Below are 50740 nucleotides of genomic sequence, written 5' to 3'. Positions count from 1 at the left end.
GCTCCCGGCTGATTCGCTCGACTTGCATGTATTAGGCACGCCGCCAGCGTTCGTCCTGAGCCAGGATCAAACTCTCCGAAAGATGTTTGATCTAGCTATAATTTAAAACATTGACGAGAGATATTCTCTCTTGTTTAAGACTTGCTTAGCGTTTCGTTTTGTTTAGTTTTCAAAGAACAATTTTCTTTGTTGTCGTTTTTGGCGACTTGATTATCATACCAAGTTCACTTTGTTTTGTCAACAACTTTTTTATTCTTTTTTGTCGTTCGCTGTAGGTCAGCGGCGACGTATATAAATATATCATCCGTTATTTTATATTGCAATAGCTATTTACGAAAAAGATTATAGTTAATTTATTTCAAATATTTAGCTAGTTTAATCCCTTATTTCAAAAAGAAACTATATAGGTATATATAAAAGAGCCGTGGCAGCCACGGCTCTTTTAACGTTATTATTTATGTCTCATTAATGGGAATAACAGTACGTCACGAATAGACGGAGAGTTCGTTAAAAGCATAACCAGACGGTCAATGCCGATTCCGAGCCCGCCTGTTGGCGGCATACCGTGCTCTAGTGCCTCGATGTAATCATCATCCATCATATGGGCTTCGTCATTACCTTGCTCTCGCTCTTTTAATTGAGCTTCAAAGCGTTGTTTTTGATCAATCGGATCATTCAGCTCAGTGAAGGCATTAGCATGCTCACGCGCCACGATAAATAGCTCAAAACGATCCGTGAAGCGAGGGTCTTCCGCATTTTTCTTCGCAAGCGGTGAAATCTCAACTGGGTGACCATATACAAAAGTTGGCTGAATCAACTTCTCTTCAATTTTTTGCTCGAAGAATTCGTTAATGATATGGCCAACTGCCATCGTTTCGGTAATTTGTACATCATGTTCTTTTGCAAGCGCACGCGCCTCTTCTACCGTCATCTCTTTCCAGAAGTCTACACCAACATATTCTTTGATTGCATCGACCATGTGGAGTCTTGTCCATTTCGGCGCAAGATTCACCTCATATTCGCCATATGGAATGGTTGTTGTGCCCAATACTTCTTGAGCGATGTAGGCAATAACGTTTTCTGTCAGGTCCATGATATCATGGAAATCTGCGTATGCTTCGTATAGCTCAAGCATCGTGAACTCAGGGTTATGACGCGTGGAAACACCTTCATTTCTGAATACGCGCCCGATTTCATACACTTTTTCTAACCCGCCGACAATCAGGCGTTTTAGGTGAAGCTCAATGGCGATACGCATGTACATTGGCATATCAAGGGCATTATGATGCGTCACAAACGGTCTTGCAGAAGCTCCGCCTGCAATCGAGTGAAGCATTGGCGTTTCAACTTCCAAGAAACCATTATCGTCGAAGTAGCGTCTCATCGCCTGGATAATGCGGCTTCTCGCGATAAAGGTTTTTTGGCTCTCTTCACTTGTGATTAAATCCAGATAACGTTTGCGATAGCGCTCCTCAATGTCCTTAAGTCCGTGGTATTTCTCTGGAAGAGGACGTAATGACTTTGTGAGGAATGTGAATCCATTTACTTTAATGGACAATTCGCCCACTTTGGTCTTGAAGATAATTCCCTTCACTCCGACGATATCACCTAAGTCAGCAATCTTGAACAGCTCATAAGCATCCTCACCGATTGCATCTTTTCTTACATAGATTTGGATTTGTCCGCTTACATCCTTAATATGGGCAAAGCCAGCCTTCCCTTTTCCTCGCTTGGTCATGATACGGCCGGCAATGGATACTTCAATATTCTTCGCTTCAAGCTCTTCGTTTTCCAAGCCACTGAACTCATTGATAATCTCTTGAGACAAATGCGTGCGGACGAACTTTTGCCCAAATGGATCAAGGCCCATTTCAGCAATTCGAGTCATCTTGTCACGTCTGACCTGGAACTGGTCATTTAATTCTTCGCTCATTTACTACTCACTCCATCTCTAAATCGCTATATACTGTTTTTTATTTTACACAAAATAACTCCATAAGACACCAGTATCTACTTGAATTTTTTAAAATAGAAGAAAAACTGCCGGTATTGACCCGGCAGCTTTGATTCAAGCCTATTGTAGTTATTAGATGTGAGACTGTCAAATTATCAAACAGCTGTTGTAATTTGCCCTTCCGTTTCAACGTCTTCCACAAGGCTATAAAGAAGACCGACAAGCTGATCACGCGTCTCCACATTATTGATTTCTTTTCTAATCTTCCCGTTGCCTGACACGCCCTTTAAATACCATGCCGCATGCTTGCGCATTTCGCGAACAGCAATATACTCATCCTTCAAAGCGATAAGACGATCGAGATGAAGCACACATACGTCCATTTTCTCGCGGACAGATGGCTCAGGCAATAGAATGCCGCTCTCCAAATATTTTACTGTCTGATACATCATCCATGGGTTTCCAAGAGCTGCCCGGCCAATCATGACCCCATCACAGCCAGTCTCATCGAGCATTCGTTTGGCATCCTGCGGTGTTAGGACATCCCCATTCCCGATTACCGGAATATTGACCGACTCCTTGGCAAGCTTAATGTAATCCCAGTTGGCTTTTCCTTCGTACATCTGCACGCGTGTTCGCCCATGAACGGCTATAGCACTCCCGCCGGCTCTTTCTACAGCTTGTGCGTTATCCGCGATAAAAATATGATCATCATCCCAGCCAATACGCATCTTGACCGTGACTGGTTTATCTACTTTATCAACAACCGCTGAAACCATCTCATATATCTTATCTGGATTCAAAAGCCAGCGAGCTCCTGCTTCACATTTAATGATTTTATTAACGGGACACCCCATATTAATGTCAATAATGTCCGCGTTTGTATTCTTGTCGACATACTGCGCAGCCTTAACGAGCGATTCCTTCTCTCCCCCGAAAATCTGCAGGGAAAGCGGCTTTTCCTGCTCATCAATATAGAGCATGCTCAGCGTCCTCTCATTACCGTACACAATACCCTTGTCACTGACCATTTCTGCACAAACAAGCCCAACCCCAAATTCCTTAACCGTCAGACGGAAGGCAGAATTACACACTCCAGCCATAGGTGCTAGCACTACGGGATTCTTTATTTCGACATTCCCAATTCTTAGCATGGATATTACCTCCCTATCCGCATTTCTTCATTCATCTATTAACCGGAGGCTTAAGTTCCTCCATCGCTATTCCTAGCTGCTCTGCTACTTCCTTCAAAAAGGGTGTTGTTGGAACCCTGTTCCCTCGTTCCACCTCTCCAAGCATGGAGACGGAAACACCGAGCTCTTTAGCGAATTCTTCTTGTGTAAAACCCTTTAATTTTCGAAAGGCCCGAATACGCCTTCCCCATCTTTCCGCTTCCATATCCGTACCCCTTCTTTGTCGGGGATATCGTCCATGACTTCCCTTACCGGTTTGTCCATATTTGGCAGAGTGATGTCCTTATCAATTTCCACGAGCGGAATGGCAACAAAGGCTCTTTCCATAATTCGTGGGTGGGGGATAATCAGGTTTTCCGTTACAATATTCTCTTGATTAAATAGCAAAATGTCAAGGTCTATTGTTCTCGGGCCCCATCTTACTTCCCTTTTTCTGCCAAGCTCTTTCTCAACTTGCATACAGCATGCTAGCAATTCCTGCGCCGTTAATTGCGTCTGCAAGCAAATGACCATATTCAAGAATTTACCTTGTTCTACATATCCCCAAGGATCTGTTTCATAAATGGAGGATACGGCCACGATTTGATTGGAGGGATTGGATGCAAGTTCTTGTAATGCACCCTTTAAGTAGCCTTCCCTATCACCAAGATTCGTGCCCATTCCGATATATGCTACATTCATGCCTGTTCCCGCTCTCTTTCTATTTCCACAGCGACCGATTGATAATGCCCTGGAATCGGCGGGTCTGGCTTGATTACTTTAACCTTGCACGCTTGGACCCTCTCGTGATGAGCAAATACATCCTGAGCAATTTTTTCGGCCACAGCTTCAATTAAATTGAACGGCTTGCCCTCTACAATCTCTTTGCATAATGTGTATATTTCAGCATAATTGACGGAGTTACTCAAATCATCCGTATGCCCAGCTGTTTTTAAATCCACATATAGCGTAAGATCGACCCGATAACGCTGACCAAGCTTATTTTCCTCCGGATAAACACCATGGTATCCATAAAAATCCATCTTTTCAAGGATTATTTTATCCATCTACCTTCACTCTCCCTAACATTGCATCCATCATCCTTGCCGCACGCGCATTTTCCTTTACATCATGCACACGCATAATCTGGCATCCCTGCTGGATTCCAAGACAAACACTCGCAATAGTCCCCTCTATCCGTTCCTTAACAGGCAATTTCAAGGTATTGCCTATCATTGATTTACGGGACGTTCCAAGCAGGACTGGGTAACCCAGACCTGCAATCACGTTCAGGTTTCTCATCATCAGTAAATTCTCCTGAAGATTCTTCGCAAAGCCTATGCCTGGGTCCAGAATAATTTGGCTGTCCTTCACCCCAGCTTTTTTCGTTATTTGTATGCTCTCATATAAATCATTCAGAGCATCTCTTATGAAATTCTCATATGGCTTCTCTTGGCGATTATGCATGAGAATAATAGGAGCACCTGTTTCCGCTGCCACCTTAGCCATATGCGGGTCAGCCTTCGCCCCCCATATATCGTTAATGATATGGGCACCAGCCTTCAGGGCCGCTCGAGCCACCTCAGCCTTATAGGTATCGATGGATATCGGTACATCGACCTCCTTTGCCAAGCGCTCTATAATAGGGACTACCCGTTCGATTTCCTCTTCTGCCGAAATTTGCTCATAACCTGGCCGCGTAGATTCCCCGCCAATATCAATGATATCTGCCCCGTCTTGAACCAGCTGGCATGCCCGTTCTAAGGCTGTATCAACTGCATTGTATCTTCCGCCGTCCGAGAAGGAATCCGGAGTCATGTTTAAGATTCCCATAATTAGCGTCCGGCCGCTCATATCGAGTTTATATGGGCCACAATCCATTATATTCTTCATTTACCAAAACTCCTTCAGCAACACTTTTCTATGGACTACACTATACCACAACTCATGGTCAGGGATGAAAATGAAGACAGCAAAAAAGAGGCTTTCGCCTCTTTTTATTATCATCTATTAATCTTCAAAATTATAAAGGGGTGTACTCAAGTAGCGCTCGCCATTATCCGGAATAATCGCCAATACCTTTTTGCCTGAGCCAAGTTCCTTTGCAACCTGAAGGGCAGCATGAATTGCGGCTCCTGCAGAAATACCGCCTAGAATTCCTTCTTCTTTTGCAGCTCTTCTCGCTTGCTCAAATGCATCTTCATTAGCGACTTTGATGATTTGGTCGTAGATTTCTGTATTTAATGTATCAGGGACGAATCCTGCACCGATTCCTTGAATTTTATGCGGCCCAGGTGTTCCTCCGGATAATACAGGTGAATCAGCTGGCTCAACGGCGACAATTTTGATATCTTTATACGCGTCGCGAAGAACAGAACCTGCACCAGAAATGGTTCCGCCTGTACCGATGCCAGAAACGAACGCATCTAGCTGGTCACCCATCTGCTCCACAATTTCTTTCCCGGTTGTTTGACGGTGAATCTCTGGATTCGCTTCATTCTGGAATTGCTGGGGCATAAAATAACCGTTTTGCTCAGCAAGCTCCGTTGCCTTTGCAATAGCCCCCTTCATTCCTTCTTTCCCAGGAGTTAGGATGAGTTGAGCTCCATAGGCTTTGAGCAAGTTGCGGCGTTCAATGCTCATCGTATCAGGCATGACTAGAATAGCTTTATAGCCCTTTGCAGCCGCGACCCACGCAAGACCAATCCCTGTATTCCCGCTGGTTGGTTCAATAATGGTTGCATCTGGCTTCAATAAACCTTTCTCTTCAGCATCATTGATCATAGCTAAAGCAATACGGTCTTTTACGCTGCTGCCTGGATTCATATATTCTAATTTCAAATAAACTTCAGCAGAACCATCCTCAACAATCTTGTTCAACCTTACGACCGGTGTATTCCCAATCAATTCTGACACATTATTTGCTATTTTACTCAATTCATCCACCCCTAATCCATAGTATTTTCATTGGTTTTATATACAATGTAGCTATTTTTTTCTTTTCTGTCAACTAATTCCCACTAATCTGGGCCTAATTTTCACATTTGGCTAGTGCTTACATCCTATTGCTCATATACCCATTGGACGCCAGCTTCATCCCAAAATAGATTAACAGAAGCGATTGTATCTAATTGTTCCATGCCAATACGCCGTTTGACATAGGAATCAAGCTCCTGATTGGTGTAGGCTTTTCCCTCAATGAACTTCTCCACATATAAAACAGCGTATCCATTATCTATTTCTATAGGATTACTCCACTGACCTTCCTTTAAATCCTTTAAGGAGGTTATATAGCTCCCTGGAACGGTATCTGTCTCTAAAGAGATTAAACCAAGATCGTACTCCTCATAATCAGTCGGGGAGTACTCCATGGCTAAGGATAAAAAATCCGCCCCACCAGTTAAGTCCTTAATAACACGCTCCGCTTCCTCTCTTTTTCCGACAGCAATGTGATAAACCCGGTATAAATCTGGGGTTTGATGAAGATGCTCATTTTCCTCCAAATAGACGGCTACCTCCTCTTCGGAGACTTTGACATCCTTTGTGAGCATCTTTTCAAAAAGGATGGAAAGCTTAAGCTGCTCCATCACCTTTTCGTCATCCGGCTCGACATCCCCGCCATATCCATAGTCTAATTGCCTGAGCCGCCATTCCATCTCTAATTCCTCTTCCGTGACAGAGAGATCATTCTTACTAGCCAGCTGGCGAATGACCTCATTATCGATCATTCCCTTCAGCATGTCCCGGCCATATAATGAATCGAGTTCTTTTATCAATTCGGCCTTTTTTATTTCAGCATTTCCAACTGACGCAACTGTTTCATTTGAGTCACTCTTCGGTGCTGGAGCATAAAGAAAATACACAACCGTTGAGATATTGAGTAAAATCAAGCCAATAATGATGACCGAGCATTGTTTAACAGACAAAGCAACTCCCCCAAATAGCTTACTTTGCTTCTTTTTTCAATTCCTCGAGCTCTTCTTCGGAAAATGCATATGCTTCATTGCAGAAATGGCATTGGGCTTCTATCCCGCCTTCTGTTTCAATCATATCCTGAATTTCTTCCTTGCCGAGGCCAATGATTGCTCGACTATATCGGTCTTTTGAGCATTGACACTCAAACTTAATCGGCATCGTATCTAATACCTTTACGTTCTCTTCTCCAAGAATTTGATTAAGGATTTCTTCTGGCTTTAACCCATCCTTTAGCAGTTCGGAGATATACGGCATAGTATTCAAGGAATTCTCGATTTGTGTGATAACAGCATCATCTGTATCTGGCAGCAGCTGGATAATGAACCCGCCAGCAACGGAAATGGTGTCATCCCCGTTTACAAGCACACCGACTCCAACTGAGCTGGGCGTTTGCTCAGATAAAGCGAAATAGTAGGTAAAATCCTCTCCTAATTCACCGGATACTAAAGGCACCCTTCCAGAGAAGTTATCCTTCATCCCAACATCCTTAACAACCGATAATGTCCCCTCTGTCCCGACTGCTCGCCGGACATCTAATTTGCCCCCTTCACGGGATGCAAAGTCGACATGAGGATTTGTGACATACCCGCGCACCTCTCCCTTCGCGTTGGCATCCACGATAATGGGTCCAAGCGGTCCATCTCCTTCGATACTGATGGTGATTTTTGCTTCACCCTTCTGCATGGCACCCATCATAACACCGGCAGTCATAGCTCTTCCCAGTGCAGCAGAGGCTGTTCTCCATGTGTCATGACGTCTTTGCGCCTCCGCAACGGTGTTTGTTGTCGATACGGCATAAGCTCTCACTTGTCCATTAAAAGCTAATGCTCTTACTAAATAATCGTTCATTATAAGCTCCTTCCTAGCTTTCCAAAAGAATGGCCTTATAGCCGATTCTTCTTGTATATGATTTGCAGCCCCTTTAACGTCAGGAATGGGGCTACCTCGTCAATAGCTGATGTCTCATCAGCAATGAGAGAGGCCCACACTCCCGTTGCGATAACCTTAGGTTGCTGTTTGCTTTGTTTCTTTATACGGCTGACTATCCCCTCAACTTGACCGATTACTCCATAAAGGATCCCGGCCTGCATTGCTGAAACCGTCGTTTTGCCGATGATGCTATCTGGCCGCGATATTTCAACACGCGGCAATTTAGAGGCTCTTGCAAAAAGGGCTTCTGTTGAAATCTCAATACCAGGCGCAATGGCTCCGCCCATATATTGTTTATGTTCATTAACATAACAATACGTGGTTGCTGTTCCAAAATCCACAATGATGATTGGGGCACCGTATTCTTCTATCGCCGCTACAGCATTAACAATCCGGTCACTACCGACTTCACGGGGGTTTTCATACTTTATATGAAGACCTGTTTTAACACCCGGACCTACTACAAGCGGCTCAATTCCAAAATACTTTGTACACATATTGATAAGAGCAGGCATAATCGGCGGTACAACAGAAGACATAATAATCCCTTTAATCTGTTGTGCATCGACGTCGGCGTTCCTAAATAGCTGAGTGAAAACAAGGCCATATTCATCCTCTGTTTTCCGTTGATTCGTTTCTATTCTCCAATGGTAACGCAAACGATCATCCTCATAAATCCCTATCAGTATATTCGTATTACCTATTTCCAAAACGAGCAGCATCTGACCACAACACCTTATCTATAGGATGACCTTATTTTAACATGTGCAATAAAAAAGCGCCCCAATTAAGGGGCACTCCTTTTTTATAGCTTATTCGGGTCATCTGTCTCCATATTAGGAGGTGCAGGCGGATTTTGTTCATCGTTCCTGCCTTCAGCGATTGTCCCATCTTCTTTCGATAAATCTTCAGATACAACTGGTGATTTTTCTTTAGAAGAGAAGTTCACCTTTACATCACCATTCGTTTTCTTGCGCTCAGGCAATGTGCCATGGTCCGCTAGGTGACGAATTTGTTCTGCATCCAAGGTTTCTATTTCAAGCAATGTATTAGCGATTAAATCAAGCTTACCGCGATTTTCAGTAAGGATTGTTCTTGCGCGCTCATAGCATGTCTTGATGATGCTTTGAATCTCTGTATCAATCTCGTAAGCAATCTTGTCAGAGTAGTTTTGTTCACTATTGATGTCACGCCCAAGGAATACTTGACCACCTTGTGGTTGACCGAACTGCATTGGACCAAGCTTGTCACTCATACCGTATTCAGTGACCATTTTTCTAGCGATGCTTGTCGCGCGCTGGAAGTCATTGTGAGCACCAGTACTTACTTCTCCAAACACGATTTCCTCTGCAACACGTCCGCCTAATAGACCGGTAATCTTATCATAAAGCTCTGGCTTGGTCATGAAGTAACGGTCCTCACGTGGAAGCATGACTGCATATCCGCCTGCCTGGCCTCGCGGAACGATTGTTACTTTATGAACCATATCCGCTTCGTCCAATACAAGGCCGATAACGGTATGACCGGATTCGTGGAAAGCCACGATGTTTCTTTCCTTCTTGGAAATGACACGGCTCTTCTTGGCAGGACCGGCAATAACACGGTCAGTCGCCTCATCGATATCACTCATGTCAACTTCCTTCTTATCTTGTCTAGCCGCTACGAGAGCTGCTTCATTCAACAGGTTCTCAAGATCTGCACCTGAGAAGCCTGGTGTTCTCATCGCAATTGCTTTAAGATCTACATCATCAGAAAGCGGTTTGCCCTGTGCGTGAACACGAAGGACCGCTTCCCTGCCGTTTAGGTCTGGGCGATCAACCGTAATTTGACGGTCGAAACGTCCTGGACGTAATAACGCAGGGTCAAGGATATCCGGACGGTTAGTCGCAGCAATAATAATGATTCCCTCATTAGCACCGAAACCATCCATTTCAACGAGCAACTGGTTCAATGTTTGCTCACGTTCATCATGCCCGCCGCCAAGGCCTGCGCCACGCTGGCGTCCAACTGCATCTATCTCATCAATAAAGATGATACATGGAGCATTTTTCTTCGCATTCTCAAACAAATCACGTACACGCGATGCACCGACACCAACGAACATTTCAACGAAGTCAGAACCGCTAATAGAGAAAAACGGTACGCCAGCTTCACCAGCCACTGCTCTTGCAAGCAATGTTTTACCAGTTCCCGGAGGTCCCACTAAAAGGACACCCTTTGGAATTCTAGCACCGAGTTCAGCGAATTTGCGAGGATCTTTCAAGAATTCAACAACCTCAACAAGCTCCTGCTTCTCCTCATCGGCTCCCGCAACGTCTTTGAAGCGAACCTTTTTCTTTTCTTCGCTGTATAGCTTAGCTTTGCTCTTGCCAAAATTCATTACCTTGTTTCCGCCGCCTTGCGCATTATTCAGCAAGAAGAAGAATAATAGCAAGATAATCACAAACGGAATCATGGAAGTAAGGAATGTTACCCAAGCGCTTGTTTGTTCAGCGCCTTTTACATTAGTAGGCACACCCTGGTCATCAATCAGATCAGTGACCTTCTGTGCTTGCTCAGAAAGAATATAGGTTACATAAAACTCATCTTCCTTAGCACCTTTTTCTTGACCTGTTACAGCGTATACACCGTTCTCTACCTGTAGGTCGGCAGATTTAATTTCACCAGCTTCAAGTTTGTTTATGAACTCAGTATTTGACATTTGTGTGGTTGGTTCGGAGTTTTGGTTAAATACACTCACGACCCCAATGATCGCCACAAAAATAAATAAATAAAATATTGTATTTTTAAATATACGGTTCATCCCTAACCTCCTCCCAAAGGAAACTAAATAGTATTTGCCTATAGTGCATTTAGGTTACTTAATATTTTATATAATTAGAATTGACGCGTCTATTCTGCCGAATCGAACGTATACTAATCATTTATATCCCTAAAATTATGATTCATAAACTTCTCTTTTTAGAACCCCAATATACGGGAGATTACGGTACTTTTCTATGTAATCCAACCCATAGCCGACAACAAATTCATTCGGCACGTTAAAGCAAGCGTAGTCTGCCTGTATATCTGCTTTGCGTCCGGACGGCTTATCAAGCAAGGTAACGAGCTTGATTGATTTAGCCTTACGGTAGCGGAATAGATCGACCAAATAAGATAAAGTGAGGCCGCTATCAATGATGTCCTCGATAATAAGCAAGTCTCGCCCTTCTACCGACGTGTTCAAATCCTTGATAATTTTCACTTCACCAGATGAAACTTGGGCAGAACCATAGCTGGAAACATCCATGAAATCCATTTCCAAATAGCTGTCAACGCGTTTCAGCAAATCATTCATAAAAGGCATAGCACCTTTCAAAACACCGATTACAAGTGGGTTTTTGTCCTTGTATTCCTCAGTGAGCATGGCACCCACTTCTTTGATTTTCTCTTGGATCTCCTCCTCGGAAATCAAAATCTTTTCTATGTCATTGTGGATAGTCATTCAGTAGTCCTCCTAGGAGTTTAATTCAGTATACTTTACCATGATATATATAGCATTCGGCGAATGTTCGGCACTTACCTGCTGCAATCCTGGTATCCAGACGATGGCGCCATTCTTGTCAGTGACAATCGGCCAGGAATCACGCAAATGAATTGGGATTTTGCGCTCAATAAATAGCTTCTTCAGCTTCTTATGTCCCGCAAATCCTTTCGGCTTATAACGGTCTCCATCAAGCCTGTTGCGTACCAGCAAAGGAAGCCTATCTTTTGCGATTGGGATAATGCAGGCATTAGCTGATTCTTGAAACACATCCTCAACAGTTCCGTCCCATAATGCTGTTTCAATCGCATAACCATTCCCCAGCACTGTTATTCCTGGCATACAGAGCTCATTAGAATAAGATGAAACAGGCAGCTCCCCAAAATGGAAAAGCAACCGCTCGTATGTCTTTGTCACTCGAAGGCCAAGAGGCAATTGCAAAGAGATGGAAGGGTCCGATTCCACAAGCAGGGATTGAATACTATCTATATGTACGTATGAAAACACGAAAGGTTTCACTTGATAAAGATAGTTTAATATTAGTTGAATCACCCTTCTTTGTAAAGGTTTTGGCACTTCTGAAAGACGGGCAATTTCAACAATCCACTTCCCATTTTCCTGCATCATGCCAAGCTTTTCAAATTTCTCTTGAGCAAGACTTTGCAGATAATCCTCATCCAGCTCAAGTTCCTCTGAGAAACGTTGAATATGATTCATTGCTTGCTTGTTTTCCTTCTTGATGATTGGCAAAATGTATTTACGAAAACGGTTCCTCGTATAAACATCTTTTTCATTGCTTGGGTCGAAGCGCGGGCTCAGGTTCATTCGTTCACAATAGTCCATGACTTCATCCCTTGTAACAGCCAAAAATGGGCGAATGAGCATCCCATCTGCAAAAGGCCTTTTAACGGGAATTCCCATTCTTGCTTTTCCAGTGCTTCCCCTGACCAAATTCATCAGGATGGTTTCAGCTTGATCATCTAAATGATGGGCTAAAATTAGCTTTTTCACCGAATATTTCTTCATTATAGCTTCATAGTGCGCATACCGACAATCCCGAGAGGCCTGTTGGGCATTTTTTCCGGTTTGTCTAATATGCTTAGGAACATCAATTCTTGCCCCCATAAAAGGGATATTCCACCGGTCGCACATTCCCTCCACATATCGGTAGTCCTGATAGGATTCCTCTCCCCTGAACATATGGTCCACATGCGCGACCATAATTGTCAAACCATATGCAGGCGCCAGCTCTTTCATATAAGCTAATAGAGCGATGGAATCCGGTCCGCCTGAAACGCCTACTAAACAAGAGTCACCGGGATCTATTAACTGTTTTTGCTTTATAAAAGCAGAAACTTTACTCTCTAACATCGACAATCCCTTCCCGTTAATTCAATATGTACTATCGTACCACTCTTATGGAGGGACTGACAAAAACTTTCCTTGGCAGACGCCAAGAAAGACAGCTATATTATTTGTCTAAATTCTGAACTTATACAATCAGGCCTAGCATGTAAATTGCATAAAGAAGGGTAACAAGGAGAATAAGGAAAAGCGTTTCTGCCATACGGCCGCTCTTCTTCTGTTTCCCTTTCACTTTTCTTATTTGCATCCGGCTCATCTTAACTGGAACCGGACGATGATAAGCACTAGATTTGCGATGGATGGTATCTGCTAATTCCTGCTTCATTTCTCTCGCACTTGCATATTTACCTGCAAAAGCCTTCATCAAAACCGGTTCAATGACTGCAAGCTCCTTTTTAGCCTTAACTCTTTCACCTAACTCTTTTAGACCACCCTCTGCCTTTGGTACTCTTTTCCCATAGGCCGCCGTCAGCATGACCATCGCCAAAGAAAATAAATCATAGGATGGCTCCGCCTTTCGTCCACCAAGACCCCAGTAGCCGCGGTCAAAGTATTCGGTATATTCCTTTATCGCTCTCCCCTGTTGTGTTGTGCCACCGACATCTATGAAACGAACCCTTTGCTCAGGCCATTGGATAATAAGATTCTCAGGCTTCAAGTCGCCAAATACCCAGCCCAGCTGGTGCAATTGTTCAAGCTGGCCAAGCAGCTGCAAGGAAAGGACGTTTAGCCATTCATTGCCGCGTTTACGCAAATAGACCAGCAAGGAATCCCCTTTGATAAATTCCATCACATAAAATGGATATACCTTCCCATTTACGACATAATCGTCGACATCTATCAAAGAAGGCCCCAGGGAATCCCCTTGGGCCTTCGCAAATGATTTTAATACATTCACTTCACTAGCAATCGTGGCATTGTTATCGCTGAACTTTACTGCGACAATTCCCTTTGAGGATTGAGCCAGGTAAACAATTCCGTTAGCGCCAAAGCCCAGTTCCTTACGCAGCTCATAATGATTTTTATGCCACTTACCCGTAATGAAGGTCCCTATCTGGAAGCTACATGGTCTCTTCACTGTATGACTCGTCATCATCTGCCAATCTCCTTAAAGAAGACTTATCCTTGAAATGCCTAATTGCTTCCCTTATAGCCGGCCCGGTCGGCGTGATTCCGCCAGTTGTTAGCTTTTCAAATATCTTAGATAGTGATTCTACCCTTGGTGACCAATCAAGCACAAGCTCCGCTTCTGCTCTTTTCCCGGGAAATATATAGACAGCGAATTGATTATCGCCGCTTCTGGCATTCAGGCTGATAGAAAGGTCAATCAGTGCTTCTTTGACCGTTGGCAGCTTATGCTTCATACTAGCGCTCGTATCGACCAGAACAAGGACTTCCATTCTTACTGTTTCACCAAGGTCCTCAACGACCTCCATAATTTCTCCCCGCTTTTCAGGAGGCAGTTCCTCTAGCGTAAGCTGATTACCAAGAATCTGCTGCAGCTCTTTATTGACTACCCCCTGAATGGTTTCGTTCATGGCTTTTCTTGTGACCATTTGTACGGTTTGAGATAGCTGTTCAGCATAGACAATTTGATGAATGCCTCCACCGGCGATAGCAATCTGCTCAATTTCACCCATTGCCCGTTCATCTATGATGTCCTTGCTCATCACTCCGATTACATTGACAACCAGCCCTTCTTCTCTTGCTAAGGCAGCCATGGCTGATGGATTTTCTCCCCTGTTTGAGCAGCCGTCTGTCAGCAAAAGAATCTGTTTCACTGTTCCTGTCTTCATCCCATTACCCTCCATTACTCGTATATTATCATCATCTTCGCCTTTTATATGGCGCTTTATACGACTTGGATGGGGATTTTAGGGGTCTATTGCGCCTTTTTGCGCCTTAACCCCATGGGAATACTCGACCACTTCGGTATATTATGCTTAATTTGGGCAACCACTATTGTCATGTCATCCTCTATTCTGCCAGAACTTGTTCGTATGACCTCCTCTAATATAATGTCTGCCATTTCCTGAGGATCTTCTGTTTTGATCTCTCGTATTTTCCTCGTCATCCAGGCTTCATAATTCTCTACATGCTTCGGTCCCTCAAAAATGCCATCACTCATCATAACCAGCAGGTCCCCTGCCTTCAGCTGTTCATTCACGACATCCACATCGAATTCTTTAATGATGCCTATCGGCAAATTATTTGATTGTATTTTCGTCACTTGCTGCCCTCGTTTTATGAAACTCGGCGTTGAACCGACCTTTAAAAATTTTATATTTGCATCCTGCAAATCGAGCATGGCCAGATCCAGCGTCGAGAAGATTTCATCTGTCGTTCGTAATGAAAGGATGGAATTGATGGATTTAATCGCTACCTTTTCTTCAATACCTGACTCAAGAATGGTCTGCAAAAGCTGCAGAGTTTCCGTGCTTTCATTATGTGCCCTTTGGCCATTGCCCATGCCGTCGCTGATGGCAATAGCATATTTCCCTTTGCCGATATCAATCATCTTATAGCTGTCTCCGGATACAAGTCCGCCTCCCTTCGCAGCATGGGCTACTCCAGTTTCTACAGCATATCGCTTCGCTGAACGGAAAGTCAGCCTGCATATTCCCCGCTGAAAAGTGCCCTTTTCCTCCTTATGCATGATAATATGCTCACCTAGTATGTCTGAGAGCATCGGAGCGATCAGCTTTTCGCCAACCTCACTTCCTTTGTTATCACTGAGCTGCATATCTATGTCAATATTCCCTTGCTCTAGAGAATAGATTTCCATTTGATGAATATCCAATCCAAATGAGCGGATGGAATCCATTAATTGTTCCTCATGTATATGAAGATTCTCACGTTCCTTCGTGATTTCCTTCGCGAAATCCTCCATAACCTTCGATACACCTTGGAGCTGGTCAGCCACAAGTCTTCTGCTTTCCTTCACCTGCTTTTTCAGCTTCTGATTTGCATTAAAATAGGATATCTCCTGCAGCATCGCTTCTGTCACTTTGTCATACCGCGTACAGAATTTTTTCCACTCCCTTGCTGTCTGTTGAGAAACCTGGGCAGGCTCCTCTTCCAGATCCTCAACCAAATCACTCATCATTCCATATGTGTAATCGAAATTCTTCGCCCAGCAATAATCCTTCTTAAAGCATGTCTGGCATGTTTTTTCCGTGACATTGCTGAGGAAGTAATCCATATCCCGCTCCTTATCCTCCTCCTTGGTCGTGCTCTCCTCCATCTTGGAGAAACTATTGGATAAAGCGAGAAAGACGGATGAAAATTGATTCACCCGCTGGGCGGTTACATCTCTGACTTTCCTAACATATTGCTGCTGTTCATTGGCATGCTCCACTGTACCAGGGATATGCTTCGCGACACGCCCTATAATAGAAGCAGGTGTTAGAAAGAATAAGCTGATGGCAATGATTGATTCATATAAGGTAATAGAAATATTCTGTGACCCCTCTCCATATAGGCCAATCAGCAAGGTTGCAATGATCAGCCCTAGGGATGCGCCGATTTTTCCTCCTTCCTTTAATAAGCCTCCAAGCAGTCCTGAGAAGGCAAGCAAACTCATCTGAAATAAGCTCGACAAATTGGCCAGGCTAAATATGAGCCCTGTCACAACTCCGACAGTCGATCCAATAGAGGCCCCGCCTGATACAGCAAACAGCAAGACGAGATACCTGCTTAGAATATGATCTAAAGATACATCGTAGAAAGCCCACCCAATCGTCCCCGTCATTACGGAGGCAAGCATGATAATCAAGCTGATGACTTCCTCCGTTTTCAAAGATTGCGGTCTTTTATGAACGGAAATCAAGGGAATACATTGAATAAATATTAAGGTTAAAATCAGTGCCAGTCCTGCCTCCACCCCCACCATCATAGCGTCATAAATCTCAAACTTCATATATCTCAGATAACGCTCCGTCGCGCTAGAAATCCCCAGGGCTATGAGGACATAAACTCCAACAAGTTTGAATTGGTTCTCCACCGATGGCTGTCGCAGTTTATAAAGAAGGAGAAATAACGCACAGGAGGCAAACAGGCTTAATCCTGCTGTCCAGGATATTGTTAAGGCTCCTCCAATCGCCGATACCATCACCAGCGGCGATCGCTCTCTTTTCATCATATACACCGCCGCAAAGAACGGCAGCGAGAATGGTGTTAGCTGCGAGAGAATAAGCGCTCTCCCCAGCAGGAAGCCCAGGACGACCATTATATAGCCTTGTCTAATGAATATATCTTCAATCTTGGCCGTATATCTCCCAATGAGATGGGCCGGATTCCACTTCTCAGAATTATATTGAACATCCGTTACTGATCCAAACATATGATTATTTTCTACTTTACTCATTGTTTCACTCCCCTAACTGGTGATGTCTCTCATTATAGATTGGACAAGCTCATTAATTTGTCATATTGAAGGATGAACAAGGAAAAAGTGTTCGACGGCATTCCTTGTGAATGGGCAAATCCAAACATAATGCAATAGACAATGACGAGTAAGAAATCCATTTTGCTTGAAAGCTGTGTAAGAAAGAAGGGAACAGACAAGAATTTGCCATTAATTTAACGGGAATAATCTGATAATTATGGATAATATTTTAATCATTGACAAAGAGGCACGCAGATTGTAAGATATTTTTTGTGCTTAAGAATATGGCGGTGTAGCTCAGCTGGCTAGAGCGTACGGTTCATACCCGTAAGGTCGGGGGTTCGATCCCCTCCGCCGCTACCAAATTTCATACATGGCCCCTTGGTCAAGCGGTTAAGACACCGCCCTTTCACGGCGGTAACACGGGTTCGAATCCCGTAGGGGTCATTTTCATATAGATAAAAGCCGAGGAATTCATTCCCCGGCTTTTTTTGTGCATTCATTATAAATAGTTATTTACATACAAAAACAGACTGGCTATTCAGCCAGTCTGTTATATAAATTGCCAGTTTGTTTCAGCAGCAAGGTTTAGCCGCGTCTTCCTCCTCTGCCACCTCGTTTGGATTCTGTATTCCGTTTAAGAGATGACATACGCTCTTCACTGTCTTTTAAGAAGCGGGCCATTTTTTGTTCAAAATTCTCACGTGGCGGTCTAGCGTCAGTTCCTCTTCCGCCGCGGTTGTCTCCGCGTCCACCGCGGAAATCATTGTTTCTTCTCGGACGTTGCTGGTATGAAGATGGGGCTTCGCTTTCCTTCTTCTCAACGGCCTTCTTAATAGATAGACCAATCTTGCCGTCCTTTTCGACATTGATGACTTTTACTTCAACTTGGTCACCTACTTTAAGGTGATCATTGATATCTTTAACATAGTTATCAGCCACTTCACTAATGTGGACTAATCCTGTTGAACCTTCGGGCAGCTCAACAAACGCTCCGAAATGGGTAATTCCTGTTACCTTACCTTGTAACTTGCTGCCTACTTCGATTGACATAAAAAAAATGCTCCTCCTTAAGAAATTAAAAAAATAATAGAGTATAGAAATACTTCCCTATATATTATAATCCCTGTAAAAAATTCGTGTCAATGTGAGGGTAATTTAGCTACCCTTCATTATTCTGGAAGGTTGAAAATAATTTCACCGTCATCTGAAAGGAAATACTCCTTACGGGCAAGCTTCGCGATGTATTCATCATCATTCAGCTTAATGATTTCTTCCTTCAATTGTTCCTCTTCCTTCTGCAAGCTGGATAACTGCTCTTTAAGCTCTTGCTTTTGGGCCTCTTTGTCCTTCAGGGCAGATTTCTGGGAATAGAGCGTAGCTAAGACGATGCCGGTTGTCATAACGGCAAATAGCATAAAGAAGACGAGCCTTCTTTTCAGTCCCAGTTTCTTCCGCTCAAAGGACTGGGTCCGTTTCTCTTGATATTGAACATATGGTGAGTCGATTTGAGAGATATTTTTCTTTTTCTTATCAAGCGCACCCATTTCCTTTTCCTCCTTCATTCAGACGACCTATTTATCCACCTGTCATAGAATACAATGATATTATTCTTCATGCCAATGATAATCCCTGCTAATTTCGAAAAAAACTTTTCACATGGCTTACGTATAAGCTCCGGCATGATTTTCCACAGGAATAGAGCCAAACGGGTCACCGGCCAGCACACTACTCTTACTATTGATAATAAAGCCTTTAAAATCATCATGGCAAGCAAAAATAATCCATTTGCCAATTTTATAACCAATTTAAGGAAAAAAAGAGCCATTCCGACCACCAGCATGACCAATCCCCTCACCGGCTTGAGCAACAGCATGTCCCCTAAACGGACAAAGAAATGAATGGTCCGAAGCACGAGATGGATCATCATTTCAAGCAGCTTCTTATAAAGCCCCTTGAAGAGAGCCTGATAAGCTGAATATCCGCACAGCAGCGCGAGAACGATGTAGAAACGCCATTCACCGGCATTGGCTTTAAAAAGGACAAAGAAAATCAGCAATGCCTGCATGCACCAAAATAAGACATCATTAATGAACACAATCCAAAGTGGCCTCTTTGCCCTTTTCAAGAAACGATTGTACGTATCAAAAGCCGCCCCAAAGCTTAAGCCCATCGCTATCATGGATAGGAGCGTCACAAATTGGGTATCCAGGCTCATTTGAATAACTTGCCAAAGAATCCTTTAGCTTTCTCCCCGCCGTTCTCATCAAGATAGGTGATTTCAAACACCTTCCCCTTAATAGAGACAATGCCTTTATCAACATCCAGGTTCTTCATTTGGAGATTTTGGCCCCTAACCGCCAAGTAACCCATGACAGTCTCCAGCAGAAACTCTTCATTATCGAAGCTTTCTACTTGTTTGACGCCGGATATATCCAAAAGCTTGCGGCCCTTCATGCTTATATCATGCTCAGGTGTAACATTTTTGCTACTCTGGTTTGATTCATAATATTGGCTCATCCTTATCCCCCATTATCAAACATTTTGTAAAAGTGTATGATAATTCAGGGTGAAATAGACCAAGCTGCTCTTACTCCGAAATCCGTTCCTCGCCAATGATCGTATACATGCCGGCAGCTTCGTCTTTTTTTGTAGTCTCCACTAATTTCTCAACCTTCGCGGTAAGGACCTTTTGACCGAAGCGAATTTCAAGTGTGTCGCCAACTTTTACATCCGCAGAAGCCTTTGATTCTTTTCCATTTATTTTAATACGGCCTTGATCAGCCACTTCCTTTGCAACTGATCGCCTTTTGATGATTCGCGATACCTTCAAGAATTTATCAAGCCTCATTCTTGTTTCCTCCTATTTCGTTATAGCCCTTGCTTCTTCGCCTGGTCCCAAAAATGGTCCAGCTCCTCCAAGGTGTAATCTTTCCAGCCCTTTTCTGATTCCCTCACACAGCGTTCTACAAACTCAAAACGATTTCGGAACTTATTGATTGTTCCATGCAAGGCAAGCTCTGCATCAATCTTCGCAAGTCTCGCTACATTCACGCATGCAAATAAGACATCTCCGAACTCATCGGACATTTTAGCCCCATCACGATTTGGTTTGTTGAGCTCTGCCCTGAACTCCTCCATCTCCTCTAGAACCTTGTCCCAAGCCGGTTCAACATCATCCCAGTCAAAGCCCACCTTGGCAGCACGCTTTTGCACTTCTTCTGCCTGCATCAGCTTCGGAAGACTTTCATTCAGATCTTTAAGCAAGGATTGTGCCTCACCCTTCTCGGCCTTCTTCACCTGCTGCCACGTCTTCTCCACATCCTCTGGTGACTCGGCAAAGGCATCCCCAAAGACATGCGGATGTCTTCTAACCATCTTCTCAGAGATAGACTCAATGACATCATCAATAGAGAAATATCCATCATCCTCCCCAATCTTCGCATGGAGCATCACTTGTAAAAGGACATCCCCGAGTTCCTCAATTATATTATCTATATCGTCTTGGTCAATGGCATTCAGAAGCTCATAGGCCTCTTCAATCAGATATTTCTTTAAGGAGCTATGCGTTTGGGCACGGTCCCACGGACAACCATCCGGAGCTCTCAAGCGGTCAATGATTTCTCGAAGCTTCCAAAACTCCTTATATTGCAGTTCCGAATCGGTAAGGGGCGAAACATAAACAGACGTTAAATTGCTCAGCTCCATTTCCCGGTCAAGCTCATACAGCGGTATCCATTTCACTTGTTCAGAGCTCATGCCAGCTCCCGTCACTAGGCATACTTGATGATCATCCGGATAACGCTCCATCAATGTAAGCTTCACTTCGGACGCAATAAAAGCATCATAAACCTGACTAATGATGATATGCTGGCGTGTATTCAAATCCACAACAGAGATGCTCGTACCATCAAGGAACTGGAAACCTTCCACCGGGTCCACCTTGATGGCGGTAAACATCGGGTCCAGAAAGCTTTGCCCGCCCTTGATGATGACATCAACCCCTCGTTCGCTCCCTTGTTCAAGAAGAAGCTGAACCGTCTTTTCCGCAATAAGCGGATGGCCTGGGACACCATAGACAATATCCTCTGATAAAGCCTTTTGAAACAGGGTATCCGCAATTTCCTCGTAAACATCCTCAAACCGATCATGCTTTTCATATATATGATCAAAGCTCATAACCGAAAGACCCTCATCAGAAAGCTCCTTTAATACCGGATGCTCTATTGTTCGGGCATATAATAAAGATGTATTCTGTAACAATCGATAAATCCCAAGCGGCAGCTGTTCTAGCTCTCCCGCTCCTAAACCGATAATGGTAATATGATGACTCATTAGACGTATGCTCCTAACTTAATTATTCTCATGCGGCAAAAGCCGGACCAGCCGATCTCCGAAAGGGACCAATTGGAGCTCCTCATGGCTGAATAACTTCATTTTAACCAAAATAGGGAGATAAACTACCACTCCTAGCAGAACAGCACTCAAGGCATGGATAGCCGAAAGCCATCTTGATTCAAGGTACCCCTCAAAGAGGGCTGAAAAAATCATTGTATACCCTATTAATGCTCCGAACATAGCGAGAACCGCCATTGCCATCACTGACAGCTGCCGTAAACTCATCAGCTTTCCAGACAGCTCCCCGCTGAGCACAGCTAAAAGAGCGACCGCTGCGACCGATGTTGCCAATAAGCTTGACCAGGCTGCTCCCAAAATGCCGCTATCTGCAATAAGAAGCGGATTCATTACGGCCTTCAACCCAACAGATAAACATATTATTATAACAGAGACTCTGATACGCCCTAATGTCTGTAAAATGGTTGCAGAAGTAACAGCCACAGATGCAAACACAATCAATAACGAAATGATTGTCAGGGCTGCCTGTCCCTGGTCATCCTTAAACAGCATAACATTCACCGAGCTTAATATGGCTGCCAAACCGACAGCAGCCGCAAGCCCAATTATAATACTTATCTTGATGATTAACTGGCACATGTTCTTCAACTCCTCAAACGAGCCTCGTTTTTTCAAGGAGGAGAGAACCGGCACAACCGATAATGCCATAGAAGTCGTAATCACCAGGCCAACTTGAACAAGCGGCTGGCCTCTATCATATGTACCTTTCAATATCTTAGCATCGTGAGGGATGATCCCTTGGTCTACAAGGGCAGCATACAGCTGGAAGGAATCTATGAGCTGTAAAAGCAGGATATACATATTGCTTAGACAAAATGCCAGTCCCTGGAACAGAAGGATTCTCCCAGCTTGGATAAACACCTCAGAGGATGGCCATCGCAACGGAAAATACTCATCTCGATCCTTCATGACGAAATACAGCAGAATGAAAGTCGCTGCTATTCCTCCATAAATTGACCCTTTCATAGCCCCTTCTCCAACTTCATAAAGCGAAGAGCCCTTCTCCACCAAGATAAATGAGCCAATCAGTATGACCGATACCCGGACAATTTGCTCTATGGTCTGGGAGAAAGCCGTTGGAAGCATATAGCCGCTTGACTGATAGAAGCCTCTCACACAGGATACAAGCGGGAGCAACAACATAGAAAATGCTGTAACTTCAATCAATGGAACGAGCTTACTATCATTCATCAGGAGAGCAATCTCTTCAGCTCCCATATAAAGCAGCAAAAATCCAAAAAGCCCAAATATAGATACCCAAAGGAGAGAGGCAGTCATAAGTTCCTTTTGCGACCTTCCGCCCTTATCATGTGGTGCCATCATACTTGAGATTCCTGCAGGAAATCCGTATGTAGCAAGAACAATAATAATTCCATAAATCGGGTAAACCTGCTGGTAAATATAAAATCCCTCGTCACCAGCTATATTTTGAAAGGGGACACGATAAATCGCGCTCAATATTTTTACAAAAATGGCTGCAGCCGCGAGTATTGCAGCCCCTCGCGCAATCCTGCGAGATGCGCCATATTCCCTATCCACTAAATGTACACCTCTTTATTCTGTTTCATGTATTATACCATACGCACTATTGTCCATTATGTCTCCATAAAAAAAGGGCAATCAAAAGATCGCCCTCCGCTGAAACGGACCTCTTGATTACCCATCATCCATTAATGATTATTGTTCCATTTGTTTTGCAAGGAAGCTTGCAGCTGTTTCAATCGCTTTTAATTCAATTTCACCAACAGTGGCTTCTTTTGCAAAAATCACAACAGCCCCGATTGGATCACCGTTCGCTACGATAGGAGCGATTGTGTAGGAAGCGACATCTTCATCTGCACCATCAACCAAGGAAACTGTTCCTTTTTGAGTGATAAGTACAGGGTTGCGGTCTTCCATGATTTTTTCGACAGAATCACTGATTGCCTTGTTCAAGAATTCTTTCTTAGAACCCCCCGCAACGGCGATGTATGTATCACGATCACAGATTAATACAGGATTACCAAGGCTATCATATAAAGCTTCTGCATATTCTTTAGAGAAATCTCCAAGCTCACTGATTGGAGAATATTTTTTAAGGATTACCTCTCCGTCTCTATCTACAAAAATTTCCAAAGGATCTCCCTCACGGATTCTGAGCGTTCTGCGAATTTCTTTAGGAATAACAACGCGTCCTAAATCATCAATGCGACGAACAATACCTGTTGCTTTCATTCTGTGTTGCCTCTCTTTCATCGTGTTAATTTTTGCGACATGTCTTGCTGCCAATTGTCGATAATGCCGCAGATACTTGAACTTAGTATTTTTCTAATGGTAACTTCTATACACTAAGAAAATTATTTCTTTCATTACCGGGGTTTCACTTGTAAAGCAATAAAGATAAAAAAGCTTATTCGGCCTTTATCTTTTTATTTTTCTCGAGCTCAGAAACCAGCTCAAAGGCAGCATTGAGCCAGTCCTCTGCCGGAACTTTCTTTACATACAGAACCATTTTCAAGCAATTGGCTTCCATACCCAAGCCAACCATGCGGCCATACTTAGAGGCAGCCTTAAACAATAAATGTCCGTCTATTTCTTTGCTTGATTTTTCAGAGGTGAGTATCGTCACTTCATCTTTTGCTTGCTTAATGAATTCCACACCAGCGCGTATCGCCAATATTTTTAATTCCGCAATCTTAAACAGATAAGTAACTTCTACTGGGTATTCTCCAAAACGATCAATCATTTCTTCGCGAAGTTCCTCTAACTCCTCTTCTGTTGAAATCGCTCTGAAACGTTTGTACATTTCAATCTTCTGATTTCCATCAGGTATATAGGAATCCGGAATATAGGCATCCACTTCAAGGTCAATCTCAATTGGATTATGGGTCTCTTTATTAATATCCCCTTTTCGTTCCTGGATTGCTTCTGAAAGCATCTGGGAATAAAGATCAAATCCTACAGAGTCGATGAAGCCATGCTGCTCCGCTCCCAATAAATTACCAGCACCCCGAATGGTTAAATCCCTCATAGCTATTTTAAAGCCTGAACCCAACTCTGTAAATTCCTTTATTGCCTGTAAGCGCCTTTCAGCCACTTCGGTAAGCACCTTGTCCTGTCTGTAAGTAAAATACGCATAGGCGACTCGATTGGATCTACCGACCCTTCCCCGCAGTTGATACAACTGTGATAGTCCCATTCTATCGGCATCATAGACTATAAGTGTATTGACATTAGGAATATCAACCCCTGTCTCGATAATGGTAGTACTTACCAGCACATCAGCCTCACCCTCAAGGAAGCTATACATGACAGATTCAAGCTCGCTTTCAGTCATTTTCCCATGAGCGACGACAATGCGTGCGTCAGGGACAAGCATAGCGAGCTCTTCTGCCTTTCGTTCGATGTCTTCCACGCGATTGTATAAGTAATAGACCTGACCGCCGCGTGCAAGCTCACGCTCAATTGCCTCGCGCGCCAGCATCCCATTGTATTCCATTACATACGTCTGAACCGGGAATCGGTTTTCCGGAGGCGTCTCGATGACGGACAAGTCACGCACACCAAGCATCGACATATGCAGGGTTCTTGGGATTGGCGTGGCCGTCAAAGTCAGAACATCCACATTCGTCTTCAACCGCTTAATCTTTTCCTTATGCGTCACGCCGAATCGCTGCTCTTCATCAACGACTAATAGGCCAAGATCATGGTACACAATATCCTTCGAAAGGAGACGATGAGTGCCGACCACAACGTCTACAGTTCCATTCTTCAGTCCCTTGATTGTCTCGTTCTGTTCTTTCCTTGTGCGGAATCGGCTCAATAGACCTATATTAATCGGGAAGTCCTGAAATCTCTCCCGCATGGTCTCATAATGCTGCTGGGCTAGAATCGTCGTTGGCACGAGGAAAGCGACTTGTTTGCCATCGGCGATTGCCTTGAAGACCGCTCGGATGGCTACCTCCGTCTTTCCATAGCCTACATCCCCGCATAAAAGGCGATCCATAGGTCTTTCCCGTTCCATATCCTTTTTAATTTCCACGATCGAGCGCAGCTGATCCTCTGTCTCCTTATAAGGGAAGGTTGCCTCAAATTCCCGCTGCATCTCACCATCCGGCATAAAGCCATAGCCTTTAGCCGTTTCCCTTTCAGCATATAGCTTAATCAAATCATCAGCGATATCCTGAACCGTTGATTGAACCTTGCTCTTAACGCGCTTCCAATCGGCTCCCCCGAGCTTATACATTTTCGGTTCTTTTCCTTCAGAACCGACATATTTCTGAATGAGCTCGATTTGGTCGACTGGAACGTAGAGCTTATCATTTCCTTGGTAACGAATATGCAGATAATCCTTGTGAATGCCGTTAATGACCAAGGTTTCAATGCCGAGGAATTTCCCGATTCCATGATTGACATGAACAACATAATCTCCCGGCTTCAGCTCGGAATAATTTTTGATGCGCTCCGCATTGGACATCTTCTGTCTTCTCACTGCTTTACGAGTCCGCTTATTAAATAGCTCTTTTTCCGTAATGATGGCTATTTTCTGAAGCGGGAGCTCAAAACCTGTCTGCAATTGGCCTTCCATAATTTGAATGGCGCCATCCTTGATACCATCCTTATCATGGACAATATCCACCTGCATATCATAGTCATCCAATATACGCTCAATTCGTTTAACTCTCTCTGAATCGGCACCCATCAAGATGACCGTATACTTACCCTTCTTCCATCTATCGACCTCTGCCTTAAAGACATTCATCTGGCCATGGAAATCCTGCATAGGCTTGCAGGAGGTATTCACAATATTTTGCGGGCTCGTATGAGCGGCATGACGCAAGAATAGCGATAGATAGACAGACGGGTGTCTATGCATTTGCATCAGGGAAGCTACAGAGTGGGATAGCTTAATATCATGTATGATTTTTCCGTCTGCAATCAAGGATGTATAATATTCCGCCTCTTCTTTATCTAATTGATCGCCCATTTCCTGAATTCTGGATACCTCATCAAAAATCAGCAAGCTTGTATCTGGAATATAGTCTATCAAACTAGCCGTCTGTTCATAGGCAAGCGAAAGGTATTGGGCAATATGCTCGAATGTCTCGCCATTTCTGAGCATACTAATCTCATGCTCAATTTGTGTAAGCATTTTCTCCTTTGCCTGCTTATCCTTGATTTTTTTAAGCGAATCCTCTAATCCCTCCTCAAGAAGCTCGGCAATCATAAATAAACCAACCTTGCTCACGATTGTTTCCGTTACAGGACTTAATATCGCTTCTTTTACCTTCTTTAATGAGCGCTGGTCGTCAACGGAGAATGTTCGGATTGAGTCGACTTCTGTATCAAACAGTTCTATACGAAGCGGATTCTCCTCTGTCAGCGGGTAAATATCCATGATACCTCCCCTGAGAGAGAATTCCCCTGGCACAGTAACCATATCCGCTCTTGTGTAGCCGATTGCTATGAGCTTGGATAATAACTTATCAATCTCGATATCATCGCCAACCTTAAATACTAACTGACTCTCCGCCCATACCGTTGCCGGCGGGAGCAATTTTTTGATTCCAGATATAGGGGCAATGATAATTCCTTCCTTCGGTCCGCTTGACAGATAATTCAAAGTCTCAATCCGTTGTGTACGGAGCTCAGGACTGGCAATACTCAGTTCAGCCGCAATCAATTCATTAGCTGGGAATAGGAATATCTTATCCTTCTCTAAAATAGAGGTCAGATCTTCATATATTTTTTGGGCGTTCAAAAGATTAGGCGTCACGATTAACAGCGGCCTATTCGTCTGCTCATACAATCCTGCCATGAATAAGGAGCGTGCAGAGCCAGACAAACCAGCAAGCATTTGCTCCTTTAGCCCTGCCTCAATACCCTCCTGGATTGAAGCAATGTCTTTGTTCGTCGATAAAAGCTGTTGTAGTCTTTTCAACTTATCTGTCCTCCCTTCAACTGTCATTTATATTGATATATTAATAGATGAATAAGTCTTATTCAGAAACAGAAAAACGCTTTGGAGAAAGGCTTCCAAAGCAAGTCCTGTCTTATTGGATTAGGTAATCAAGTAAATGATAATCCGGCTGCTGCTCCAATGCTTCCTGACAGGATTCACAGATAGACCGGATTTGAATAACTCCATTATCATCATAACAAATGATCTCTTCTCTTTCCTCAGCTGTAAGCAACTCAAGAACTGATTGATATTGTTCTTTATGCCGTTCTTCAAGATTGCCTAAGACATGCCCGCAATGCCTGCAGTAATAGTGTAGCGCCATAATGTACCTCCGCATCCTCTATACCGTTAGTATTCACGAATATGTCTCAGTCTATTCAATCCCAGCTAAAAGGCTCACAATTATCCATTATACGTATTCATGACCTTTAGGAAAGGCTCCTTCAGCCATTGCTCACAAGCCTCCACAGACTTCTTGACCGCATCAGTCATAACAGCCTGCTCCTCTATCCCAAAATTGGTCAACACATAATCCGGTACCGGTATTCTCCCTTCCGGTCGGCCGATACCAACACGGATTCGATTAAACCCGTCTCCGCCAAGATGCTGGATGGCTGATTTCATGCCATTATGGCCGCCTGCGCTGCCTTTTTGTCTCAGACGAATCTTCCCTCTTGGCAAATCAAGATCATCATAGATGATCGCTATATCTTCAAGGCCGATTTTGTAAAATTTCGCAAGCGGAGCAATCGCCTCACCCGAGAGGTTCATATACGTTAATGGCTTTAGCAAAACCACTTTCTCACCCGCTACTGTGCCTGCCCCATAAAGGCCATTATATTTGCTTTGGTTCAGTTTAATACCCCATTGTTCAGCCAATGCATCGATAATCATAAATCCGATATTATGGCGAGTCTTTTCATATTTTGCCCCTGGATTGCCGAGACCAACAATTAACTTCATTTATGACACTTCCTTGTAAGTAAAACCTTTTCATTTCCTCTCCATATTTTATACTTTTTATGGTCTTAAGCAAAATAAAGTTTATCTGATTGAGTAGTTTTACTATGTATTTTCTATTCTTATGTGATTAAACGGAGAGTTTGACCATATTTTTCACATGAAAAAGGGCCCTTCAAACAGGCAGTAAGCCCCTCTTATAAAATGCCCCTATTTTTCGCAAAAGGGACATACAAATTTCCTGCATCCGCAAAAAGGGCTGTCAGGCCCTTGCCCAACAACCCTGGATGCTGACTCAAAATGTGCGTTTTACTCAGCAGGCGTTTCTTCTGCTGCTTCTTCTGAAGCAGTCTCTTCTTCCTCAGATTCACTTTCAACTCTAGGTGCAAGAACGGAGGCGATAACCTCATCCTCATCCTGAGTAATGGTGAAGGACCCATCTTGATTCAAATCAGCGACAATGATGGTATCTCCAATTTGCAGGTTGGAAACATCATACTCAACTGAAGAAGGAATCTCATTTGGCTTCGCACTCACTGTCACTTCATGCAAAGATTGTTGGAGTACCCCACCCTCTTTGACACCTGCTGCTTCACCGACAAGGTCAATACGTACGGCTACTTCCATTTCCTCAGACATGTTGATGGCTAGGAAGTCAGCATGAATGATGGTGCCTTTTAAACTGTCTTGCTGATACTCGCCTAACATGACACTCGTCTTTTTCCCGCCTAAATCAAGTGATAAAACACCATTTCTTCCGCTTTGCTTAATAGTCTTTAGAAATTCACCTTCATCTACAAATATGGGTGAAGCCGTTTTGTTACTTCCATACACGACTGCCGGGAATTTACCTTCTTCTCTTAGTTTTCTTAATGAAGAACGCTTAAGGTCTTCCCTTTGAGTTGCTTGTAATGTCATTGCCATACCACTTACACCTTCCTTTTTCTATTTGAACGTTTATCTAATTACTAATCCCCTTTTTGAGGATGCTGTAAACTTTTGGGTGTATTTTTTCATCGTCGTATGACTTGCTATGCTCCTCAAAATGGTGCCGCATCCTGCAGGGGAAGCGCTCAAGCCTCGCAGTTCCTAAACCTGACTATTCCTGAGGCACTCGGTTATTATTCATATTCCCTGAACCACGATTCCTTTCATTTTGAGAGCACACGAAAAAGCCGAATGGGGTTCCATTCGGCTTTTTGTAGTATGGAGATGTCCATTTAGCTGATCAATCGAATAGTGTACTTACGGATTGTTCTTCATGCACACGGATGATGGCTTCACCAATGAGAGAAGCAACAGACAAATTGACGATTTTATCAATTTGCTTTTCCTCTGGCAATGCAATTGTGTTAGTTATAACCAACTCTTTAATATTGGAGTTTTGAATTCTCTCAATAGCCGGGCCAGAGAGAACAGGATGTGTACAGCAAGCATACACTTCCTTCGCTCCATTCTCCTTAAGTGCATTGGCAGCTAAAGTGATTGTTCCTGCCGTATCGATAATGTCATCAATCAGAATCGCTGTTTTTCCTTCAATATTACCAACGATATTCATGACTTCAGCCACATTTGGACGCGGACGGCGTTTGTCGATGATAGCAATTGGCGCTTTCAGACGGTCTGCCATCTTACGCGCACGTGTAACACCGCCGTGATCAGGAGAAACGATTACGATATCTTCTAATTGTTTCGTTTGGAAATAATCAGCAAGAATCGGAACACCCATTAAGTGATCAATTAGAATATCAAAGAAGCCCTGAATTTGAGGCGCATGCAAATCTAGTGTAATAACACGTGTAGCTCCTGCTGTTTCAAGCAAATTAGCAACCAATTTAGCGGTGATTGGCTCACGAGCACGTGCTTTACGGTCTTGACGCGCATAGCCGTAATAAGGCATTACAATATTGATGGTTTTAGCAGACGCTCTTTTCAATGCATCAATCATGATAAGCAATTCCATTAAGTGCTCATTTACAGGAGCGCTAGTGGATTGGATAACGAATACATCACATCCGCGGATACTTTCTTCAATATTGATTTGCACTTCGCCATCACTGAATTGTGACACCGTGCATTTCCCTAGTTCAACGCCAATAACATTTGCAATTTCCTCTGCTAATTGAGGATTGGAATTGAGTGAGAATACTTTTAGATTGGGATCTAAATATCGATTTGACATTTTATAATGGGCCTCCAAGACTATTTATTGATGTTTAGCTTATTTACATAGTTTTCTTTGTTCACTTGTCGTGCACGCGCAACAGATAATGCCTCCCCTGGCACATCTTTTGTGATAGTTGAGCCAGCTGCAACATAAGCGCTCTTGCCTACGGTCACCGGAGCGACTAGATTGGAATTACATCCAATGAATGCCCCGTCTTCTATCCTGGTTAAGAATTTATTCTTCCCATCATAGTTAACTGTAATACTTCCGCAGCCTATATTTACATTTTCGCCAATTTCAGCATCGCCTAAATAACTTAAATGCGATGCTTTGCTGCCTTTTCCAAGCGTTGCTTTCTTCAGCTCTACGAAGTTGCCAATCTTTGCTTCATCACGAATATCTGATTGCGGACGAATATGTGAGAAAGGGCCAATTTGGACGTCAGAGCCTATTTGGCTATCATGAGCGACCGATTGGCGAACCACTGTGCGGTTCTTTATTTCACAATTCTTTATCTCTGTGTTCGGACCAATGTGACATTCGCTGCCAATAATCGTTTTGCCTGTAATCATTGTGCCAGGATAAATATACGTATCAGGGCCAATGACCACATCTGGGTGGATATACGTATTGTCAGGATCGATGAGTGTAACACCGTTTCTCATATGGCCTTCATTGATACGGCGCTTGAGTATTGTTTCCGCCTGAGATAGCGCAATACGGTCGTTAATGCCTAATGTTTCATCAAAGCTCGGTGTTTCAAAAGCTGAAACAATCTCTCCCTTTTGCTTCAAGATTTCTATGACATCCGGCAAATAATATTCGCCCTGTGCATTTTCATTTGAAACATTCTCAAGGCATTCGAACAGCAATTTATTATCAAAACAATATGTTCCTGTGTTAATTTCCTGAACGAGCAATTCCTCAGGTGAAGCATCTTTATGCTCTACAATTTTTTCAACTAGGCCATCATCATTTCTGATTACACGCCCATAGCCTGCCGGGTTATCTGTGCGAGCAGTAAGGATAGTTGCTTTGGCTTTCTGTGCGGCATGCACATCCAGTAATGCTTCAAGAGTTTCGGCCGTAATGAGTGGAGTGTCTCCGCAAATGACTAGAGTCGTCCCTTCAGCATCACCTAATATATCTTTAGCCTGCATAACGGCATGGGCGGTACCTAATTGTTCTGCCTGCAGTGCATATTCAGTCTTTGAACCTACTACTTCTTTAACTTTTTCCGCTCCATGTCCAATAATTGTTACGATTTTTGAAGCCTGAATAGATGAAACATGATCAATAACATGCTCTACCATCGGCTTTCCGCAAACGGGATGCAATACCTTATATAGACTCGATTTCATCCGAGTACCTTTTCCCGCTGCCAGTATAATTGCATTTCGGTTCGTCATGATAGGCCTCCGTTTACCTTTTTATCCATTTAAGACTATACATGAACTAGTTATTCTTTTCAAGAAGGGAGGTCAAAACTGACAATTTATTTCTGGAGTTTATGAACGGGGTAAATGAGTGGGGAGTTTGCAGGAACATAAAAAAGAGCCTCTCAGATGGTCGGCTCTTAGATGTATACTTCTAATTTTCTCTCTTTAATTAGGATGCTCCCGCTCCTTCTAGTTCTACCTCTTCAACATCACCTACACGATGATATTCGGCGAGAACAGCTTCCTGAATCTTTCCGCGTGTACCAGAATTGATTGGATGAGCAATATCACGGAATTCTCCATCTGGTGTGCGTTTGCTTGGCATAGCAACGAACAATCCATTATTGCCATCAATTACTCGAATGTCATGGACAACGAATTCATTATCCAATGTGATCGATGCAATCGCTCTCATCCTTCCATCCGTGTTTACACGGCGCAATCTTACGTCAGTAACTTCCATAATGTCACCACCTTTTATAAAAGCGAATTACTAACTATTTCCACAAAACTATCATTTTTCCTTCTTTATTTTGAAAAATATTCAAAAATTAGATGAAAATTTTAGGTTAGTAAAAATAAGGTTAGCGAATCCACTCTATAAAAGGCATATTCTATTAGGATTCAGATGGTGCTGCAAAAAAGTTCCCTTTATCTACCTTAATCATTTTTTCTCTGACATTTACATCAGATAACTTCATCAAGGATAAATAATCTTCCACCAATCGCTCTTCTGCTTGCTCTGCTTCTACCAAAACGGCAATGCCCGCTACCTTTGCCTCAAATTCCTCAAGCAGATTAACCATTCCATTAACAGTCCCGCCCGCCTTCATAAAGTCATCTACAATTAATACGTTTGCCTCTTTCGGCAAACTCCTTTTGGAGAGGACCATTGTCTGAATGCGCTTGGTTGAACCTGAGACATAATTAATGCTGATTGTTGAACCTTCTGTGACAAGTGAGTCACGGCGAACGATAACAACCGGCACGTTTAAATAACGAGCCACTGCATAGGCAATCGGAATTCCCTTTGTCGCCACTGTCATGACGATATCAATAGGATGATTGCGATAACGGGAAGCAATAAGCCTTCCGACATTATCCACAAGCCGCGGCTGGCCCAATATGTCGGTCATATAAAGATAGCCTCCAGGCAAAAGCCTTTCTGGCGTTTCCATCATCTCACACAGCTCATTAATAAATTGAGCCGCCTCTTCAACCCCTACATTAGGAATGTATTTTACACCGCCAGCTGCGCCGGGAACCGTCAAAATAGTTCCTTTCCCTTTTAATTCAAGAGTTTCCTTAATGATCCCCAAATCTTCACTAATAGAGGACTTAGCGGACTGATATTGTTCGGAAAAATAGGAAAGCGGTATGAGCGTTGAAGGGTGAGCCATCAAATAGGTAGTCATATCTACCAAACGTTCACTCCTGCGTAATTTCATATATACCCTCCACCACACGAATAATTTAATGTAATTTTACCCGATTGTACGTGTTTATTCAACCTCGTTCCGGTTTCCCAACAATCGTACCGCAAAGACATTGTCACAAAATCCCCTTAGTCCGTTATAAACCCGCTGCATTCTGGAATCATGCTCAACAAGGCCAAAAACGGTAGGTCCGCTTCCACTCATCAAAACGGCATCTGCTCCAAAGCGGCTCATTTGCTCCTTGATCATACGCACTTCCGGATACATGGATAATGTCACGCTTTCTAGCACATTCCCCATATGATTGCACATTCCATCATAGTCATGATTATAAATTGCCTGCACCATATGCTGTATGTTTGGATGCTCCACTTCATTGACTTTTAGATTGCGGTACACATCAGCCGTTGAAACGCCAATCGTCGGCTTAGCTAAGATGACCCAGCAGCTTGGAGGAGAAGGCAAATGTTCAATCTTCTCCCCGCGCCCTCTTGCAATGGCTGTCCCGCCATGCACACAAAAGGCCACGTCTGAACCAATCTCTGAACCAATCTCGGCCAATTCATTCCGAGACAATCCGAGCCCCCACATCTTGTTTAAGCCTCTCAAAGTAGCTGCCGCATCACTGCTGCCGCCAGCTAGACCAGCAGCAACCGGCACCTGCTTATCAATTGTTATATCTACACCTGTATTGATTGAGAAACGCCTCTTTAGCAAATCTGCAGCCTGATAGGCTAAATTTCTGCTATCATCCGGTACAAAGCGATTATGTGAATTGATCCTGATTGTATTTCCGCTTCGCTCTGCAAGCTCGATACGATCAGCCAAATCAACATTGGTCATCACCATCTCTACTTCGTGAAAACCATCCTCTCGCTTATATAAAACATCCAGCGCCAAGTTAATCTTAGCAGGTGCTTTCTCCATCCATTTCATCCTGTTCACCTACTTCATCCTTTTGTTACCTTCTCACATTGTACATTTTCATCGCATCAATCGCCACTATTCGCATAAATTTTTATTTCCCGAATAGAAAAGCCCCTTAGGATGTATAAATCCCAAGGGGCTGAAATCACCGCACCAAACCAGTTTGTTTTAGAAGTGAACAGGTATTAAGGTATTCCCTTATGACCGGTTAGCCAATTGCTCCTCAGCGATTTGTATGGCCCGCTTGACCATATTTCCCGCATCAGAAGCTTTAATGCCTCCCCATCCTTCTTTCTGTACAACATCCCAAAACCCGAGTTCCTTCGCAAGCTCTTCTTTAAATTGTTCAGACATCATACTTCTTCTTCTGCCCAATAGGAACAGCCCCTTTCTATTCAGGTGCGGCCCTCTTACCTTTTGTCTGCTTGGTCATCTTTATACTCGCTAAAATATAGTAAAAAAGCAGCGGACTCTTGTCCACTGCCGTTTAAGCCATTTTTCCTGATGTCTCTTCAGTAAAGGTTAATTCCACTGTTTCCGTTAAAACGTCTGCATAGCTGTAGGATACTCTCTCGAAGGAGTTCTCATCCTGATCTAATTCGACAACGAACACCGAAGGATAAGTCTCAGCTAATACACCCGAACGCTCGATAGTTTTTCTTCTACCGCCATTCGCCTTGAGTAGCAACTTCTGTCCCAAATGGGAATCCAAAATTTGTTTAATATCAGTCAAACTTTTTGGCATGCTTCGTCCACCTCACTAAAATATAGTATAGCACATTTCCAAATGACGGTCAAACAAAATAATAAATTATATCAGTGATTAAATTTGTTTGTCAACGTTTTTCAATACAAAAATTTCTCTTTTTCTCTCCTTTATCATACCCCGTTCGACATCCACATATGTATGTTATTAACAAATCAAGCAAAAAAAAATAAGCCGCCTTCTTATTCAGGCAGCTCATTTATTATGATTCGTTTTCAGGAAGGTCCTCGTCTTCTTTCTGGTTAAATGGCATTCCGATGCGCAAGGCTCCTCTTGATTCCACTCCGCCCAGGCCTCGTTCGCCTGTCAGCGTATTTCTCACAACATCCCAAACATTGATTTGATCCATAAAGGACGTATAACTTACCTTTGCGACGATATATACCGGATCTAAAGCATGGATATTGACGCGTGAAGGGGAGCTGGCAAAATTCGCGCCCGCTACAATCAATGACTCAAAGTGAGACTGGCAGGCCCCTGCGAAAATCACAAGCTGATCAAGATGATGAACCTTCTTGCGCGCTTCCTTGACAGTCAAGACAAAATCCTTCGAATGTCTATAAGCACGGATATCATCAACGGTCCCTTTTGTTTTTGAATAGGAATCATGACCAGTAATGACGAGAATATCTGGTCTGTATGTTTCAAGCAATTCCCCAATCTTATAGGGCATCTCCTTTTCCCGGCAATGGACCCCATGAACGGGAATTCCGATCTGCTGATAGAGCTCTAAGCATTTCTTTAAATACATAGGATCTCCATCCAAGTGCAGCACCTTTCCGGGTATTTGGAAATAATCTGATTGATGCCGGTAACCTTCCGTGCATTCATACTCTTTTTTATGGCGCATCCGCTCAAATTCCTGGGATATCAAATGATTGGATTGGTCGACGAGCATACTCGTGCTCAATTCCCGCTCAGCGCGCTTCATCTCTCCGATAGGCTCGAGGTCATCAAGCGGGGCATCAGCAACAAGCCGGATGTCTTCCCCATACAGAATAGCTGTCTCCCTGCCCCGCTGGATTCGCAGATCAATGACGCGGAAATATATATCGCATTCATATGACTTTCGGCCGACGATATCATTTATCTTTACCATGAAAGCCTCACTCCACACTATGGTGACCATATCGTAACCAATGGTTTCTTCATAGGCTATGCAGCATGGGACATTTACGTGAAACAAAGAAAAGCCCGGCTTTCTAAAAGCCGGGCCTAACATTATCCTTATTCGTTGCTCTGCCTGAAGTGTGGCAGAAGATGATTGCTTAAGACAGCAAATTCTTCAAGAGAGAGTGTTTCCCCTCTTCTTCCAGGTTCGATTCCGCTTTCCTCAAGACTTTTCAAAATAATCTCCTTCTTGCTCTTTCCTTCCGGAAGCTGTGAGGAAAGATTATTAAGTATAGTCTTACGGCGTTGTGCGAAGCTTGCCCTTGTAACCATAAAGAAAAATGACTCATCGATTACATCTACTGCCGGCTTTTCCCTTATAGCCAGGTGAATAACAGCAGAATCTACATTGGGCTGCGGAACAAAGACTGTTTTAGGCACGATCATAGCCACTGAAGCCTCTGTGTAATATTGAACAGCAATTGACAGGGATCCATATTCCTTAGAGCCTGGTTTTGCAGCCATCCGGTCAGCCACTTCCTTTTGAAGCATGACCGTAATTCCGCTAAGCGGCAGTTTCTCCTCAAGCAGTTTCATGATAATCGGTGTTGTCACATAATACGGGAGATTGGCTACGACGTGCAAATCCCTTACCTTGCCTGCAAACTCTTCCTCAATGACGCCAGCAACATCTGCCTTCAAAATATCTTCATGGATGACCTTTACATTGTCGTAATCGGATAAGGTATCTGCTAAGATAGGCAAAAGCCTTTGGTCAATCTCAAAGGCAACAACCTTTTTGCATAACTTGGCCAATTGCTCAGTCAGCGCACCTATTCCTGGTCCAATCTCTATAGCTCCGCTTTCCTCCGTCACTTGGGCGTGATGAACGATGTTTCGGAGAATATTCGTGTCAATCAAGAAGTTCTGCCCAAGACTCTTCTTAAAGGAGAATCCGTACTTCTCTAATATTTGCCTCGTTTTAATAGGCGTTGCAATATCTTTATTCATTTGATTCCACTCCATTTATATGTTCAATTGCCTGTAGAAACTCTTCCTTCGTAATCCCGAACATCTTCAGACGCGCATATAACTGCTTTCCATTAGCGTACCCGATATTCAAGTGTTTTCCTAATCTTTCTCTCTTATCCGCTGCTTCTTTTCCTCCAATGAGGCCAAACATCAGTAAATCCTCTTTACTTATGATCTCTTCTTGCTCATGTTCCATCTGCTTTGCATTCGACAGGGCTTCCCTTATGGCCTCAGGTGTTGCATGCTCCACCCCAAGCCCTTTTCCTGTCTTATGGATGGCCAGATGCTTCGGTAAAAAGGCGTGCTGGCAGCCTGGTACGTTTTGCGTGATGATATGGCGAATCCGCTCCCCTGGAAAATCAGGGTCCGTAAAGACAATGACACCGCGCACCTTTTGGGCAAGGCGTATTTTCTCAAGTGTCTCTTCATTGATGGCTGAACCGTTCGTTTCTATTGTATCAGCATCAAGTGCCCGCTTGATTGCGACCGTGTCATCCTTTCCTTCCACCACAATAATTTCCTTAATTTTCATTTTCCCTCCAAAAAGCATCTTTTTCTCTTATTTAATATTTGATATATTCATGATATTTTTGTAATATAAATGTAACATCATAATTTCTAGCAGCAATCCTGCTTATTATAACGCAAAAAAACAGAGGACAGAAATCCTCTGTATAAATATTATCAATTACCTAACGAAACACCTTAATTTTGACTGTCTTCACGCCCCAATTGTATGCATCTGCCGCCGATGGCACAAAGACGTCAATTTTCTTTCCGCTCACGGCACCGCCAGTATCAGCTGCTGTCGCATATCCATACCCCTCTATGTACACCTTCGTACCCAGTGGAATAAAGCTAGGATCTACCGCTATGACCTTAGCATTTGGGTTAGCACGCAGATTAATCCCTGTTGCAGTTTTGCCGGAACAACCATTGCAGCCGCTCGTATAGGCCGTTGCGGTGACATAATACTCATCTGTGGATGATGAGGATGAAGATGCAGACACCTTTTTTACAGCTGCTCTCTTTTCCTTTGTACCTACTGCAACAACTTGGTCGATCTTTTCCTCGACTGTTTCCTCTGATATTAGTTCCTTAGAAACGATTTTGCCATTTTCCTTTGTTAATTCATACGTCTTGCTGATTAAACCTTTTTGGCCCTCAGTTATGACTCTCTCTTTGCCCTTTTCCAAGGATGAATCCTTTCGGCTGATGATTTCATAATTGATTGGTTCTTCCACCACATCGGTGACCTTTTCTACCTTCGTTACAGTGACAGCAGTTTTGCCTGTCAAACGATCAGATAATTCCGGACTGACCCGGTCTAACTCTTTTACGCTTACCTTCTCACTTTTTAAAAGGTCAGCGACCGTGGTCGAAGTTGACCATACTTCCCGTTCCTTGTTTCCTACCTTTAGGACAATGGGGAATGCCTTTTCAATTTTGATATTCATACCCTCTTCGATCGTTTTATCCATTCCCTCGGATACCTTGTCCTCTGCTCGGAGCTGTATGCCTTCTTCCTTCATGAATTCACCAACCGTATCAGAAAGCGTCCATACGGAAGTTGTCTTCCGGTCGATTGTTAGCTCCACCTCTACAGCAGGAGTCCATACAACTTCCAAGTCATCGCTAATTTCAGTTCCCTTTGCAAGACTAAGATAATCCTCTTTGCCTACCTCAACATCTAATTCTTCTAGCAGTTCATTAATGGTGTCAGCATGGGTATTGACCATTTGCTTTTTCCCATCCAGGCTCAAGGCCACTGTTTTTTTCGTGCTCTCATAAAATATAATACCTGTTGCTAAAATAAAAACAGCTGCACTTGCTATAATCAATAAAGTTCTTGGCGTTCGTCTCGGCCTGGAAAATAGGTTTTTCATGCTTTGAATCACGAAAACTCCCCCTTTTCACTGTGAATGAATTATATAGATATTCAGATAATATTGTCAACTCATCCACATTTTGTAATCATAAAACGGCAATTTTACATACAAAAACGAGGATCCATACAAAATGTCTGGATCCTCGTTCATAGGCCATATTAAATTCTAAATAATCGGTTTGCGTTTTCCGTTGTCGCCCTTGCAACCTCATCAAAGGAAAGCTCCTTCAAATCAGCAATTTGTTCAGCAACTAGCTTCACATAACTTGGCTCATTCCGTTTCCCGCGATATGGATGCGGTGCTAAATAAGGGCAATCCGTCTCGATGAGGAGACGGTCTAGCGGCACCTCTTTTGCCACTTCTTTCGGCTTCACGGCATTTTTAAACGTAACTGGTCCGCCGAGTGAAATATAAAAATTCATATCAAGGCAACGTTTCGCTGTTTCAGGACTGCCGCTAAAGCAATGCATGATTCCCCCAACCTCTGCTGCTCCTTCCTCTTCAAGGATGGTCACAACATCCTCTGTTGCCTCGCGGTTATGAATGATAATCGGAAGGTCAAGCTTCTTCGCCAATTGTATTTGACGGCGAAACACAGCTTGCTGGACATCCTTCGGAGACTTGTCCCAATGATAATCGAGTCCAATCTCCCCAATAGCTACGACCTTCGGATGGGCGGTCAATTCTTCAATCCAGTCAAGATAGCTGTCCGTCAAATCAATGGCATCAACCGGATGCCATCCTATCGCTGCATACATAAAATCATATGTATCAATCAGCTCCATCGCGCGCTTAATCGTCTTCTCATCAAAACCGACAACCACGACGCGCTCAACCCCATTCAGCCGGGCTCTTTCAATGACCTCCTCGAGATCATCAGCAAATTGATCATCATTTAAATGGACATGTGTATCAAATAACATTGTTTCGCCCCTTCTTAGCATAGTCTCATTTTCTCTTACCCAATCTCCTAACGATTAAAGCCGGCATTAAACCTGCATAAAAAGAAAGGGATGTTTCACATGTAACATCCCCTTCACTTATTTTTCAATTCTTATTTAACCTGTGCTCCATTTGGCAAGGATTCTGCGATAGAAGCGAGTGCCAGCTGACCATCCTCGCTGCCCGCAAGAATCATTCCTTGCGACAGAACACCGCGCAGCTTAACCGGCTTCAGGTTGGTCACACAAATGACCTTCTTGCCTTCTAGTTCCTCCGGTTTGTAATATTGCGCAATTCCGGAAACAACCTGACGCTGCTCATAGCCTAAATCCAATTGAAGCTTCAACAATTTATCTGCCTTCGGAACGGGCTCAGCACTGATAACCTGAGCTACCCTTAGCTCCACCTTCTTGAAGTCATCAATCGTGATTTCCTCTGATTCCGGTACCTCTTGAGCCGCCTTTTTTTCCTCTTGGGCAGGCTGAGGAGCCGCGCCCTGCATGGATTCTTTAATATAGGCAACCTCTTCCTCAATATCGAGGCGAGGGAAGATTGGATTCCCTTTTTTCACGGTTAAGTCCTCTGAGGTCAGACCGAAGCTTTCAAGACTTTCCCATGTCTGCATGGACTCTTGCTCACAGTTCAGCTGTTCAAAAATTTTCTTCGGAGACTCTGTAAGGAATGGCTTCAGCATGATGGCTACTCTTCGTAAGGACTCAGCTAAGTGAGTCATGACAGATGCCAGTTCATCGACTTTCTCCTCATCCTTCGCAAGCGCCCAAGGCTGTGTCTCATCAATATATTTATTCGTGCGGCTGACGAGCTGCCAAAGGGTAGACAATGCTACTGAGAACTGCATATTCTCCATTGCCTCCTCATACTTTTCAACCGTTTCAATATTCGCTTGCAGCAATTGCTGATCGAATTCACGCTCAGATCCTCTATAAGCTGGAATCTTGCCATCAAAGTATTTATTGATCATCGCAACAGTACGGTTCAATAGATTGCCCAGGTCATTCGCAAGGTCGAAATTCACTCGTTCGACAAATCCTTCTGGAGTGAATACGCCATCCGCTCCAAATGGTACCTCACGCAATAGATAGTAACGCAATGAATCAAGGCCATAACGGTCAATCAAAGTAACCGGGTCCACGACATTGCCCTTGGACTTGGACATCTTGCCATCTTTCATTAATAGCCAGCCATGCGCGAATACCTTCTTCGGAAGGGGAAGATCAAGCGCCATCAGCATGATTGGCCAATAAATCGTATGGAAGCGGACAATTTCCTTTCCGACAAGATGGACATCGGCCGGCCAGTAATTCATATATTTAGAATTATCCTCTGTACCATAGCCGAGCGCCGTGATATAGTTTGTCAATGCATCAATCCACACATAAATGACATGCTTCGGATTGCCTGGCACTTTAATTCCCCAATCAAATGTTGTTCTCGAAACGGCCAAATCCTCTAGACCCGGCTTCAAGAAGTTATTAATCATTTCATTTTTGCGGGACTCTGGCTGGATGAAATCTGGGTTTTCTTCATAGAATTGCAAAAGTCTGTCTGCATATTTGCTCATCTTGAAGAAGTAGGATTCTTCCTTAACCTTCTCAACCGGCCGTCCGCAATCCGGGCAATTGCCGTCCTCAACCTGGCGATCTGTGAAGAAGGATTCACAAGGGGTGCAGTACCAGCCTTCATATTCATCAAGATAAATATCGCCTTGGTCCAATAATTGCTTAAAAATCTTCTCAACCACTACTTTATGTCGATCCTCCGTGGTACGGATGAAATCATCATAAGAGATATCAAGCTTCTTCCATAGAATCTTGATGTCACGAATCATGCCGTCCACATATTCCTGAGGGCTGATTCCTTGTTCTTCCGCTTTCTGCTGAATCTTCTGCCCATGTTCATCCGTACCAGTTAAGTACATGACATCGAACCCGCGCATTCTTTTGTAGCGGGCCATAGCATCACCAGCTACAGTCGTATATGCATGACCAATGTGAAGATTTCCACTTGGATAATAGATTGGGGTCGTAATGTAAAACGTATTTAATTTTTCCTTCAATTTTTTCCACTCCTTAAAGGCGCTGCCAACAACGTCCTCTTACTCATAAGTACATTAGACATAATAGTAACATTATAAAGGAATTCCTTGATTTTTTATACAGAGGAACCCTTCAATCTCTTTCAGAAAAAAAATTCCCTCAAGGTAAATGGTAAACATTGTCTTTGACAATTATACAAACTGTCCTAAATAAATATTTCAATATAATATTTTTATAGGATTTCTTACAGGAATTATGTCGAAAAAAATTAGTTTGTTCAAAATTTTTTATAATTCACCTCACAATTCTTTGTGTAAAAAATTCAACAACTGGAATATATAAGGAAAATGTAAGCGTTTTTAGCCTTATTTTATCTATATATAATCCAATTTGCCCATAAAGTACCATTGCCTTAAGAACTAAAAACATTGACGGTTTTGGGAATGCTTGGTATTATGATAACATCATTAAATTTTGTCGAATAATGACGAATTTTATTAAAAAAATATTATTCTATGAGAGGAGTATTGTTATGAAATCCACTGGTATTGTACGTAAAGTAGATGAACTTGGCCGGGTGGTTATTCCGATTGAACTTCGCCGTACTCTCGGAATTGCTGAGAAAGATGCCCTTGAAATTTATGTTGATGATGAGCGCATCATCCTCAAAAAATACAAACCAAACATGACTTGCCAAGTAACAGGTGAAGTATCTGACAGCAACTTCACATTAGCAGACGGCAAACTCATCCTTAGCCGCGAAGGTGCTGAACAACTCCTTAAAGAAATTCAAGAAAGCCTTCATGTAACAAATTAATAAAAAAGCTTCCCAAAACGGGGAGCTTTTTTATATTGCTTATTTCATTATGTCTATATGATAGGCCTGATATACTTCCCTTTTTGGAATGTTTCGTTCCTTAGCTACCTGTTTAATGGCATCATTGGGCTTCAATCCTTCACCCACATAGTGGTCTACATGCTCCTTAAGACTTACATCCTCCCACCATACAGCTTCCTCTTCCACTTCATTTGAGCCTTCAACGACCAAAACGAATTCTCCGCGAACCTCCTGTGTGCTTGCCCACTCGAGCGCTTCTGAAATCGTGCCGCGGATGTATTCCTCAAACCTTTTCGTCAGCTCACGTGCGAGGACGATTGGCCTGTCTCCAAGATATTCATGAAGAAGCGCAAGCGTCTCCTTTAATCGATGGGGAGATTCATAAAAGATGAGTGCCCCGTCCTTTTTACGCAGCTCTTCAAGCTCCTTTTTCTTCTCCTTGCGGCTCCTGTTCAGGAAGCCGTAGAAGTAAAAGGGCTGAGGGGCAATCCCTGATGCGATTAGAGCCGTCAAAGCCGCATTTGCGCCTGGAAGTGCCACCACGGGTATCTCTTCTTCTATACAAGCCTGCACGAGCTCATAACCCGGATCTGAAATCGCCGGCATGCCCGCATCACTCACTAAGGCAACCCGGCTTCCGCTTCTGAGTCTTTCAAGAATAGCCTCTCCGCTTTGCTGCCTGTTATGTTCATGATAGCTGATCAGCGGCGTGTGTATCTCAAAATGATTACACAGTTTCTTCGTATTGCGGGTATCCTCTGCCGCAATACAATCCGCCTCCTTTAATATTCTGACAGCCCGATATGTCATATCCTCTAAATTGCCGATTGGCGTCGGCACTAAATATAAAGCAGGCTCCTGCTCCCGCTCAAAGCTCTTTTGACTCTTCAATGCCATAACCTCCTATTTGAACGATCCGCTCCTTCTCAGGCCTCTTTAATTGCTTAAAGCGATATTCAGCCTGCATTGCCTCCGTCTTTGTTTCATACTGCTCATAATAGCGCAGGACAACCGGTCTCCTTGCCCGGGTATACTTAGCCCCTTTTCCTTCATTATGGGTTTGGATTCTTTTCTCAATATTATTTGTATAGCCAGCATAATAACTGCCATCTGCGCATTCCAGCACATAGAAATAATGCATTTTATTCTCCATCAATCATTTTCTTAAGCTCATCTGTATATTCATTATTATCCTGATAAACAACTAGGGGCGGCAGAAGCTTTAAGTCAGGGCTTCCACCCTTGATTCCCTCTACAAGAATGGTATTTGCTTCACGCCCAGCCTTTGGGTAGACGAACTGAAGCCGCTTCGGCTCTATGCGGTATTTTCTCATCAGCGTCAAAATATCAAGCAATCTCCCCGGCCTGTGAACGAAAGCTGCTTTCCCACCTTGTTTCAGCAGCTGGCTGCTCACTCTGACGACATCTTCTAATGTGCACATAATCTCATGCCTCGCGATAGCATAATGCTCATTATCATTTTGAATTTCTTTTGCTGGTGTCAGAAAGTAGGGAGGATTGCATGTGACGACATCATACTTATCATGTCCAAGCACAGGGAGGATCTTGTTCAAATCCTCATGATGCATGGTGATCTGCTCAGAAAGATTATTGTATTGAACGCTCCTCTCGGCCATATCATGAAGTCTCTCCTGAATTTCGACCCCATGGATATGTCCCTTTGTCCTTCGGCTCAATAATAACGGGATGACACCATTACCGGCACAAAGGTCCACCAGATTCCCTTTTTGAATCGGTACATAGACAAATTTCGCAAGCAGAACCGCATCCAGCGAAAAAGAGAACACACTAGGGCTTTGAATGATCCGAAGCGGTTCCCCCAAGAGATAATCCAAGCGTTCATCATCTTTTAACATTTTCAAACACGTATCGCTCCTAACCATATATCCTTTATAAAAATAGCCTTTCCTAATCGATAGGAAAGACTATCTTTATTTCTTATTTAAAAATGAGAGGCAAAACAGGCAATCTCCATCTTTACGCGGACTTCCAAAATGCAAATTGCAAATATGGAATCCTTCCTGATACAGCCTTGCCAGATTGTCATAGCCCTCTCCAATATCCATTGGCTTAGTACCCTTTTTCTGCTTCTTTTGAGCAGATGCTGGTTTAGTCTTTTCCAGCTCGAGTAATCGGCGACGAACATTCTCATTCTCCAATTGGAGTGTATTATTTTCCTCTAGAATCTCAGCCAAATGCTGCTTCAATTCTCCAAGCTGCTTATACAAATCGCCGATTTGGGCCTCCATGCTGCTGACCGAATCGAATATTTCTTTTTTATTCATAACACCCACCACCTTATTAATCTGTGGCTTGAATCGTGAAGGTGCCTTCCTCCATCATCTCATCCAGCGTATATTCAACAACACGTTCTTTTCCTTGCAATTCAATCTGCATGATTTTCTCAAGGATATTCAGTCCGATTACCTTCCCTCTCCCCATCGGTGTATCAATATACTCACCAAGGTCAGGAAGTTGTTCCTTCGCACTTTCGTACTCATCATTCTCATATTTCAGGCAGCACATGAGACGACCGCACAATCCTGAGATCTTCGTTGGATTAAGTGATAGATTTTGGTCTTTCGCCATTTTGATTGAGACTGGCTCGAAATCTCCCAAGAAGGTCGAACAGCAAAGCATCCGGCCGCATGGGCCAATGCCGCCAAGCATTTTAGCCTCATCCCTCACACCGATTTGCCTTAGTTCAATTCTTGTACGGAAGATGGCCGCCAAGTCCTTCACAAGCTCACGAAAATCAACTCGTCCATCCGCTGTAAAATAAAAAATCACCTTATTGCGATCAAAGGTATACTCCACATCAACCAGCTTCATATCCAGCCGATGCTCAATTACTTTTTCACTGCAAATCTGAAATGCCTGCTGAGCGATTTCCCTATTCTCGTCCACAGTATAGCGGTCTTTCTCATCGGCAATCCGGATGACCTTTTTTAAAGGAAGGACTATATCATTTTCGCCCACTTGCTTGCGCGGAATCACAGCTTTTCCAAATTCTATGCCTCTGACAGTCTCTACGATAATATACTCATCCTTGGCTATCTCAAGCTCTCCTGGGTCAAAATAATATATTTTACCCGCTTTTTTAAAGCGGACTCCTACAACATCATACAAGTGTAAATCCCTCCTGAAGGTTAAGCACGAGCTGCTCCATTAACAGCTGTGGATTCATATTCGCCGAAAGCTTACGTTTAGCCTCCAGTATTTCATTCATCTGATTGGCTAATTGCTTTTGTGTATGCAAAATAGCTAATTGGCGGAACTGATCTTCCTTGTCCTGATAAACCATTTCCTCCGGCTTATCGAGCTGAACGTAAAGAAGGTCTCTATATATATTCAAAAGAAGCAATAATCCCATTTCCATTTGCTCACGTTCTTTGAAATGAGGGAGCCAATCCTCTTGGACGACCATGATTCCATCCACAGGATTTTTTATGGCTTCATACAATTTTACCACTATCTTTTGGGCTTGTGCAAACCACTCATCCTCCTGAAGAGCCAGTCCTTCATCGACACTATTCGTCAAACTGGCAATTAATTTTGCCTTATTAGCCGGAACCCCTGACTGAATTAATTGCTTACTCAGCTCTACTGGATTCAAAGGTGTGAAAGAGATTGTCTGGCATCTGGATAAAATCGTGGAAAGCATCTTGTGGATTTGATCTGTCAGCAAGATGATGGTTGTGCCTGCATGCGGCTCCTCTAGGAACTTCAGAAGGCTGTTTGCTGCTGAAGCTGTCATTTTATGCGAGTGAGTAATGATATAGACTTTCTTCTGAGATTCTACTGCTTTCTTCTGAAATTCCTCATGCAGCATTTTGATCTGCTCTTTCTTGATGGAAAGTCCATCAGGCTCGATAATATGAACATCTGCATGATTTCTATGCTCAATCTTCTTACAGTTTACGCATATGCCGCATGGGAGATATCCATCAATTGAATCAAGGCAGAATAATGACTTAGCAAGCAGCATACTCGCATCCTGCTTGCCGGTACCACGCTCTCCCTCAAAGAGATAGGCATGTGCCACTCTGTCTTTTTTCAGGCTGTTCAAAAGCATTGCTGCTGCTCTCGGCTGCTGGTTTGATAGCTGTTCCCATGTTTCAATCATGCTTATTTCCTCTCATCCTTTATCCTAAAAATGATAGAACTGATCCACTGGCAAAACAAACACGGTTGCCCCTCCGACCTCAACTTCGACTGGATAAGGTATATACGAATCCGCATTTCCCCCGATTGGTGAGACTGGAGCAACGTATTGTTCCCTCGCCTGGCAATTCCTCTTAATGATTTCAAGAGCCTTATTGACTCGTATCTCCTCGGTGCCAATCATAAAAGTAGTATTGCCGGATTTCAAAAATCCGCCTGTCGTAGCCAACTTAGTTGCACGGAAATTATGGTCAACCAAATCACTTAATAATTTCGCACTATCCTTATCTTGTACTATCGCTACAATAAGCTTCATGGTGAACCCCCCAATCAAGAATCAATCTTTTCATGTGTTTCCTCTAAGTTGTCATCTTTTATTATACCAAAGCCTGTATAAGATTAATATAAAACCTTAAAGCCATGCTTTAAGGTTTCTTGTCAATAATTGTCTTTATTTGATGAAGAGTTTCTTCATAAACTTCTTCAACAGACCGGTCTGCATCAATCCCTTTGATACGATCTGGATCTTTCCTCATCAATAATTGATAGCCATCATACACTTTTTGGTGAAAGCTGAGCTCTTCAACATCGAGCCTATTTACTTCTCTATTCTTATGCTGCTCGATTCTCTCTAATCCTCTTTTCGGATCAATCATGAAAAATAATGTTAGCTCTGGCATGAGCTCCTCAATCGCAAACTGGTTAATCTGCCAGATTTCATCGACCCCGATGCCTCTAGCGTATCCTTGGTAAGCCAAGGAACTGTCCACGAAGCGGTCACATAGAACGATAGCACCCTCATTAAGCGCCGGGACGACCTTCTCCATCAAATGCTGCCGGCGGGCTGCCGCATAAAGGAGCGCCTCAGTGCGCGGGTCCATTGCCGTATTGCCGCGATTCAAAATAACCTCGCGAATTTGCTCAGCAATCGGAATGCCTCCCGGCTCCCTCGTCAGGATAATGCGATAGCCTTCTTTCTTCAGCTGTTCTGCCACTTTTGTAATGATGGTTGTTTTCCCGGCTCCCTCAGGACCCTCAACCGTGATAAATATTCCTCGTTTCAAGGTTGCACCCTCCAATATTATGTACGCTAGAACTAGTATATCATAGCCATTATGCAAAGACCTCGATTTGTCCGTCCTTTAAGCAGGAGCCTCCCTGGATTTTCACCTTATTCCTCATTAGTCTAAAGCAGGCGGAAACCATCTCATCTGTAATCCGTTCTCCACGTTGAATAATCGGGATTCCAGGAGGATAAGGAATAATGGACTCTGCAGCTATCTCCCCTATTGAATGAGAAAGGTCGAGCCTTTTTACATTTAACTTCTCCATTTCTTCATATGATAAAGCAAGCTCTGTATGCTTTGATTCATTGGATATGCCGCTCTCCTTAAAGGAGCCTGTTTCGGAAAACGGCTTGGTTTCTCCATCCCACTTCATTAATTCTAGCCGGTTAATGAGCTTCTCGATAAAAGATCCTTGCCCTTCCTTCAGAAGCGGCAGAACCAGTAATACGAACCGTTCAGTGGAGAGCTCTGGATAAATGCCAACATCTTCAAGCCTTGCCTGCAGCTCATAACCTGACACATTGCCCTTTTGGCAAATCAGCAGTTTCAGCGGATCATGCCAATCGGCCTTCGACGATTCATATATCGCAAGCTGCTTATGACCGGAGAGATAACTCTTGAGAGATTGAAGCTGCTCGCATAGATAGCTTTTATCCTTCTCACAGTAGCCTTCAAGATAAGCTCTCGCTAAGTCCAGCGACAGCATAATTGGATAGGATGGACTGCTGGACTGGAGTATCCTCAAATAGCGTTCCACCTGCTCGGCAGAGACAAGTTCTCCTTGTATATGTAAATAAGAACCCATCGTCATTGCAGGCAGCGTCTTATGAGCCGAATGAACAACTAAATCAGCCCCCTTACTGAGAGCAGATGGCGGAAATGGGTCACCTGCTGCAAAGTGGGCGCCATGAGCCTCATCTACGAGCACAGGAATCTTCAAATGGTGAGCTGCTTTAATGATTCCTTCAAGCTCCATTCCCATTCCATAATAATTTGGATATGTCAAAATGACGGCTTTTGTTTCTGGATATTTCTGCAGATACTCCTCAATAGCTGAGTCAGTAAGCCCTATTTCCACCCCTTCACAATCAAGCTCAGGATGAAGAAATATCGGTTTTGCACTTGCAAGCGCCAACCCATTCATGATCGATTTATGACAATTTTTCTGCACGAGCACTGTATCTCCAGGCTGAACGATCCCTAGAATCATTGCTAGGTTCCCAACCGTTGAACCATTTACCAGTAAATAACTCTTATCTGTCTGATAAAGGGAAGAAAGCAAAATCTCTGCTTCCATGATTCCCTCCTCTGGATTATGAAGATCATCAAGCCCTGTCAGCTCCGTCATATCCCAGCTCATCGCCTCACGCAAGCCTGTTGGTGTCAGGGGGTGAATGACATCCCCATCTTTATGACCCGGCACATGTAAGGATAGGGGGTTTTTCCCTTGATGATCCTTCAGCATATTAAGAATTGGAATTTTAATATTCTCCATTACCTTCAACTACTTTCTTATATCAGCCATATAAAAAGGCTCCATCCAAAGAAGGGGCCTGTGCTTTTAACCATTATAAGTTTTTCCGTCTATTCCATTCAAGTAACGGCTTTGGGATTCATCACGTAAAAATGCTTGAAATATTATTTTTGCGCAGTTTCTCAACATATTCTTGGTAAATAGGATCGCTCGTATCAGTATGAACAATAGCCTTCTCACATTCTGCACAAATATATCCAATATAAAGATGTAGACCTTCTGATTTTTCCCTCTCACAAATACAGCATTTATCTCCTAGCTGCTTAAAATCCTTACCGGCCGCATCAAAAATTGCCATAATTACACCTCCCGCTACTCCTAGTATCACCACTGGCAAGTTATTGTATACACAATTTTGAATTGGTTATGTAATTTATTGTATGCCTAGATGATGAATACGTTGTATGTCTTAATTAGCGGCCAACATATAAAGTTTGAGAGCTCTGAGAACATGACAAGCTGCAGGCTGCTTTGAATGTGATTAGGCATTAAGTTTAGAGATGAATCAATTATATCGTTTAACCTCTTTGCTTCTCTCTACTCGGAGAGGCTTGCTGTCAGCTAGGCGAGCTTCTTTTTTCTTCTTTAAAAAATCCATCTCTATCGAGATTTTTACACACAAAAAAACCAGCTCAAAACTGAACTGGTTTTGCTTGCCCGGCAACGTCCTACTCTCACAGGGGACGCGCGGCCCCAACTACCATCGGCGCGCGAGCTTAACTTCCGTG

The 50740-nt window shown here is 43.3% G+C and carries 51 protein-coding genes, 2 tRNA genes, 1 rRNA gene and 1 pseudogene; 3 read left to right on the top strand and 52 right to left on the bottom strand.

Annotated elements, in window-relative coordinates:
* The 17 genes from CYL18_RS17155 to spoIIE form a co-directional block, all read right to left on the bottom strand.
* A 16S ribosomal RNA gene (locus CYL18_RS17155) occupies positions 1 to 82 on the bottom strand; the annotation flags it as partial.
* A gap of 369 nt (positions 83 to 451) precedes the next feature.
* Positions 452 to 1933, bottom strand: coding sequence for a lysine--tRNA ligase (gene lysS / locus CYL18_RS17150; RefSeq protein WP_104850716.1), 1482 nt, complete (start codon positions 1931 to 1933; stop codon positions 452 to 454).
* A 176-nt stretch (positions 1934 to 2109) separates the two neighbouring features.
* Entirely contained in the window at positions 2110 to 3108 is a 999-nt protein-coding gene (dusB, locus tag CYL18_RS17145) for a tRNA dihydrouridine synthase DusB (protein WP_104850715.1), read from the bottom strand.
* A gap of 31 nt (positions 3109 to 3139) precedes the next feature.
* A complete protein-coding gene (locus CYL18_RS17140) occupies positions 3140 to 3352 on the bottom strand; it encodes a helix-turn-helix domain-containing protein (protein ID WP_104850714.1) in 213 nt (70 codons plus the stop codon).
* Positions 3304 to 3828: a 2-amino-4-hydroxy-6-hydroxymethyldihydropteridine diphosphokinase gene (folK, locus tag CYL18_RS17135; RefSeq protein WP_104850713.1), complete on the bottom strand. Its 525-nt coding sequence runs from the start codon at positions 3826 to 3828 to the stop codon at positions 3304 to 3306. Before folK ends, CYL18_RS17140 begins: the two co-directional genes overlap by 49 nt.
* Positions 3825 to 4193, bottom strand: coding sequence for a dihydroneopterin aldolase (gene folB / locus CYL18_RS17130; RefSeq protein WP_104850712.1), 369 nt, complete (start codon positions 4191 to 4193; stop codon positions 3825 to 3827). Before folB ends, folK begins: the two co-directional genes overlap by 4 nt.
* Positions 4186 to 5019, bottom strand: coding sequence for a dihydropteroate synthase (folP, locus tag CYL18_RS17125; RefSeq protein WP_104850711.1), 834 nt, complete (start codon positions 5017 to 5019; stop codon positions 4186 to 4188). Before folP ends, folB begins: the two co-directional genes overlap by 8 nt.
* Before the next feature lie 117 nt (positions 5020 to 5136).
* Positions 5137 to 6063: a cysteine synthase A gene (gene cysK / locus CYL18_RS17120; RefSeq protein WP_104850710.1), complete on the bottom strand. Its 927-nt coding sequence runs from the start codon at positions 6061 to 6063 to the stop codon at positions 5137 to 5139.
* Positions 6064 to 6188: 125 nt separating this feature from the next.
* On the bottom strand, positions 6189 to 7052 hold the full coding sequence (locus tag CYL18_RS17115; protein WP_104850709.1) for a peptidyl-prolyl cis-trans isomerase: 864 nt from the start codon (positions 7050 to 7052) through the stop codon (positions 6189 to 6191).
* A gap of 19 nt (positions 7053 to 7071) precedes the next feature.
* Positions 7072 to 7950 carry an Hsp33 family molecular chaperone HslO gene (hslO, locus tag CYL18_RS17110; protein ID WP_104850708.1) on the bottom strand — a complete coding sequence of 293 codons (879 nt, stop codon included), beginning with the start codon at positions 7948 to 7950 and terminating at the stop codon, positions 7072 to 7074.
* Between the two features lie 35 nt (positions 7951 to 7985).
* Positions 7986 to 8753: a type III pantothenate kinase gene (locus tag CYL18_RS17105; protein ID WP_104850707.1), complete on the bottom strand. Its 768-nt coding sequence runs from the start codon at positions 8751 to 8753 to the stop codon at positions 7986 to 7988.
* A gap of 83 nt (positions 8754 to 8836) precedes the next feature.
* Positions 8837 to 10834, bottom strand: coding sequence for an ATP-dependent zinc metalloprotease FtsH (ftsH, locus tag CYL18_RS17100; protein ID WP_104850706.1), 1998 nt, complete (start codon positions 10832 to 10834; stop codon positions 8837 to 8839).
* 135 nt (positions 10835 to 10969) lie between these two features.
* On the bottom strand, positions 10970 to 11515 hold the full coding sequence (hpt, locus tag CYL18_RS17095) for a hypoxanthine phosphoribosyltransferase (RefSeq protein ID WP_104850705.1): 546 nt from the start codon (positions 11513 to 11515) through the stop codon (positions 10970 to 10972).
* A 12-nt stretch (positions 11516 to 11527) separates the two neighbouring features.
* On the bottom strand, positions 11528 to 12925 hold the full coding sequence (tilS, locus tag CYL18_RS17090) for a tRNA lysidine(34) synthetase TilS (RefSeq protein WP_104850704.1): 1398 nt from the start codon (positions 12923 to 12925) through the stop codon (positions 11528 to 11530).
* Between the two features lie 121 nt (positions 12926 to 13046).
* Positions 13047 to 14015 carry a serine/threonine-protein kinase gene (locus tag CYL18_RS17085; RefSeq protein ID WP_330847608.1) on the bottom strand — a complete coding sequence of 323 codons (969 nt, stop codon included), beginning with the start codon at positions 14013 to 14015 and terminating at the stop codon, positions 13047 to 13049.
* The gene (locus tag CYL18_RS17080) at positions 13981 to 14715 is read right to left on the bottom strand and encodes a vWA domain-containing protein (RefSeq protein WP_104850703.1); all 735 of its coding nucleotides are present in this window, start codon (positions 14713 to 14715) and stop codon (positions 13981 to 13983) included. The genes CYL18_RS17085 and CYL18_RS17080 overlap by 35 nt, the downstream gene beginning before the upstream one ends.
* 86 nt (positions 14716 to 14801) lie before the next feature.
* Complete coding sequence (spoIIE, locus tag CYL18_RS17075) at positions 14802 to 17285, bottom strand: stage II sporulation protein E (protein WP_104850702.1); 2484 nt, start codon at positions 17283 to 17285, stop codon at positions 14802 to 14804.
* Positions 17286 to 17592: 307 nt separating this feature from the next.
* On the opposite strand from spoIIE, the gene CYL18_RS17070 reads away from it, so the two are divergent.
* Both CYL18_RS17070 and CYL18_RS17065 read left to right on the top strand, forming a co-directional pair.
* Positions 17593 to 17669, top strand: a tRNA-Met gene (locus CYL18_RS17070).
* 12 nt (positions 17670 to 17681) lie between these two features.
* Positions 17682 to 17753: transfer RNA gene (locus tag CYL18_RS17065), tRNA-Glu, on the top strand.
* A gap of 141 nt (positions 17754 to 17894) precedes the next feature.
* On the opposite strand, the gene CYL18_RS17060 is transcribed toward CYL18_RS17065, so the two are convergent.
* The 25 genes and pseudogenes from CYL18_RS17060 to metG all read right to left on the bottom strand — a co-directional run.
* Complete coding sequence (locus CYL18_RS17060; protein WP_104850701.1) at positions 17895 to 18359, bottom strand: S1 domain-containing RNA-binding protein; 465 nt, start codon at positions 18357 to 18359, stop codon at positions 17895 to 17897.
* Positions 18360 to 18478: 119 nt separating this feature from the next.
* On the bottom strand, positions 18479 to 18853 hold the full coding sequence (locus CYL18_RS17055) for an FtsB family cell division protein (RefSeq protein ID WP_104850719.1): 375 nt from the start codon (positions 18851 to 18853) through the stop codon (positions 18479 to 18481).
* 14 nt (positions 18854 to 18867) lie between these two features.
* The gene (yabQ, locus tag CYL18_RS17050) at positions 18868 to 19524 is read right to left on the bottom strand and encodes a spore cortex biosynthesis protein YabQ (RefSeq protein ID WP_104850700.1); all 657 of its coding nucleotides are present in this window, start codon (positions 19522 to 19524) and stop codon (positions 18868 to 18870) included.
* Complete coding sequence (yabP, locus tag CYL18_RS17045) at positions 19521 to 19826, bottom strand: sporulation protein YabP (protein WP_104850699.1); 306 nt, start codon at positions 19824 to 19826, stop codon at positions 19521 to 19523. Before yabP ends, yabQ begins: the two co-directional genes overlap by 4 nt.
* Before the next feature lie 70 nt (positions 19827 to 19896).
* Positions 19897 to 20157: an RNA-binding S4 domain-containing protein gene (locus tag CYL18_RS17040; protein ID WP_104850698.1), complete on the bottom strand. Its 261-nt coding sequence runs from the start codon at positions 20155 to 20157 to the stop codon at positions 19897 to 19899.
* 20 nt (positions 20158 to 20177) lie between these two features.
* Entirely contained in the window at positions 20178 to 21641 is a 1464-nt protein-coding gene (yabN, locus tag CYL18_RS17035; RefSeq protein ID WP_104850697.1) for a bifunctional methyltransferase/pyrophosphohydrolase YabN, read from the bottom strand.
* Positions 21642 to 21659: 18 nt separating this feature from the next.
* Entirely contained in the window at positions 21660 to 23261 is a 1602-nt protein-coding gene (locus tag CYL18_RS17030; RefSeq protein ID WP_104850696.1) for a putative polysaccharide biosynthesis protein, read from the bottom strand.
* Positions 23262 to 23399: 138 nt separating this feature from the next.
* Entirely contained in the window at positions 23400 to 23936 is a 537-nt protein-coding gene (gene spoVT / locus CYL18_RS17025; RefSeq protein ID WP_104850695.1) for a stage V sporulation protein T, read from the bottom strand.
* 175 nt (positions 23937 to 24111) lie between these two features.
* Complete coding sequence (gene mfd / locus CYL18_RS17020; RefSeq protein WP_236636511.1) at positions 24112 to 27642, bottom strand: transcription-repair coupling factor; 3531 nt, start codon at positions 27640 to 27642, stop codon at positions 24112 to 24114.
* A gap of 112 nt (positions 27643 to 27754) precedes the next feature.
* Positions 27755 to 27985: an anti-sigma-F factor Fin family protein gene (locus tag CYL18_RS17015; protein ID WP_104850693.1), complete on the bottom strand. Its 231-nt coding sequence runs from the start codon at positions 27983 to 27985 to the stop codon at positions 27755 to 27757.
* A gap of 80 nt (positions 27986 to 28065) precedes the next feature.
* Positions 28066 to 28626 carry an aminoacyl-tRNA hydrolase gene (gene pth, locus CYL18_RS17010; protein WP_104850692.1) on the bottom strand — a complete coding sequence of 187 codons (561 nt, stop codon included), beginning with the start codon at positions 28624 to 28626 and terminating at the stop codon, positions 28066 to 28068.
* 306 nt (positions 28627 to 28932) lie between these two features.
* Positions 28933 to 29547: a 50S ribosomal protein L25/general stress protein Ctc gene (locus tag CYL18_RS17005; protein ID WP_104850691.1), complete on the bottom strand. Its 615-nt coding sequence runs from the start codon at positions 29545 to 29547 to the stop codon at positions 28933 to 28935.
* Between the two features lie 304 nt (positions 29548 to 29851).
* Positions 29852 to 30805, bottom strand: a complete 954-nt coding sequence (locus CYL18_RS17000) for a ribose-phosphate diphosphokinase (protein ID WP_104850690.1) — start codon at positions 30803 to 30805, stop codon at positions 29852 to 29854.
* Positions 30806 to 30825: 20 nt separating this feature from the next.
* A complete protein-coding gene (gene glmU / locus CYL18_RS16995; RefSeq protein ID WP_104850689.1) occupies positions 30826 to 32199 on the bottom strand; it encodes a bifunctional UDP-N-acetylglucosamine diphosphorylase/glucosamine-1-phosphate N-acetyltransferase GlmU in 1374 nt (457 codons plus the stop codon).
* 199 nt (positions 32200 to 32398) lie between these two features.
* Entirely contained in the window at positions 32399 to 32692 is a 294-nt protein-coding gene (gene spoVG, locus CYL18_RS16990; protein ID WP_049672611.1) for a septation regulator SpoVG, read from the bottom strand.
* A 154-nt stretch (positions 32693 to 32846) separates the two neighbouring features.
* On the bottom strand, positions 32847 to 33677 hold the full coding sequence (purR, locus tag CYL18_RS16985; RefSeq protein WP_104850688.1) for a pur operon repressor: 831 nt from the start codon (positions 33675 to 33677) through the stop codon (positions 32847 to 32849).
* Between the two features lie 54 nt (positions 33678 to 33731).
* The gene (gene ispE / locus CYL18_RS16980; RefSeq protein WP_104850687.1) at positions 33732 to 34601 is read right to left on the bottom strand and encodes a 4-(cytidine 5'-diphospho)-2-C-methyl-D-erythritol kinase; all 870 of its coding nucleotides are present in this window, start codon (positions 34599 to 34601) and stop codon (positions 33732 to 33734) included.
* A 189-nt stretch (positions 34602 to 34790) separates the two neighbouring features.
* Positions 34791 to 34967, bottom strand: coding sequence for a small, acid-soluble spore protein, alpha/beta type (locus tag CYL18_RS16975; protein ID WP_104850686.1), 177 nt, complete (start codon positions 34965 to 34967; stop codon positions 34791 to 34793).
* Positions 34968 to 35079: 112 nt separating this feature from the next.
* Positions 35080 to 35337 carry a biofilm formation stimulator Veg gene (veg, locus tag CYL18_RS16970; protein WP_049672614.1) on the bottom strand — a complete coding sequence of 86 codons (258 nt, stop codon included), beginning with the start codon at positions 35335 to 35337 and terminating at the stop codon, positions 35080 to 35082.
* Positions 35338 to 35560: 223 nt separating this feature from the next.
* Positions 35561 to 36457 (bottom strand): sporulation peptidase YabG, encoded by an 897-nt coding sequence (yabG, locus tag CYL18_RS16965; RefSeq protein ID WP_104850685.1) that lies wholly within the window; start codon positions 36455 to 36457, stop codon positions 35561 to 35563.
* Positions 36458 to 36585: 128 nt separating this feature from the next.
* Positions 36586 to 37479: a 16S rRNA (adenine(1518)-N(6)/adenine(1519)-N(6))-dimethyltransferase RsmA gene (gene rsmA / locus CYL18_RS16960; RefSeq protein ID WP_104850684.1), complete on the bottom strand. Its 894-nt coding sequence runs from the start codon at positions 37477 to 37479 to the stop codon at positions 36586 to 36588.
* Positions 37472 to 38032 carry a ribonuclease M5 gene (gene rnmV / locus CYL18_RS16955; protein ID WP_104850718.1) on the bottom strand — a complete coding sequence of 187 codons (561 nt, stop codon included), beginning with the start codon at positions 38030 to 38032 and terminating at the stop codon, positions 37472 to 37474. The genes rsmA and rnmV overlap by 8 nt, the downstream gene beginning before the upstream one ends.
* A 160-nt stretch (positions 38033 to 38192) precedes the next feature.
* The gene (locus CYL18_RS16950; RefSeq protein ID WP_236636510.1) at positions 38193 to 39398 is read right to left on the bottom strand and encodes a G5 and 3D domain-containing protein; all 1206 of its coding nucleotides are present in this window, start codon (positions 39396 to 39398) and stop codon (positions 38193 to 38195) included.
* Positions 39399 to 39547: 149 nt separating this feature from the next.
* Positions 39548 to 40312, bottom strand: a complete 765-nt coding sequence (locus tag CYL18_RS16945; RefSeq protein WP_104850683.1) for a TatD family hydrolase — start codon at positions 40310 to 40312, stop codon at positions 39548 to 39550.
* A 131-nt stretch (positions 40313 to 40443) separates the two neighbouring features.
* Positions 40444 to 42417: pseudogene (gene metG / locus CYL18_RS16940) on the bottom strand (methionine--tRNA ligase); the annotation flags it as partial.
* Between the two features lie 503 nt (positions 42418 to 42920).
* On the opposite strand from metG, the gene CYL18_RS16935 reads away from it, so the two are divergent.
* On the top strand, positions 42921 to 43205 hold the full coding sequence (locus CYL18_RS16935) for an AbrB/MazE/SpoVT family DNA-binding domain-containing protein (RefSeq protein ID WP_104850681.1): 285 nt from the start codon (positions 42921 to 42923) through the stop codon (positions 43203 to 43205).
* Positions 43206 to 43244: 39 nt separating this feature from the next.
* Here CYL18_RS16935 and rsmI read toward each other — a convergent pair whose 3' ends face one another.
* From rsmI to CYL18_RS16885, 10 genes are all read right to left on the bottom strand, one after another.
* Positions 43245 to 44117 carry a 16S rRNA (cytidine(1402)-2'-O)-methyltransferase gene (gene rsmI, locus CYL18_RS16930; protein ID WP_104850680.1) on the bottom strand — a complete coding sequence of 291 codons (873 nt, stop codon included), beginning with the start codon at positions 44115 to 44117 and terminating at the stop codon, positions 43245 to 43247.
* Positions 44095 to 44379 (bottom strand): GIY-YIG nuclease family protein, encoded by a 285-nt coding sequence (locus CYL18_RS16925; RefSeq protein ID WP_104850679.1) that lies wholly within the window; start codon positions 44377 to 44379, stop codon positions 44095 to 44097. Before CYL18_RS16925 ends, rsmI begins: the two co-directional genes overlap by 23 nt.
* Positions 44369 to 45103 (bottom strand): tRNA1(Val) (adenine(37)-N6)-methyltransferase, encoded by a 735-nt coding sequence (locus tag CYL18_RS16920; protein WP_201741307.1) that lies wholly within the window; start codon positions 45101 to 45103, stop codon positions 44369 to 44371. Before CYL18_RS16920 ends, CYL18_RS16925 begins: the two co-directional genes overlap by 11 nt.
* 75 nt (positions 45104 to 45178) lie before the next feature.
* Positions 45179 to 45532, bottom strand: coding sequence for a DNA replication initiation control protein YabA (gene yabA / locus CYL18_RS16915; RefSeq protein WP_104850677.1), 354 nt, complete (start codon positions 45530 to 45532; stop codon positions 45179 to 45181).
* A gap of 16 nt (positions 45533 to 45548) precedes the next feature.
* Positions 45549 to 46376 carry a PSP1 domain-containing protein gene (locus CYL18_RS16910; protein WP_104850676.1) on the bottom strand — a complete coding sequence of 276 codons (828 nt, stop codon included), beginning with the start codon at positions 46374 to 46376 and terminating at the stop codon, positions 45549 to 45551.
* Positions 46369 to 47373, bottom strand: a complete 1005-nt coding sequence (gene holB / locus CYL18_RS16905) for a DNA polymerase III subunit delta' (RefSeq protein WP_104850675.1) — start codon at positions 47371 to 47373, stop codon at positions 46369 to 46371. The genes CYL18_RS16910 and holB overlap by 8 nt, the downstream gene beginning before the upstream one ends.
* Positions 47374 to 47397: 24 nt before the next feature.
* A complete protein-coding gene (locus CYL18_RS16900) occupies positions 47398 to 47727 on the bottom strand; it encodes a cyclic-di-AMP receptor (RefSeq protein WP_104850674.1) in 330 nt (109 codons plus the stop codon).
* Positions 47728 to 47836: 109 nt separating this feature from the next.
* Positions 47837 to 48475, bottom strand: a complete 639-nt coding sequence (tmk, locus tag CYL18_RS16895) for a dTMP kinase (protein ID WP_104850673.1) — start codon at positions 48473 to 48475, stop codon at positions 47837 to 47839.
* A 49-nt stretch (positions 48476 to 48524) separates the two neighbouring features.
* Positions 48525 to 49973 (bottom strand): aminotransferase class I/II-fold pyridoxal phosphate-dependent enzyme, encoded by a 1449-nt coding sequence (locus CYL18_RS16890; RefSeq protein ID WP_104850672.1) that lies wholly within the window; start codon positions 49971 to 49973, stop codon positions 48525 to 48527.
* A 121-nt stretch (positions 49974 to 50094) separates the two neighbouring features.
* Positions 50095 to 50310: a sigma factor G inhibitor Gin gene (locus CYL18_RS16885; RefSeq protein WP_104850671.1), complete on the bottom strand. Its 216-nt coding sequence runs from the start codon at positions 50308 to 50310 to the stop codon at positions 50095 to 50097.
* Positions 50311 to 50740 lie beyond the last annotated feature (430 nt).

It is taken from the genome of Pradoshia eiseniae (genome assembly GCF_002946355.1).
Taxonomy (GTDB): Bacteria; Bacillota; Bacilli; order Bacillales; family Pradoshiaceae; genus Pradoshia; species Pradoshia eiseniae.
The sequence above is the reverse complement of the archived record's forward strand: the minus strand, read 5'-3'. Positions and strand labels throughout refer to the sequence as shown.

Bases quoted from the DNA above. Each gene is read 5' to 3' on its own strand.
- lysS (WP_104850716.1), bottom strand. From the start codon at position 1,933: ATGAGCGAAGAATTAAATGACCAGTTCCAGGTCAGACGTGACAAGATG.
- dusB (WP_104850715.1), bottom strand. From the start codon at position 3,108: ATGCTAAGAATTGGGAATGTCGAAATAAAGAATCCCGTAGTGCTAGCA.
- CYL18_RS17140 (WP_104850714.1), bottom strand. From the start codon at position 3,352: ATGGAAGCGGAAAGATGGGGAAGGCGTATTCGGGCCTTTCGAAAATTA.
- folK (WP_104850713.1), bottom strand. From the start codon at position 3,828: ATGAATGTAGCATATATCGGAATGGGCACGAATCTTGGTGATAGGGAA.
- folB (WP_104850712.1), bottom strand. From the start codon at position 4,193: ATGGATAAAATAATCCTTGAAAAGATGGATTTTTATGGATACCATGGT.
- folP (WP_104850711.1), bottom strand. From the start codon at position 5,019: ATGAAGAATATAATGGATTGTGGCCCATATAAACTCGATATGAGCGGC.
- hslO (WP_104850708.1), bottom strand. From the start codon at position 7,950: ATGAACGATTATTTAGTAAGAGCATTAGCTTTTAATGGACAAGTGAGA.
- CYL18_RS17105 (WP_104850707.1), bottom strand. From the start codon at position 8,753: ATGCTGCTCGTTTTGGAAATAGGTAATACGAATATACTGATAGGGATT.
- ftsH (WP_104850706.1), bottom strand. From the start codon at position 10,834: ATGAACCGTATATTTAAAAATACAATATTTTATTTATTTATTTTTGTG.
- hpt (WP_104850705.1), bottom strand. From the start codon at position 11,515: ATGACTATCCACAATGACATAGAAAAGATTTTGATTTCCGAGGAGGAG.
- tilS (WP_104850704.1), bottom strand. From the start codon at position 12,925: ATGTTAGAGAGTAAAGTTTCTGCTTTTATAAAGCAAAAACAGTTAATA.
- CYL18_RS17085 (WP_330847608.1), bottom strand. From the start codon at position 14,015: ATGATGACGAGTCATACAGTGAAGAGACCATGTAGCTTCCAGATAGGG.
- CYL18_RS17080 (WP_104850703.1), bottom strand. From the start codon at position 14,715: ATGAAGACAGGAACAGTGAAACAGATTCTTTTGCTGACAGACGGCTGC.
- spoIIE (WP_104850702.1), bottom strand. From the start codon at position 17,285: ATGAGTAAAGTAGAAAATAATCATATGTTTGGATCAGTAACGGATGTT.
- CYL18_RS17060 (WP_104850701.1), bottom strand. From the start codon at position 18,359: ATGTCAATCGAAGTAGGCAGCAAGTTACAAGGTAAGGTAACAGGAATT.
- CYL18_RS17055 (WP_104850719.1), bottom strand. From the start codon at position 18,853: ATGGGTGCGCTTGATAAGAAAAAGAAAAATATCTCTCAAATCGACTCA.
- yabQ (WP_104850700.1), bottom strand. From the start codon at position 19,524: ATGAGCCTGGATACCCAATTTGTGACGCTCCTATCCATGATAGCGATG.
- yabP (WP_104850699.1), bottom strand. From the start codon at position 19,826: ATGAGCCAATATTATGAATCAAACCAGAGTAGCAAAAATGTTACACCT.
- CYL18_RS17040 (WP_104850698.1), bottom strand. From the start codon at position 20,157: ATGAGGCTTGATAAATTCTTGAAGGTATCGCGAATCATCAAAAGGCGA.
- yabN (WP_104850697.1), bottom strand. From the start codon at position 21,641: ATGAGTCATCATATTACCATTATCGGTTTAGGAGCGGGAGAGCTAGAA.
- spoVT (WP_104850695.1), bottom strand. From the start codon at position 23,936: ATGAAAGCAACAGGTATTGTTCGTCGCATTGATGATTTAGGACGCGTT.
- CYL18_RS17015 (WP_104850693.1), bottom strand. From the start codon at position 27,985: ATGGCGCTACACTATTACTGCAGGCATTGCGGGCATGTCTTAGGCAAT.
- pth (WP_104850692.1), bottom strand. From the start codon at position 28,626: ATGAAGTTAATTGTTGGTCTCGGCAATCCAGGGGCAAAATATGAAAAG.
- CYL18_RS17005 (WP_104850691.1), bottom strand. From the start codon at position 29,547: ATGGCAATGACATTACAAGCAACTCAAAGGGAAGACCTTAAGCGTTCT.
- CYL18_RS17000 (WP_104850690.1), bottom strand. From the start codon at position 30,805: ATGTCAAATCGATATTTAGATCCCAATCTAAAAGTATTCTCACTCAAT.
- glmU (WP_104850689.1), bottom strand. From the start codon at position 32,199: ATGACGAACCGAAATGCAATTATACTGGCAGCGGGAAAAGGTACTCGG.
- spoVG (WP_049672611.1), bottom strand. From the start codon at position 32,692: ATGGAAGTTACTGACGTAAGATTGCGCCGTGTAAACACGGATGGAAGG.
- purR (WP_104850688.1), bottom strand. From the start codon at position 33,677: ATGAAATTACGCAGGAGTGAACGTTTGGTAGATATGACTACCTATTTG.
- ispE (WP_104850687.1), bottom strand. From the start codon at position 34,601: ATGAAATGGATGGAGAAAGCACCTGCTAAGATTAACTTGGCGCTGGAT.
- veg (WP_049672614.1), bottom strand. From the start codon at position 35,337: ATGCCAAAAAGTTTGACTGATATTAAACAAATTTTGGATTCCCATTTG.
- yabG (WP_104850685.1), bottom strand. From the start codon at position 36,457: ATGGTAAAGATAAATGATATCGTCGGCCGAAAGTCATATGAATGCGAT.
- rsmA (WP_104850684.1), bottom strand. From the start codon at position 37,479: ATGAATAAAGATATTGCAACGCCTATTAAAACGAGGCAAATATTAGAG.
- rnmV (WP_104850718.1), bottom strand. From the start codon at position 38,032: ATGAAAATTAAGGAAATTATTGTGGTGGAAGGAAAGGATGACACGGTC.
- CYL18_RS16945 (WP_104850683.1), bottom strand. From the start codon at position 40,312: ATGTTATTTGATACACATGTCCATTTAAATGATGATCAATTTGCTGAT.
- CYL18_RS16935 (WP_104850681.1), top strand. From the start codon at position 42,921: ATGAAATCCACTGGTATTGTACGTAAAGTAGATGAACTTGGCCGGGTG.
- CYL18_RS16925 (WP_104850679.1), bottom strand. From the start codon at position 44,379: ATGGAGAATAAAATGCATTATTTCTATGTGCTGGAATGCGCAGATGGC.
- CYL18_RS16920 (WP_201741307.1), bottom strand. From the start codon at position 45,103: ATGTTAAAAGATGATGAACGCTTGGATTATCTCTTGGGGGAACCGCTT.
- yabA (WP_104850677.1), bottom strand. From the start codon at position 45,532: ATGAATAAAAAAGAAATATTCGATTCGGTCAGCAGCATGGAGGCCCAA.
- holB (WP_104850675.1), bottom strand. From the start codon at position 47,373: ATGATTGAAACATGGGAACAGCTATCAAACCAGCAGCCGAGAGCAGCA.
- CYL18_RS16900 (WP_104850674.1), bottom strand. From the start codon at position 47,727: ATGAAGCTTATTGTAGCGATAGTACAAGATAAGGATAGTGCGAAATTA.
- CYL18_RS16890 (WP_104850672.1), bottom strand. From the start codon at position 49,973: ATGGAGAATATTAAAATTCCAATTCTTAATATGCTGAAGGATCATCAA.
- CYL18_RS16885 (WP_104850671.1), bottom strand. From the start codon at position 50,310: ATGGCAATTTTTGATGCGGCCGGTAAGGATTTTAAGCAGCTAGGAGAT.